A 57671-nucleotide genomic window follows, 5' to 3' on the forward strand; every position below is an offset into this window, starting at 1 on the left:
CGAAAACAACATTAGTGGTGACGTTGAAACCGGGAAGTTATCCTTGGACAAAAAAATTATGGGTGTTTTAACCCGGTCGATGAACATCGAGTAATGATAGATAAACCTTATGTTAAGCATATTTGATTACGGAATAATTATTGCCGTTTTATTGATTACATTATATTTTGGACTTCGATATGCGAAAAATCAGAAGTCTACCGAAGCCTATTTTTCTGCTAAAGGGCGCGTTCCATCATGGGCGATAGGCATGTCGCTACTGGCGACTTTAATTAGTAGTGTTACTTTTTTAGGATATCCCGCCGAAGGCTACGCTAATAATTGGATACTACTGGTCCAAGGGCTTATGGTGCCTATTGTACTGCTCGGTACGGTGTGGTTCATTGTGCCGCTCTATCGAAAAGTGATCGGATTGAGTACTTACGAGTATTTTGAAAAGCGTTTTGGCAATTTTGCACGCTATTATAGTTCCATTGCATTTGTACTGCGTCAGTTCTCGGGTATGGGGACGGTATTGTATCTGCTTGCAGTTGCGTTATCGAGCATGACGAATATCAACACGTACTGGATTATTCTCGTAGTGGGGAGCATCATTGTTATTGTCAACCTCCTCGGTGGTATTGAGGCGGTCATTTGGCTGGATGTATTTCAGGGATTCATGCTCTTCGCCAGCGGAATTCTCTGCATATTGGTTATTATTTTCTCCGTGAATGGTGGATTTCCGGAAGTGTGGCGTGTGGCATCGGAAAATGGACGAACGGGATTTGGGCCGTACGATCTGGATTTTACACGACTGACTTTTGTAGTAATGGCCATCAACGGGATGTTTTATGCTATCCAAAAGTATGGGACGGACCAAACCGTTATCCAGCGGTACCTGACAGCACGTTCGGATAAGTCGGCTATACGTGCTTCATTAATGGGTATTTTGTTGACGGTACCGGTGTGGTCGCTCTTTATGTTTATCGGTACAGCCCTTTTCGTATACTACACCCAGCAACCACTTCCAGATGATATAGGCCCCAATAGTGTGTTCCCTTATTTTATCATGACACAGTTGCCGGTGGGCGTCGTAGGATTTATTTTGGCAGCGATGATTTCCGCGGCTATTTGTAGCCTTAGTGCCGATCTCAACTCCTTGGCAGCCGTAGGTATTGAAGATTATTACAAAAAATTGCGACCGGAGAAGGTAGATAATGAATATTTACGTGCTAGTCGTTGGATGGTCGCTATTGCGGGAGTCATTTCTATGGTGATCGGTTTTATATATGTAGAGTTGGGTAGCGAAAGTATCCTCGGTATCATCTTTACGCTGTATGCGATATTTTCCGGAGGTATTGTAGGGGTTTTCTTATTGGGAATTTTTACCGAGCGAGCGAATCGACAAGGGATCAATATTGCGATTGTGGTATGTATTCTCTTTACGGCCTATGCATTTTTAACTAGTACAGAGATTGAATTTAGAGGAGAGTCGTTTATCCTGCTGGATCTCGGAGAGTTGAACTTTACACACAATAAAATGATGTTGGGGGTTTATAGCCATTTGGTTGTTATCGGTGTCGGCTATCTGGCTAGTTTGTTTTTTCCAAAACCCGAATTGGACTCCAATTTATACTATAAGGGATGGAAAAGAAACCGTAGACTTGACCGAGAAAGGGGAATAGAATCATGACCAGAATTTTAGTTATTATATGGGGATGCTTATGCTGTTTTATCGATTTCAGTAGGGCACAAAATTCGGATGATAGATACCGGATGCCGCTTGAGGATGTTATACATATCGTGGAAGACCGGTACAATATCCATATCAAATATGATCAAAAGCTCGTAGCGGGTAAATCGCTGAATTACGCCGCGTGGCGCTTCCGTGCAGATGTGGATGAGACGCTTCGAAATTTATTGGCTCCGTTGGATCTAAAAGTAAATAAAGAAGGGGTAGGTAAATACAAGCTCAAAGAATACGAATACTACCGATGGGAACCTCAGGATGGATGGGATTACCTCGACAAACTGGCTTCGCGATATCACGATAAAGACAGCTGGGAACAGCGGAAACAGCAGATTCGTCCGGATTTGTACAAAGCGTTGAAATTGTCTCCTATGCCGGCAGCGCCCCAATCGGTACCGTTGGTAACGAAAAAGCGGAAGTTTAAAAACTATACCGTGGAGAATTTTGCTTTGGAGATCATGCCTGGCTTGTATGTTAACGGTTCCATATACAGACCCCTAAAACCAAAAGGGAAAATACCGTTGGTATTGAGCCCGGACGGGCACTGGGGCGGTCATCGTTTCCGAGAGGATGCGCAGATTCGTTGCGCGATGACGGCACAGATGGGTGCAGTTGCGGTGAGTTACGATCTCTTTGGCTGGGGCGAGTCCGGATTACAGTTTCAGTATAGTGACCATCGCAAGAGTTTATCATTGACTGTTCAAACACTGGGGGCAATACGCATACTAGATTGGATGCTACAAGATAGTCAAATCGATACGGCACGTGTAGGTATCTGTGGCGGTTCGGGTGGTGGCAGTCAGACGGTACTGATGACCGCGTTGGATGATCGTATTACGTTGAGCATTCCGGTCGTTTCACTGTCTTCTTATTTCTATGGAGGATGCCCATGCGAGAGCGGGATGCCGATACATGCCAGTGCCGGTGGAACAAATAATGTTGAACTGGCCGCGATGGCAGCACCTCGGCCGCAGTTGGTCATCTCAGACGGCAAAGATTGGACGGCACACATGCCCCAACATGATTTCCCTTATCTTCAGAAAATATATGGCTATTACGGGAAAACCGAACTGGTGGAAAATGTCCACCTTCCGGATGATGGCCACGATTTTGGCTATTCTAAACGCAAACCCGTTTATGATTTTATCAGCAAGCATTTTGGCTTGGACACAAAAGGACTTAAAAATGCAGCAGGTGACTACGATGAGTCGGGCTGTGTGATAGAAGAAGAAAAGGCGTTGTATGCTTTTGGACCTAATGGGGAAAACCTGCCGTCCAACGCAATACAGGGCTATGAAAATTTAGAACAACTATTTAAAGATTAAGATATGAAGCTATTAAATAGAAGAGAATTTATAGCGGCATCTGTTTTAGGCACAACCGCCTTGATATTGCCAAGATCAACTTGGGCGTTCGCTCGAAAAGAAGAACGTTACAAAGTCGCTGTCATTGATTTAATGATTTTGAAAAGACAGAAACTTGGAGCTGTTAAATTGACCAGTGAAATTGGTGCGGATGGTCTCGAGGTGGATATGGGTGGATTAGGCAATCGCGACACGTTTGACAACCAGTTTTTCGATGACGCATTTCGGACCAATTACCTCAACGAATTGAAGGAATATGGCATCGACGTAGCTTCGGTAGCGATGACCGGCTTTTACGCACAGTCTTTTGCAACGCGGCCCACATACAAACAAATGGTAGGTGATTGTCTGAAGACTTGCCAGTTGTTAGGTACCAAGATAGCCTTTTTGCCACTGGGGGTGCAGGGCGATTTAGTGCAAAATCCCGAACTGCGTCCGGCTATTGTCGAACGATTGAAGGAAGTGGGGAAAATGGCAAATAAAGCAGGTGTTATCGTTGGAATAGAAACGGCATTGGACGCCCGGGGCGAAGTGGAATTGTTGAAAGAAGTAGGCTCTAAAAATATCCAGATTTATTTCAACTTTTCTAACCCGCTAAAAGAAGGACGTGATTTAATTGAGGAGCTAAAGATTTTGGGCAAAAAGCGGATCTGCCAGATTCATTGTACGGATGAGGATGGCGTTTGGTTGGAGAATAATACCCGTTTAGATATGCCAAAGGTTAAAGAGACACTAGACAAAATGGGCTGGAAAGGCTGGCTGGTCATCGAACGTTCCCGGGACGCCAATTTATCACCACGCATGGTGAAAGAAAACTTTGGTGCAAATACCAGATACGTAAAATCTATTTTTCAAGGATAATGGTTCGTTGTCGTTTAAAAAGTAATAATTTGATGAAAGCATTATGGATGAGTGTGGTTGTGCTGTTGTGCGCAGCTTGCGGATCGGCTACAAAGCCCTTGCAAGAGCGACTGGATGCGGAGTTGCCACAATACGATGAGGTCGGTGTGGAGGTCATGCCCGAGGAGATTGCGCTGGTAGAGTCGCCTCACTTCGAATATAATTTTAGGCGACCGACCTTTCCGGAACGAACAGATTCGTTGCGATCGGGTGCGACGGATATACAGGATCGTATCGACCAGCTGGCCACAGCCGGAGGGGGTACACTCGTATTAACGGCTGGAGACTATAGTTCGGGAAGAGTCGAACTGAAATCGAACGTTAATCTGCATCTGGCAGAAGGTGCAGTCTTGACTTTTAGAAGTGAGATTGGAGACTTCCTTCCCGTAGTCTATACCCGAAATGAAGGCATAGAGTTGTATTCGCTCGGCGCATGTATCTATGCGCACAATGCCGAGAACATCGCCATAACGGGGAAAGGGAAATTGGTCGGTCCCGGTGAAGGCTCGGTGCGCGAACGTACCATGACCCACGAGGTGATAGAGAAAGTGGTCGATTTGGATAAGCCTATAGAGGATCGTATTTATGATGGTGAAACGGAACCCTTTATCTTTCCGCCAGCGTTGATTGCTCCAATCAGTTGTAAGGGCGTCTTTATTGAGGGAATTTCCTTAGAGCGCTCTGCTTTTTGGAACATCGTGCCTACTTTCTGTGAGAACGTGATTATTCGTGGGATACAGGTACACTCGAAAGGCATTCCCCGTGGTGATGGGATAGACATCGAGTCCTCGAAAAACGTATTGGTCGAGTATTGTAGCCTTTATACAGGTGACGATTGTATTGCGATAAAAGCGGGTAGAGGATACGATGGTCTTCGCGCGAATAGACCATCAGAAAATATTGTTGTACGTTACTGTTTAGCTGGCGAAGGGCACGGTGGTATCACTTTGGGCAGTGAAACAGCGGGTATGATCAAAAATCTATACGTTCACGATTGTGCTTTCGACGGAACCGACGTTGGCATACGTTTTAAGACTCGTCGTCCCCGTGGCGGTGGTGGGCAAAATATAGTCTTTGAAAATATCCGGATGAACGTCGTCCATTCCGCGTTGCGTTGGGATATGTTGGGAAGTTCACAACATGTGGGTGCGCAGGCCAGTCGTGACTTCGCTGTGGAGGTCAATGCCTTAACACCTAAATTTTCGAATGTGACCATTAATAACGTGCTGATCGAATCGGCGGCGGACTGTATTAACGTAGAAGGTATTCCCGAATCGAGATTGGAAAATGTGAAGATTTCTAATATTCACGCTACAGGAAAGCGCTATTTGACGATTAGGGATGCGGAAAATTTTGTGATAAGAGACAGTGAAATACACTGCGAGGACTGTGTAATAGATAGTGTGCATGTAGCGGGTTTGGTACAGGAGAATGTAACGATCCTCACAAAGTAGTAACTTGTTTTAACGGGTGCAATAGGACTCCTAAAACCTTATTTCAAGAAGTACTATTTTTAGAAGCTATTTTTATTTATTTGTTTTTTTCTTTGTTTATTTAGTTTTATTTTCGATATTTAACTGTACAAAACGTGTAGATTGCGAAATAATTATGCTACCAATACAACGAAGAGAAAAGATACTGGGTCTACTAAAAGAAGACGGAGCAGCAAAAGTCATTGATCTGGCAGGTCTTTTTAAGGTAACCGAAGCGACCATTCGTCAAGACCTCGAAAAACTGGAAAAAGAAGGTCTTATTTCGCGGGATCATGGGGGAGCTTATCTGCGAAATATCGAAGATCAGGTTCGGAATTTTTCGCTTTCGCATCAAAACGAAAATATAGACAAAAAAGAGCAAATTGCCTTAAGATGTATAGAACTGATTGAAGACGGGGATACCATTATCTTGGATTCTGGTTCCACGACAACGGAGATTGCCCGTAAAATAAAAGGTCTGAAGAACCTAACCGTTATCACGAATGCCTTGAATATTGCGCTCATGCTCGGTGCCGAGCCGGGCATAGAGGTGATTATGACCGGAGGAGAGTTTAAACCCCCAACCTTGTCGCTTACCGGACAAAAAGCAGCTGACTTTTTTAAAGGTATCAATGTGCAGAAGCTTTTTCTAGCGACAGCAGGGGTGTCCTTAAAAGCGGGACTGACCTATCCCAGTATCAGTGATATTGTGGTCAAAAAAGCAATGGTCGAAGCGGCCGAGCTAACTTATCTGGTCGCAGATTCTACCAAGATCGGGAAAACATCATTTGCCAGCCTTGGTGCTATGTCGCTTATCGATTTCCTGATTACAGATGCAGATATACAGGAAGCGCACAAAAACATGTTTAAAGATCACGAAATTGAGATCATTATAGCGAATTGAGGAACGCTAGCATAAAAAGTAAATTAATAAAATAGAGAGAAGAAATGAATACAGGAGTGCTAGGTGTTATTTTTGGGAACCGGGATTTTTTTCCTGACCATTTAGTTGGCACCGCAAGAAAAGAAGTGAAAAATGTGTTGGATAAGTTGGGATTAGTATATAGGATGTTGGAGGAGTCTGACACGAAGTTAGGTGGTGTAGAGACCTTTGCGGATGCCCAAAAATGTGCGAACCTGTTTAAGGCACACCGGGAAGAGATCATGGGGATCTTGGTCGTGTTGCCGAATTTTGGAGATGAAAGAGGGATGGCGGAAACCATCCGGTTGTCAGGACTAGATGTTCCCGTTCTTGTACAAGCTTACCCCGATGATCTGGATAAATTGGACGTTGCGCGTCGACGAGATGCATGGTGTGGCAAGATATCGGTTTGTAATAACTTATATCAGTACGGAATCAAGTATAGTTTGACCGATCAACACGTTATCCGGCCAGATGATGAAGGTTTTGCACAAGAACTGAAGGACTTTGCCGCCGTATGTCGTGTCGTCCGAGGGTTAAAAGGTATGCGGATTGGTGCGATCGGCGCCAGACCGGGTGGTTTTAATACCGTTCGATACAGTGAAAAAATACTACAAAGGAACGGCATCACGGTCGTAACGGCAGACCTTTCGGAAATTTTGGGACGCGCTAATCGCATTAAAGACGGAGATACCAAGGTGAAAGAACATATAGAAGCCATTACCAATTACGCGAAGCGGGGACTGACCCCCGAAGAGTCGCTGGTGCAGATGGCGAAGTTGGATATCGTACTCAAAGAGTTCGTAGAAGAACATGCATTAGATGCTACCGCATTACAGTGTTGGACGTCTCTACAGCAAAACTACGGCTGCAATGTATGTACCTCTATGAGTATGATGAGTGAGAACATGTTGCCTAGTGCCTGCGAGGTAGATGTAACGGGCACTTTGACTATGTACGCTATGCAGTTGGCGTCCGGTACGCCAAGTGCTTTGGTGGATTGGAACAATAACTACGCCGACGATCCCAATAAAACGGTTTTGTTCCACTGTGGAAACTGGGCAAAGGCATTCCTGCCGGAGATAGAAATTAGTAACGCACCCATTCTGGGCTCGTCGTTAGGTGTAGAAAATACATGGGGAGCATTGGACGGAAGGACACCGGCATCGCCCTTGACCTACGGACGGATCAGTACAGATGATGTGCAGGGTAAAATAAAAGTATACTTAGGTGAAGGAGAACTCACAGACGATGAGCTGAATACGTTTGGCAACCGGGCAGTTGCACAGATCCCCGATCTGCAGGGGCTTATGCAATATGTCTGTAGAAATGGTTTCGAGCATCACGTGGTCATGAATGCTTCGAAGACCGGCAAGATACTCGAAGAGGCGTTGGGTAACTACTTCTCCTGGGAAGTATATAATCATGATAACAAGTAATGAAAGAATCGTTAGCAAAAAAATCTATTGAATACCGTAAACGTATCTTAAAATACATCTACAAAGCAAAGGCGGGGCATACGGGAGGGAGCTTATCTTGCGTAGATGTATTGAACGTGTTGTACAATAGGATTATGAATGTCGGACCCGCCAATTTCGATAGCCCCGATAGGGATCGTTATGTGCAGAGCAAAGGGCATTGCGTAGAAGCTTTGTTTGTCGTGTTGGCCGATCAGGGTTTTTTCCCCGAATCGGAATTGGAAACGCTGTGCCAATATAATTCTCATTTTATCGGACACCCCACGCGGAAAGTGCCTGGCGTGGAGCAGAATACGGGAGCTTTAGGGCATGGTCTTTCGCTAAGTGTAGGAATGGCTATTGCGGCTAAATTGGACAAGAAAGATTACAAGGTGTTTACTTTGATGGGCGACGGTGAGCTGGCAGAAGGTTCCAACTGGGAAGCCGCGCTGACGGCATCGCACTATAAGCTGGATAATCTTTGCGCCATTGTGGACTATAACGGTCTGCAGATTTCGGCACCAACCCGCGATGTATGCAACACGGATCCGGTAGCGGATAAGTTTAGAAGTTTTGGTTGGGAGGTAGTGGAGGTTGATGGGCATGATGTGGATGGGTTGGAAACTACATTCCGCAAGCTCCCGTTTGTGACGGGTAAACCCTCGTTGGTGATTGCCCACACCGTGAAGGGCAAAGGGATCAGTTATATGGAGAATGTGCTGAAATGGCATCATGGGGTGCCGAGTGAAGATCAATATGAACAGGCACAAAAAGAATTGGATAGCGCCCTTTTAGCGCTTTAATGTAGAATAGGCTTTGGATATGGATAGAGAGATAAACATGGGAAAGGCAAATTTAGAGGTTTTTTCAGAAACCTTACAGCATATTGCCGAGAGCAACCGCGATCTATTAGTCGTTACCAGCGATTCCAGGGGATCAGGCAAATTAGTGCCTTTTGCACAACGTTTTCCGGATCAGTTGGTTGAGGTAGGCATTGCAGAACAGAATTTGGTCGGTATATCAGCCGGCTTGGCCTCCGCAGGAAAACAGGTATTCGCCGTTTCGCCGGCTTGTTTTCTGACCGCGAGATCGCTGGAACAGATAAAAAATGATGTTACGTACTCAGACAACGCGGTGACCGTCGTCGGAATCAGTGCAGGAGTGAGTTACGGAGCGTTGGGCTCAACGCATCACAGTTTGCATGACTATGCCGTATTACGGGCCATCCACAATATTATTGTTTGTGCGCCGGCCGATAATTTTGAAACGGAGGAAGCTGTTCGACAGTCGGCTGCGTTAAACCAGCCGGTGTACCTGCGTTTTGGCAAACGCCCTATGCCGGTGCTGCGGAAGGATGTGCCTTTTGTGTTGGGAAAGGGACGTGTTCTGCAAGAAGGTAAAGACCTGGCTATCGTTGCGACGGGCGAAATGGTACATCCCGCGTTGGAAGCGGCTACTTTGCTGAAGGAATCCGCGGATATAGAGGTAACGGTGATTAGCATGCATACCGTAAAACCGTTAGATACCGAATTGTTAGCTCAAGTGGCTGCTTCAGGTATGCCGATATTGACGGTGGAAGAGCATAGTGTATTTGGAGGTATGGGAGAAGCTTGCGCGTCATTCCTGCTGCAAGAAGGCTTCCATAACCGTTTCCAAGTGATGGGTATCCCAGATGAATACACCGTAACCGGCTCACAGCAAGAAATATTTGACCATTATGGTCTGAACGGGCAGGGAATAAGGGAAGTTGCCCAGCAGCTATTGGGTGTTTCCCAAGAAAAGTAATAGGGTGTAGCCCACCCCTAATTATAAACAGATAAATAAACCGATTTTATTATGCGCATCGTAAACAGGTGTCTATGGATGGGAATACTGTTATCGCTATTGATCGCTTGCGGGCGTGGAGAAGCGGACAAAACGCAACAGAAGCAGATCGCTATTATTGTTTCCACACTGAATAACCCCTGGTTTGTATTCTTGGCCGAAACGGCTAGGGAAGAAGCGGAAAGCCGTGGCTATGTGGCACGGATTTTTGACTCACAAAATAACACGTCGCTTGAGTCGGATCATTTTGAAAATGCCGTCGCCTTGGGCTATGACGCGATTCTGCTGAATGCGACGGATTCGGATGGTTCTGTGGCGAATGCCCGAAAGGCCATGGAGGCGGGTATTCCCGTTTTCTGTATGGATAGAGAGTTAAACAACCCCGATGCAGCCACCTCACAGATCGTATCGGATAGCTATTCGGGCTGTGTGGAATTGGGCGGGCTCTTTGTCCGTTCACTTGGACAAAAGGGTAAATATGTAGAGCTGCTAGGTTTAGTGGGCGACAATAACACGTGGAACCGGTCGAAAGGATTCCATTATGTAGTCGATCATTTTCCGGAAATTAAGATGGTGGCACAACAAAGTGCCGATTTTGACCGAAATAAAGCGATGGAGGTACTGGAATCTATTTTGCAGGCGCATCCCGATGTGGATGCGGTGTTCTGCGGCAACGACGCGATGGCGATGGGCGCTTATCAAGCATTGGTGGCTGCGGGCAAAGATAAGCAGATCCAAGTGTTTGGATTTGATGGTTCGGAAGATGCGGTGGGCTCTATCCAGTCTGGTGGTCTGGCCGCTACCGTGATGCAGTTTCCTCAAAAAATTGCAGAAACGGCCGTTGCTTTCTCAGGAGAATATTTTGAAGGAAAAACCAGTTTCCCCCAAAAAACACTAGTCGATGTAGAATTGGTGACACCTGCTAACGTAAGTATATATTCGAGTTATGGTAAAGAATGATAAAGACATACAGCCTCAAAAACGTAAGGCACTTAAATATGGATTGATCGGATTGATTGCTTTTTTTTTAATCTATCATTCTTTTGATGTCGTGCCTCTGGATTCGCGGAGACATGACGATGATGAGGAGGATGTTGCCCAACGAGCAGATGCATACTTCTTACAAAGCTTGCCGGAGGTATTGGCAAATGCGCCCGAACCTTGCACCTTGCTGGCGGCGTTATCGCAAAAAGACCAAGATTGGGCAAGTTACGGAAAGCAGACCAATATCGGGAACCGCTATTACTTTCTTATCCGGGGCGAAGGTAGTGTACAGGAGATACAAGACAGTTATGTGCAAGTGGCTTTTGGTGAAGGCGAACAAGTTTGTTCTTTGCGCGTCGCAACTGTATATATTTTCGGAAACGAAATTCGAGATGCCTCGGGCAAACTGGCGCTAGAGGACGTGGGTGAATTGACGAAGTTTAATGCGATCTCCGAAAGGCTCAATAAAAGGGTTCGGGAGGAAATTATACCCGAATTTCTGGGAAAGGTACAAGTAGGTCAAAAAATACGCTTCGCAGGCGCCTTTGCCTTGAATCGCCGTCTTGGTGTCACGGATGATTTTGAAGTTATGCCTGTACAGTTGCAAATCGTGGATTAAGAAAAGAATCGTGGTCTCATTAAGAAATATAACAAAACAATTTAACGGTGTATATGCCCTTCGGGATGTAAACATCGAGTTCCCGTCCGGCAAGGTCATCGCGTTGGTGGGCGAGAACGGTGCTGGGAAATCGACTTTGATGAATATATTGAGCGGCGTGTATCCCGATTATGAAGGAGAATTGCTGTACAAGGGAGAAGCGGTACAGTTTCAAGGTCCGCGCGACGCGCAAGACCGAGGTATTACGATTATCCATCAGGAACTCAATCTAATTCCTTATCTCAGTGTGGTCGAGAATATTTTTTTAGGCAGAGAGCTGATGACTCCCTGGGGGGGATTGGATACCCCGAAGATGAAGAACGTCGCCAAAGAACTGCTTTCACGCCTAAAATTGGAACTTAATCTGGACGCACCTGTGTCACAATTGAAGGTGGGCGAATGCCAATTGATCGAAATTGCGAAAGCGCTGCTCGTAGAAAGTGATGTGGTGATTATGGATGAGCCTACGTCGGCCATAAGTGAATCGGAGGTATGCGCACTGTATGATATTATTGCCGATCTGAGAGCGTCGGGAAAAACGGTCGTTTATATATCGCACAAAATGAAGGAGTTGTTTGCACTGGCTGACGAATATGTCGTATTGCGCGACGGCCAGGTGGTGAAACAAGGAGCGATGGCAGAGGTGGATGAACAGCAGCTGGTCAATATGATGGTGGGCAGGGCACTGGCAGAGCGTGTAAAATGCCAAGATCGGATTACCGACGCGACGGTCTTGCAGGTGGATAACCTATCGCTTGTACATCCCGTAAAGGAGGGGCTACTGTTGGAAAACCTGTCTTTTGATCTTTGTAAAGGAGAAATAGTGGGTGTTTTCGGTTTGATGGGAGCCGGAAGGACGGAGCTATTGGAGACATTATTTGGACTGCGGGGAAAGCCGAGCTCGGGTAGCTTTTCTTTTGACCAGCAGGAGATGTCTTTTTTTACATCACCTAATCAAGCACTTCGATACGGGCTGGCACTGGTGCCTGAAGATCGAAAGGGTGATGGATTGGTGCTAGGCATGAATGTACGCGCTAACCTATCGCTTTCAGTGCTGTCGAGTCTGGAGAACTTAGGCGTGCTGGCGGATGTACAAGAAAAAGAACTTTGCCAGCAGTATGTGGAGCGTTTGCGTATCAAAACGGCCACGGATCAGCAGCATGTGGGTAACTTGAGCGGTGGAAACCAACAGAAAGTCGTGTTAGCCAAATACCTGGCCACAAAGCCTAAAGTATTGATGCTCGACGAGCCGACGCGCGGCATAGATGTCTACGCCAAACAAGAGATTTATGATTTGATACGGGAGCAGGCAGCTCTCGGGTTGGGCGTTATGGTGGTCTCCTCCGAATTACCAGAATTGTTTGCCATTGCCGATCGGATACTGGTCATGTGCGATGGCCGTATCACCAAACAGTTTAAGACGGAAGAAGCTACCGAAGAAACGATATTACAGGCAGCGTTGCCTGACCAATAAAGTATGATATATGAACATGAGTATTACATCCTATAAAAAACAGCTACAGCAACTACAACCCTTAATTGCGTTGTTTTTGTTGTGTCTGATTATCGCCATTTTTTCCGATCGTTTCTTGACAGTAACAAATCTCTGGAACGTGATGCGGCAAATATCGGTCAATATCTGTATCGCCGTAGGCATGACGTTGGTCATCATCTCGGCAGGTATAGATTTATCGGTAGGCTCGGTGCTTGCTTTCGCAGGAGCGGTTACGGCTTCTTTCCTAAGCAAGGGTGTGGAACTGCCTTTTTTCGACGTGTATGTAGGCTTCACAACCTTAGGGGCCATCTTGATGGGAATTGCCATGGGAGGGGCTTTAGGCTTGGTCAACGGTTGGGTGATTACCTATTTCAAAGTGCAACCCTTCGTGGCTACCTTGGCCATGTTGACGATTGCGCGCGGGCTCACCATGCTATGGACGCAAGGATACCCAATTAGTTCCCTTGGAGCGCCATTCGCCCATTTGGGTACCGGTTGGTTTTTAGGTGTGCCCATTCCGGTATGGATTGCCGCTATCGTTACCGTGCTTGCCGTTTTTGTGATGCGAAAGACCCGCTTTGGCCGCTATATCTATGCGATAGGGGGAAACGAGCGTGCTGCACGCCTATCGGGTATTAAGGTAAACCAGGTAAAAACGTTGGTTTATATGTTGGCGGGCATGCTAGCGGCTGTGGGGGGTATATTGGTGACCTCTCGTTTAGACTCGGCACAGCCAAATGCAGGGATGGGCTATGAGCTGGATGCGATTGCTGCTGTCGTGATAGGCGGTACATCCTTATCGGGCGGACGCGGTTTGATTATGGGGACGGTACTCGGTGCCGTGATTATAGGTGTGCTAAACAACGGCTTGGTGCTGTTGGGCGTTTCGCCTTTCTGGCAACAGGTGGTGAAAGGCATGGTGATTTTGATTGCGGTTATTATTGACCGTTCACAGCATAAAGAGAAAAAGTAACATGGGCAGCAAACCGTATATTTTAGCGATAGACCAAGGGACGAGCAGTACCAAAGCGCTGGCATTTGATGAATCGGGAAATGTGGTCGCCAAAGGAATGGCGAAGCTGGGCATTCGTTACGAGCAGCATTTCGTTGAACAATCTCCGGAAGAGATATACAGCAGTGTGCTGCAAGCAGTGGAAGCTTGCAGCAACGATATGGAACGGCAGGGTATACGACCTAACCAGATTGCTGGGGTGGGCTTAACCAACCAACGCGAAACCTTTGTGCTCTGGGATGCTGCAGGAGCGCTATTGTATAATGCCATATCGTGGCAGTGTAAGCGCTCATCGGCCATCTGTGACCGTTTAAAGGAAGCTGGTAAGGAAGATTTGGTAAAAGAGAAAACGGGCCTCCCTATAGATCCTTATTTTTCGGCTACGAAATTGATATGGCTGGTCGAAAATGTTCCGTCGATTGCAGCAGAACTGGCGCGAGGCAATGTGTTTTTTGGCACGATAGATACTTGGATACTGTATAAGTTGACGGCTGGAGAATGCTATATGACCGATCACACCAACGCGTCCCGGACGATGCTTTTCAATATTTACGAACTGACCTGGGACAATGAACTGTTGGGTGAGTTGGGTTTGCGCGGACTGAACCTACCGGAGGTACGCCCTTCGGCCTATGCATATGCACGGGCTACGTTTGAAGGTACGTTTACCGAGCCGTTGACAATCTGCGCTGTGGTCGGCGATTCGCAAGCAGCGGCGTTGGGGGCAGGTTGCTTTCAAAAAGGGGAGGCGAAAGCCACATTGGGTACAGGCAGTTCAATTATGATGGCAGTAGGTCAGGATTTGCGCCATAAAGGTCAGGATACGGTCGATGCGATCTATTATAGTACGGAGAAGGGAGTGGTTTATGCTGCTGAAGGGATTATTGTCTCCTGCGGTGCGACCCTCACGTGGATGAGAGACCAACTGGGGCTCTTTGCAGAAGAAGGAGCGTTGGAACAGCTGGCAAAAGATGTTCCTGCAAACCATGGCGTGACCGTCATACCAGCTTTTAGTGGGATGGGGACACCCTATTGGAAAAAGGACGCCAAAGCGACGATTACTGGCCTGACGTTCGCCAGCGATCGCTCGCATCTGATTCGCGCAGCATTAGAATCAGTATGTTTCCAGATAAAGGATGTGATCACGGCGACAGAAACCGAACATCAACTAACGTTATCTCAGTTGCACGTGAATGGAGGTATGTCCGAAAATGCATTTGTTGTACAGTTTCTGGCGAATGTGTTAAACAAGCCCGTGCTATGTAGCGCCATGCCGGACGCATCAGCGCTAGGATGTGCACGTTTGGCGGCAGCAACGCTGCAGCAGGCTTCATTGGAAACACTACTGCCGCAGCATCATGTAGCAGTCCAACAGTATCACCCTAACGCAGACAGGGAAGCGGTACAATCAAGCTATCATAACTGGCTTAAGCACATCGATCGCATGCTTTAAATATAATAAAAATAATAAAATGAATATGAAGAAAGTAGGACTTATACATACCTCGGCAACACTCGTTCCGGTATTTCAACAGTTATTCGGTGAGAAATCCGTGCAAGCAGAAGTTTTTAATATTGTGGATGATAGTCTAATCAAAGACGTGATTCAGAAAGGACGGTTGGAAGATAACACAGCACAACGTGTTATAAACTATGTGACATCCGCAGAACAAGCTGGTGCCGATCTGATTATGGTAACCTGCTCATCCATTGGCCGGGCCGTAGAACAGGCCGCAGAAAAGGCAGGTGTACCGGTGCTTCGTGTAGATCAACCTATGGCAGACCGTGCTGTTGCAGCGGGAAAACGGATTGGTGTGGTTGCCACATTGCCCACCACCTTGGAGCCGACCGGTGATCTCGTTTTGCGCCGGGCGCAAAAAGCCGGAAAAGATGTGGAGTTGGTTAGCCGATTATGTGAAGGTGCTTTTGAAGCCCTTATGGAGGGAGATGCGACGAAACATGATGAAATGGTGAAACAGGCGCTTCAAGAATTGTCTGAACAAGTTGATGTGATTTTGTTGGCGCAGGCCTCGATGGCACGTGTTGTCAGTCAAATGCCAGAAAGCGATCGTAAGGTACCCATCTTAAGCAGCCCTGGGATCGCTGTGGATCATGTAGCTGAACTATGCCAAACGCCATAATAAAATCATAAATCGAGACGCTATGGGCAAATGGAAACTATACAGTTTATACTTAGCAGCTATTGCTTTTGTAATCGCCGGTATAGGACTTTTCGTAGACGCATTTCCGTACTTCCGCCAGTCATTATTGGCAGGAAGTATTTTAGGCGCATTGGGTTTGGGAGCTTTTGAGAAAACCAAAGGCTATCAGTATACGATGTGGATTGTCGTGGCAGTAGTTGCCGGTATGACTTTTCCTGAACGTATTCTGCATGTCGGGGAGTTTGATATGCGGAATAAGTGGCTTATCCTCGTGGTTATCCAGCTGGTGATGTTTGGCATGGGTATACAGATGAAAGTACAGGATTTTACGCGGATCGGGGCTTCTGGCAAAGGGGTGGCTATTGGATTGGCTACCCAATTTACGATTATGCCCTTGGTTGGTTTTTTGCTGACAAAGGTGTTCGGTTTCGAAGCGGAAATAGCAGCAGGCGTCATTTTGATCGGTTGTTGTTCCAGCGGACTGGCCTCGAATGTGATGGCCTATATCGCGAGGGCTAACTTGGTGTTGTCGGTAACCGTAACGGCACTAACTACCATCGTGGCACCTATTATGACGCCTTTCATGATGAAGGTGTATGCGGGCACGATGGTGGAAGTGAGCTTTATGGAGATGGCTATGGAAATTGTTAAGATTATGATCGTACCCATTGGAGCAGGTCTGCTACACGATTACCTCAAAACCGCTCCTCGTGCGACCTATCAACTATTAGGGCGACTGTCTGCCGCTATCGTATTCTTGTTACTGATCGTAGTCGGCGGGTTTTGGTCGACTTTTACCAGCTCGTTTACATCCGGAACCAAGACGATTGTAGAAGGGTGCTTTTTTATACTGGGGGCGATACCGGTAGGTTTCGGCTATCATCTATTAACAAAACGATTTCCATCGTTGGATAAGCGCATGCCCTATTTTTCGATGTTTGGAATCATATATTTTACCGCAGTAACCACGGCTGCTGGTCAGCAATATTTACTCGAGATAGGGGCGGTGTTGTTTTTCGCTGCGGTCATCCATAATGGAGCGGGATATTTCTTTGGGTATTGGTTTAGTAAATTGTTTGGCTTGAATGAATATTCCGCCCGTGCCATGGCTTTAGAGATTGGTTTGCAGAATGGTGGGATGGCGAGTGGCTTGGCGGGCAGTATGGGGAAATTGGGCACCGTAGGCTTAGCTGCAGCTGTGTTTAGTCCTTGGATGAATATATCGGGATCCATATTGGCGAATTATTGGAGAAGAAAACAAGAAAGAGAAGATCGGTTGAATAAACAAACTGTTGAAGAACATAGAATTAAGGAAGAGCATGGATAGAATTGAAGCGACTTATTATGTAGAAACACCATATCCGTTGGCCGACGCGGCGGCGGTGATGGCCGGGGAGCAATCATCGGGTACATTTGTAGCCATACCGGGCGAAACAGAAGAATTAAAAATGCAATATGCCGCACGTGTGGAGCACATTGAGGCGTTAGAAACGGTGGCAGAATCGTCGCTATCGGGCGAACAGCTGCATTTTGAAAAATACCATCGGGGTAGGGTGACTATCTCTTGGTCGCTCGCGAATTTTGGACAAAACCTGCCGGTTCTTTGCTCCACCCTCATGGGAAATTTATACGAGCTGCGTCAGTTTACCGGTATTAAGCTGATCGATATTCAACTGCCGGATAGCTATACGACGCATTTCCGCGGGCCAAAATTCGGTATTGAAGGAACCGCGAAATTGATTTCATCTCAGGCGAAAACACCGTTGGTGGGAACGATTATCAAACCTAGTGTGGGCTTAACGATCGAGGATACAGCGGATTTGGTACGGCGGTTGGCAGAAGCCGGAATTGATTTTATTAAGGATGACGAGCTTATGGGATCGGCACAGAACTCTCCCTTTGAAAAGCGTGTGGATGCGATTATGGCGGTATTGAATAGATATCAGGATAAAACGGGGAAAAAGGTGATGTATGCGTTCAATATCAGTGATGAAATGGATAATATGCTCCGTCATTATGAGCACGTGGCCAACGCAGGCGGAAGCTGTGCAATGATCAGCTTGTATAGCGTGGGACTGACGGCTGTAAAGCGTATAGCCGATATCGGGCAGCTCACTATCCATGGGCATCGTAATGGTTGGGGAATGTTAAACCGACACCCTTTATTAGGTGTTACATTTTCTGCTTATCAGAAATTATGGCGACTGGCGGGTGTCGATCAATTGCACGTGAACGGTATCCGCAATAAATTCTGGGAATCTGACGAATCGGTCGTGAGTTCTATAAAAGCCTGTTTGACACCGATGGAAGGAGTACGGCCCGCTCTACCAGTACTTTCTTCCGGGCAATGGGGCGGTCAGGCCATCGATACATTTAAGTTGACGCGGGCGACCGATTATTTATATCTTGCTGGTGGTGGAATTATGGCACATCCCGGAGGGATCAGCGGAGGCGTAAATGGAATTAAACAGGCATGGGAAGCAGCCGTTTCGGGATTGACATTGGAAGAAGCAATGCAAAAGTATCCGGCTGTAAAACAGGCTGTAGAGAAATTTGGGGGAACCAAATCGTAAGGAAGAAATCATGGCGTACCACATAGCTTTTATTGGAGATGATTTTACAGGCTCGACCGATGCCATGGAGACGTTGGAAGAGATGGGACTATCCACGATTTTGTTTACAGACGTTCCAACCATAGCGCAGTTGCAGGCCTTTGGCGATAAGCAGGCTATAGGTATAGCAGGTATGACCCGTACACTGCCGACCGATGAAATCGAAGGACAATTGAAAAAAGTATTCGATTTGTTTTCGACGATGCACGTAAAGCATATTCATTATAAGGTTTGTTCCACCTTCGACTCCTCCCCGACAGTGGGCAGCATAGGAAAAGCGATCGATGTAGGTGCTACGGCATTTTCAGCACAGCTTATTCCACTGGTGGTAGGGGCACCCTACCTCGGCCGGTTCTGCGCGTTTGGAAATCTATTTGCACGGATGGGCACCGGGTCTGAAGGGGAAGTATTTCGGTTGGACAGGCATCCGAGTATGGCGAAACATCCAGTTACTCCGGCAGAGGAAAGTGATCTTCGGCGCCATTTAGCACAGCAAACACCTAAAAAAATCGGTCTGGTGGATGTCACGCAATTGGACCGCTCAGATGCTAGGGATATTATGCGCGAGATCGAAGGAGAACAGGCAGAGGTTCTTCTATTTGATGTCCTGACCGAACAGCATTTAGAACGAATTGGCGAGGTCTTGGACGGTCTTTCTATCCAGCACCAGCCGCTTTTTTCCGTCGGCTCGTCGGCTGTATCGAAGGCTTTATGCGCGGCATGGAAAAAGACAGGTACTTTGTCGCCTCGAACAGAATGGCCTTCCATTAAACCGGTGAACCCTTTGTTAGTGCTCTCGGGAAGCGGATCGGTCGTGACGGGAAAGCAGATTGATCACGCTATAGAAAATGGATTTAAGGGGGTGGCTATTGATGGCGAAGCCTTCGCAACAAGTCCAGATCAATACAACCAGTCTACCGTGGCCGCGGAAGTACTGCGATATTTGCGGGAAGGGAAAAGTGTCGTTGTCCATACCAGTATTGGTCCTGACGATCCGCGTATGGCTAAGGTTCGTCATATCTTGGAGCAACGTGGCCTAAGTGCGCAGGAAACCAACGCTTATACGGCCACACTATATGGAAAACTGTTGGCGCAGATCGCAGACCTTGTGGCACAGTCGTTCGCACTAGAACGGCTCGTGATTGCGGGAGGAGATACGTCCAGTCTGTTTGCACGGCATTTAGGCATTGAGGCTGTCGAAATGGTGGCTCCGGTGGTGCCCGGAGCACCGCTTTGCTACATACATGCCCAAAAGCCGCATATCGATGGTATGACAATTAATTTTAAGGGGGGGCAGGTCGGTGGTCTGGATTATTTTTTACGGATGGAAAGAGGAGGCTGACGTTATGTAACAAACAGGACGCTACAGGACGGCGAATTATTCGCCTTTTAATACTTTCACCAGAATCTGACGTTTATTTTCCTCGTATTCGGAAAGTGTGATAAGATGATATAAATAAATGAAAATTTTATATACATGAAGGGGCTTAAAATTTATCGGCTTGTATTTTGTTGCGTATTTGTTACGTCTATTCTAGTCGGATTATCGGGCTGTTCCGCCGTAGAAAAATTACGTATTGAAAAGGTCTTGATCGAAGGCCGGGAAAATCCGTTGGGAATAAATACGCTGATCCCCTCCTTTAGTTGGAAACTCCGGAGCGAAGGTCACCATGTTGTGCAGACGGCGTATAGAATCACTGTTAGCACCAATGCAGATTTATCAAAACAACAAGATCTTCTGTGGGATTCGGATTGGGTGTCTACGGATGAATCTTTATATAACGTTTATCAAGGACAAGATCTTCAAGCAGGGACAACTTATTATGCACGCGTAGAAGTAAAAGATAATCAAGGCAATCTCGCGGAGAGTATTGTACAAAGTTTTCATACAGGTCTGTTGGCCGAAGCAGATTGGGATGACGCACAATGGATTGCCAAAGAGGAGCTTCCCGACTCTTTAGTGAATCCGTTGCCCTTAAGCTCGAGTAAACTCCGTATCGATAAAAATTATGAACTACCGGTATTTCGAAAGAATCTGGAAACTCCAAAAAAAGTGGTATCCTCTATCGGTTACATTTCCGGATTAGGGCATTACGAGCTCTTGCTTAACGGTCAACCGGTAGACAGCGCGGTGCTACAACCAGGTTGGACAAAATACGATAAAGAAGCGTATTATGTGGTGTACGACTTAACCGAGCATTGGCATAAAGGGAAGAATACAATCGGTGTCATGCTCGGTAATGGATTTTATTACATACCACCGATTAGCGGAAGGTTTCAGAAACACAAAGTGGCTTTTGGACTACCGAAAATGAAAATGAAAATCGTGAACAAGTATGCGGATGGTACGCAGGAAACGATCGTGAGCGATGAGAGCTGGAAAGTACATCGATCGCCGATTACGTTTTCCAGCATGTACGGTGGAGAAGATTATGATGAGCAGGTGTTGCCTACTTCTTGGAGTGCATCCGATTTCGACGATACGGCATGGGATAACGTTTTGATAGTCGATGGTCCACCGCTACGTGCGCAGGAGGCTGAGCCGGTTCGAATCATGGAACACTTTTCTTCAAAATCGGTAAAAAATATCGCTAAGAATACGAATGTGTACGATTTTGGTCAGAATGCATCCGGTATTGTGCATGTTACAATGAAAGGCCACCGAGGTGATACCGTTCGGATCTATCCGGCAGAACTGCTTACGGATAAAGGCCGGGCAAACCAAAAGCATTCAGGCAGTCCGTACTATTACCAATATATTTTTGCTCACGATGGAGAAGTAAGCTGGCGTCCGCGATTTACCTATTATGGCTTTCGTTACGCCGAAGTACGCTCCATGCCTGCTGGGGAGCAGGATGTCGAAATACAGGAAATCACCGCCGAACATATTCGGAACGGCGCGCGTCAGATCGGAAGTTTCCAGTCATCAGATACCCTGTTTAATCAGATCCATACACTGATCAATTGGGGAATAAAAAGTAACATGGTGAGTGTGTTTACGGATTGTCCCCATAGGGAAAAACTAGGCTGGCTGGAACAACTGCATCTTATGGGACCTTCTGTTCAATATAATTTTGATGTGGAGCGCTTGTTTGCCAAATCACTCAGCGACATGCGGCAATCCCAGACGAAAGAAGGCTTAGTGCCGGAGACGGCGCCAGAATATGTACATTTTGATTGGGGAGGCGACGTTTTTCGCGATTCCCCGGAATGGGGATCGAGTTCGATTTTGCTGGCTTGGTACGCTTATCAATGGTACGGCAATAAAGCGCTTTTAGTCGATAATTATGAGATGATGAAAAAGTATATGCATTATCTCCAAGGGAAAGCAAAAGAAAATGTACTTTACCACGGACTGGGTGATTGGTACGATTTGGGACCGGAACGACCGGGTTTTTCCCAGTTAACGACACCCGGTATTACGGCGACGGCCATCTACTATTATAACCTGAAAACGATGAGTCAAATTGCGGACCTGTTGGAAGACAGCGCTTACAAAATTTACGCTGATTCGCTGCAGCAGGAAGTATATCATGCCTTCAATGATACATTTTACAACGCGCACACCGGTATATATGGCTCGGGCAGTCAAACGGCGTTAGCGATGCCATTATACGTGGGACTGGTTGATGAATCAAACAAGGGCAAAGTATTAGCGAACCTGATCAAGGATATTGTAGATAGAGATACGAGCTTTACCGCGGGAGATATCGGGCATCGTTATCTCTTGCAGGTGTTACAGCAGGCAGGACGTGATGATTTGATCTATGCCATGCATAAAGACGATACTCGACCGGGATATGGCTACCAGATTCGCCAAGGGGCTACAGCACTGACCGAATCCTGGGCTGCTTTACCCACTGTTTCGAATAATCACTTTATGTTAGGACACCTTATGGAATGGTTCCATACAAGGCTAGGTGGTCTCGGGCAGGAAGAAGGATCTATTGCTTATAAGCATATACGCATAGCCCCTAAATTGCTTGACGTCGTGAAACAAAGAGCGGTAACTTACGAAAGCCCCTATGGGATGGTGAAGTTCGAACGGAAGGAAGACGGTTTCCACGTTGAGATCCCTGTAAATAGTAGGTGTACAATAGTACTTCCGGCATCTTCAGATTATCAAATCAATGGAGAGAAATTGGGTGTTTATGAACATCGGTTGACAGATGCAGGTACGGAAATTCAGTTGGGTTCAGGTATATATGATATTAAATAATAAGGTAATGAAAAGAATAGGGCTATTGCTGTGTTTATTGTGGGTTGGAAAGATGGGGATCGCGCAACAGACGGGTGTGTCCGAAGCAGAAATGGAACGGATCTATCAAGAAGTAAAAACACCCTATAAATATGGGCTGGTATTGACACCGGATAAAAAGGGGGATTTGATGGACTGCCCAAGTATATACCGCATGGGAAAGAAATGGTACATGAGTTATCTCGTTTTTGATGGGGAAGGCTACGAGACTTGGTTGGCCGAGAGTACAGATCTTTTGAACTGGATGACCTTAGGTAAGCAAATGTCAAAAGAAAACAGTGATAAGTGGGACAGTAAACAACGTGCGGGATACAATGCCCTCGTAGACACCAAATGGGAGGGGAGTTATAAACTCCATACCTATAAGGGAAAGTATTGGATGTCTTATTTTGGGGGAGCATCGGTGGGATACGAACCAGAGCCTTTAGCGATCGGTATGGCTTATACGACCGAGAAGCCATCTAGGCCAATGGAATGGCAGCGATTGGAGAACCCTGTTCTAACGAGCGATGATGCAGATGTACGTTGGTGGGAAAACCGCCATAAGCTGTTTAAGAGCTATGTGATAGAAGATAAAGACAGAAATACCGGACACCGTTTTATTATGTATTACAATGCTGTGGGCGATTCCCTAGAAAATAATAAGCCTACACGTTGGTACGAACGGATCGGTATGGCCGTTTCAGATGATATGCAAAACTGGAAACGCTATTTAAAAGATCCGGTGGTGCATCACCCTGTAGGGATTACGGGAGATCCGATGATCCAGCGGATCAATAATACCTGGGTCATGTTTTATTTTGGAGCATTCTGGAAGGGTCGGGAAGGTGCATTCAACAGATTTGCTGCATCTAAAGACTTGATTCATTGGACGGATTGGCAGGGCGATAATCTGGTCGAGTCTACGGAAGACTTCGATGATCAATATGCACATAAATCCTTTGTCATCAAGCATAAGGGAACTGTTTACCATTATTATTGTGCAGTTGATAAAAATGGAAATCGGGGCATAGCCTTGGCTACCTCACAAGATAAAGGGAAAAGTAAAGTAAAGTTTAAGTCGGAATAAGTAAAATCTCATAACCATAGTCATGTTTAATAAGTTAGTGTCCTTTCTAGTTTTGTTCGTTACGGCGCTTTCCGGCATTGCACAGCCAAGGGAAGCAATTGATTTTAACGGAGGTTGGTCTTTTACGTTAGACGATGATTTGCAGTTTCGTCGAACAGATTTTTCTGCGGTAAACTGGAAAAAGGTTACGTTGCCGCACGATTGGAGCATTGGTTTCGATTTCGGAGAAGAATACCCGGCCGGAAATGCCGGCGGCGCACTTCCAGGAGGAGTGGGTTGGTATAGAAAAACCTTTTCATTAGCAGAAGAGGATAAAGGAAACCATTATACGCTACATTTTGGTGGCGTGTACCGCTATGCGGAGGTTTGGATTAATGGAAAGTATTTAGGTAAAAATATAAACGGATACCTCTCTTTTGAGCATGACCTAACACCGCACTTGCGCTATGGAAACGAAGAGAACGTCATTGCAGTACGTGTAGACAACAGTTTGCAGCCGAACTCTCGTTGGTATACGGGTTCGGGTATTTATAGGGATGTGCGATTGGAGAAGCGTTCGCCGATTCACATGTTGCGCGCAGAAACCTTTATCACGACACCGGAAGTGTCAGCCGATAAAAGTACGCTGCGTGTGCAGACAGCGCTTAACCACGCCATGTCTGGTAAGGCTGGCAAACTGCAGTTAAAATTGCAGGATAAAAATAAGAAATCTATTGCGGAACAGACTTTGGCTTTTTCGGGCAGCCAGTTCGAAGAGGAGTTGTCATTAGGCCGTATTGCCCTGTGGTCGCCCGAGAGTCCGACTTTGTATGATTTGAACATTAGTTTATTGGATGATAGCGGTAAAATACTCGACGAATTGACTTATCAGGTGGGCTTCCGCTACTTTCATTTCGATGAACGGAACGGATTTTCATTAAATGGCGACCCGTTTAAGTTACTCGGTGTCTGTTTGCACCATGATTTAGGTGCGCTAGGAGCAGTATTCAACAAATCAGCAGCTAAAAGGCAGCTATTGATGATGAAAGATATGGGCGTGAACGCGATTCGGACGGCTCATAATCCACCTGCAGAAGAATTCCTCGATCTGTGTGATGAGTTAGGCTTCCTCGTGCAAAACGAGGCGTATGATATGTGGGCAAAACGCAAAAATAAATTTGACTATCATATTGATTTTCAGGAACACCATATCGATGATCTCATTCGATTTGTGAAACGCGATCGCAATCATCCATCTGTTTTTATGTGGAGTATAGGAAATGAGATCCGTGAACAATTTGATGATACCGGCATAGCATTTACGAAGAATATGACGGAAGTGGTGAAGAAATTGGATCCCACTCGTCCGGTGACGGCAGCATTGACGGAAACGAATTACGAGAAAAACTTTATTGCACAGGCACAAGTGTTGGACGTACTGGGCTTCAATTATAAAATTTTTGACTATGATAAGTTGCCCACCGAATTTAAAGGTGTGCCGCTGATTGCGTCCGAGACGACGTCGGCATTACAAACCAGGGGTGTTTATGATAATGTACACGATACTATTCAACTCTGGCCGGCATCAAGCAAAGACAAATTTGTAACGAATGGCAATCCTGATTTTACCGTGTCTGCCTATGATAATGTCGCAGCCTATTGGGGAACAACCCATGAACGGGCTTGGATAGAAGTTAAGAAGCGGAATTTCTTAGGGGGTATTTTCGTGTGGACGGGCTTTGACTATCTTGGCGAACCGGTGCCTTATCCGTATCCTGCACGTAGCTCATACTATGGTATCGTAGATTTGGCAGGGCTTCCGAAAGATGTGTATTATATGTATCAATCGGAATGGACAGATAAGGACGTTTTGCACCTTTTGCCGCATTGGAATTGGAAAGAAGGCGAGCAAGTGGAGGTATGGTGTTATTACAACAACGCCGACGAAGTCGAACTATTTCTGAACGGGCGTAGCCTCGGACGCCAATCAAAAACCGATGAGCAGTTGCATGCGATGTGGAAGGTGCCGTTTGAAGCGGGCGAATTGAAAGCGGTGAAAATAAAGGATGGCGCAGCCGTACAAGAAGTGGTAAAGAAGACTGCCGGTAAACCGGTGGATATCGTCGTTGATGTGGAACACGACCGCTATGCCGTTGATGGATTGACAGACCTGCATTATATCACGGTTTCTCTGGTTGATGAAAAGGGCACGGTCGTACCGAATAACGATGTCGAATTATCGTTTATTCCCCAAGATAATATAACAATAGTCGGTACTGACAACGGCTATCAGGCAGATCTTCATTCTTTGAGTAGTGCAAAACGTAATACCTATAAAGGGCTGGCCGTAGGGATAGCCCAAAAGCATCATCAAGAAAAAGAAGCAAAATTAATCATCAAATCAAACACAATGGAAAAAGAAATACGGATAAAATAATCCGTTTTTTGAGCTAACCCAAAAATCATTTAAGAAAAATCTAATCAAGATGAAAACCCAAAGTCTCACACCAGAAAAACGGCGACTAGGCAAGAGCCTGGTCGTCGTAGCGCTTATGTTGCTGTTGAGCATCATGCTGCTGCCCGTTCAACAAGCCTTTTCGGCTGTCCAACCCCAATATCAAGTAACGGGACTGGTGCTGGATGAGGCAGGTCAGCCATTAGAAGGCGTCACGGTATCGCTGACAAATTCTACGGTAAGCACATTAACCGATCAAGATGGTGCCTTTTCTATCCGCTTGGTTGCCTCTACGGGCAGCTTGCTATTTACTGCGGTGGGTTATTTGGATTACGCCTTAGAAGTGAAAGCGGATGACAATGTAAACGTTTCACTAACACCGGACGACCGGCAATTAGATGAAGTCGTCGTAATCGGATATGGAACGGTGCGAAAGCGTGATCTGACCGGATCTGTCACGTCAGTTAAAGCAGAAGATATCGTCCGTTCCCCCGCCCATAACCCTTTAGAGGCTATCCAGGGACAGGTACCGGGATTGGATATTACTCGGAATTCGGGAAGCGCGACTTCGGGCGTGAATATGAATATCCGCGGAAAAAGATCGTTATCTACCGCGGAAGATGAATATGGGAATGCTATCGCGAACAATCCCCTGGTTATTATCGACGGTATGCAGGGTGGTAACATCAGCGATATCCATCCACAGGACATTGAATCAATTGACGTGTTGAAAGATGCTTCGTCAACGGCTATTTATGGCTCGCAGGGCGCAAACGGAGTTATTATTGTAACCACGAAACGAGGAAAAAGCGGAGCGCCGAGAATTAACTTTAATACCTATGTCGGGGTTAATGGATGGGCACAATACCCTGAAATGATGACAGGTGACAACTATGTCCAGCTACGACGGGAAGCGGCGAAAGCGGCCGGACAGTGGGAGGATCTTGATGATGATCAGACGTTGTTTACCGCTGGGGAATGGACTGCATTGCAAAACAATCAGTGGGTCAACTGGAAAGATGAAGTTTTTAAAAACGGTATCGTACAGAATCATCAGTTATCTATCAGTGGTGGAACAGACAATACAACCGCTTTGTTATCCGGAGGATATTATCGGGAGTTGGGTTCATTGAAGAATGACGCATTAGATAAATTTAACCTGCGATTGAATGTAGATCAGAATATCGGAAGTTTTATAAAAGTAGGAACATCTAGCCAAGTAACACACTACGACGGTAGCAATCGGGCGGATAATGTGCTTTGGCGGGCAACGACCAATGTGCCGCTGGGTCTACCCTACGACGACGAAGGAAACGTGATCTTATGGCCTGTAGGACGCGAAGGAAAAGTAAGTCCACTTGCGGACGAAGCGAACGAATACACGGCACAACATCGAATTGCAAATACGAACCTTATTACCAATGGTTTTGCAGAAATAAAACCTTTCGACGGCTTTTCGTTTCGTTCTAATTTAGGGGTAAATTTGTTCTATAATAAAAACAATGACTTTGCTAGTGAGAGCTCGATTGACCGTGCTGGAGAATTCCCGGATTCCAAAGCGTCCATTTTGAATACGAATAAATCATTTCTTACGTGGGATAATATTATCAATTATACCTTCGATGTAGAGAAGCATAACTTTACACTTACGGCTCTTTCCTCCTGGACACAGTCAAAATTTAATTCGTCCTATATGGAAGGAACTGGTCAGCTAGTTGCTGAACAGTTGTGGCATAACATTGGCGCAAACGAAAAAGAGTCCTATGTGATTCGATCGAGCTATATACAAAACCAAACGATGTCATATGCTTTCCGTGCTAATTACTCGTATCAAGGTAAATACTTATTAACTGTATCCAATCGTTGGGACGGAGCGTCTCGCCTTTCCGTTGACAAGAAATGGGCGATGTTCCCGTCGGTAGCAGCCGCGTGGCGTGTCAGTGATGAAAATTGGTTTACGGTACCTAAAGTGGACGATTTCAAAATTCGCTTGAGTTACGGGCAGACAGGTAATTCAGGGATTAGTCCCTATGGCACCCAATCAGGGCTGACAGCCTTTACTAATGCCGGTTTTCAAGATCAGGGATTTACCTATTATACATACAATACATTAATTGGAAACCGTGATTTGGGATGGGAGCGTTCGGCATCTTGGAACCTTGGGGCGGACCTCCGGCTATTTGCTAATCGGATCAACCTCGTTGTTGACTTATATAATACGAAGACAACGGATATCTTATTACCGAGAACGTTACCTACTTCTATGGGCTCTGGCAACAATACACCTTTCCAGATTTATCAAAATATTGGTAGTTCCCAAAACCGAGGTATTGAAGTTGTGTTGAACACCCGGAACATCGATAAGGCTTTCAAATGGAACACGGATTTCACCTTCGGTGCGAACAAGGAAAAGATTTTGGATTTGATTGATGGCCGTGATATTATCGGTGCAACCACACGCGAATCGGAAAGTTTGTTAATCGGTAGACCGCTAAAATCTTTTTATACCTTCAAGCGCCTTGGTATTTGGCAGCTTGATGAGGCAGAAGAGGCGGCAACGTATTTTAAAGACGCCGACAAAACGCAACCTTTTGTACCCGGAGATATTAAACTTGCCGACCTCAATGGGGATAATATCATTGATGACGAAAATGATGTGACGTATATCGGAACAACATCTCCTCGTTGGACGCTAGGTTTTAATAATAGCTTCTCTTATAAAAACTTCGACCTCAATATATATGCGATTGCAAGGTGGGGACAGATGATGGAATATGATTTTACAGCGTCTTATGATCCGCAAGGAAAAGGAAATCACCCAGCTTATTTGGATTACTGGACAGAAGAAAACCCATCGAATGATTTTCCTCGGCCAAGTCTGACCAATTTCTATAATTACCTCGGATACCAGACATATAATACAGTAGACGGCTCTTATATTAAATTGAAAACGGTTACGCTAGGCTACCGTTTGCCCAAAGCCTTTACGGAAAGGGCAGGTCTGAACGGTGCGAGGCTTTATCTGAGCGGGAATAACCTGTTTTCCTGGGCTAGAAGCCCACTCGTTCAAAATTACGATGCAGAACGGGGCGGTTCGGCTAAGAGCCCATTGTTGCGTCAGTTTGTATTTGGTATCAATCTGGATTTATAAGGAGGAATTTGTCATGAGAACATTATATAAATATATTATAGGAATAGGGTTAGCGGGCATCTTAGGGGGATGTAGTTTAGAGGAACATAATCCTGGAGGAGCTACAGCCGATGTTGTTTTTTCAACGGAAAACGGAATCAATGCTTTGGTAAATTCGGCGTATGTGAACTTCGCTTCACAGTTTTACGGACGCGAAGATATCTTGATGCTGACGGAAGGTGGAACGGATCTTTGGATTAACATTGCCAATTCAGGCTATGGTAGGCAGATGACTAAATACGATGGACTGGTTGCCACAACGGGACAAATGCGGAATACTTGGAACAGATTATACGAAATTGTCAATTATTGTAATGCCGGTTTAGAGCGTATTGTTGAAGTCCCATTTACCGATGAAAACGAAAAGAATGCCCGTATCGGCGAGTTATCGTTTCTAAGAGCATATGCTTATTGGCATCTGGTCGAACAATTTGGTGATATCGACTTACGTACCGAAGAAACTAAAACAGCTGTTCTGACGGCGAATAGATCGCCAATTTCTGCGTTTTATGATTTGATGCTGAGTGATTTGGATATCGCCATAGCGAATTTGCCTGTCACGCCCATTCCGGCAACTGATCAGGGACGTGCCACAAAAAAAGCAGCCTATGGATTAAAAGCTCGTGTGGCAATAACCAGAGTGGCTTACGAATCGTCTGCATCCGAAAAAGACAAATATTATAAAATGGCATCGGAGGCGGCACAATATGTGATCAACAACCAAGCGGAGTTACAGGTGAGCTTATATGACACGCCGGAAGAGGTGTTTCGTCCTGCAAATAATAAAAATAATAAAGAAGCGATGTTTTTTATTACCCATTCTACCATCAATTCGCTAAATCCACAACCGAACAATCCCAACCGTCTTCATATTTGGTTCAAGGCAAAATATTCTGCAAAAGCGGGTATGGTCGTGGATTTGCCGTATGGAGCGGATCGTAATTCAAAATCGGGGAGTATGTGTTTTATGCCAACAAGACATTTGTTGGAACTTTACGATGAAGAAATGGACAGACGATACAGCGATTGGTTTCGGGAGGAATACTACTTGAATGTCAATAGCTATGCCTGGACAGCAGATGACTTAGCCGCTTTTGAGAAGCCGGAAAGTATGAAAGGGACGGTTTTGAACAGAGGAGATCTAGCACTTTTGTTCACAAAGAAAAAAATAACGGGAGAAAAAAGAGATCTTCCCTACGCCTTAGTGGATATTGATGATACCTATGATGGTGACCGTGTATCCACAAATGCCCGTTTTAATGTGCACTTTCCGGCATTGATGAAACATGATGACCCGGATTTACCGGAAGCTAATTCGCAAGCAGGCTCTAAAGATGTCATCGTCATGCGATTGGCTGAAATGTACCTGATTGCCGCAGAAGCAGAAACATTAATGAGTGGTGGAAACAAAGCATTAGCAAAAGATTTGGTGAATGTATTGCGTGAAAGAGCAGCCGTACCTGGCAAAGAAAACGATATGCTGATAACAGAAAGTGATTTGGATATTGATTTCTTACTCGAAGAACGTGGTAGGGAGTTGTGTGGAGAACATATCAGATGGTTTGATTTAAAACGGACGGGTAAATTGTATAGCTATGTACAAGCGTACAATAAGGATATTACCACAATGCAGCCCTATCACGTGAACAGACCTATTCCGCAACAGTTTTTAGACGTGATTACCAATCCGCAGGAATTTGGACAAAATGATGGATATTAACGGGAAATATGAAAATTAGTAAGAAGATCGTTTGGTTGATAGGTATGCTCTGCGTTGCGGTTTCGGCCAGCGCAGCAGATATCTACGTCGGGAGGAATAGTAGAAACGGGTCGCAAGATGGTTCGACAGAGAACCCCTATGGTTCTTTGGAAGATGCGATCCGCCATGCTCGGGAGCTTCGTCGGCTGAACGATCCGAGTATTTCGGAAGGAATAAATATCTGGGTTAAACCAGGTATTTATTTCCCTGAGCAAACGATTCGGCTCCGTCCGGAAGATACCGGTACAGCAGCAAGTCCTACGAGGATACGCCCGTTGGAAGGAAAAGCCGTATTCTCGGGTGGAAGGGCGATACACGGCTGGTCGAAACTAGGAAAACAGCGGGATGTCCCATCGACCGTTTCCCGGCATATTTATGTGGCGGATGCCCCTAAAGTAGGCGGAAAACGCGTTAATTTTCGTCAATTATGGGTAAACAATAAAAAGGCCATTCGCGCGGAAAGTCACGGGGATATGGAACTGCCGCGTATCTTGAACTGGAACTTTGACAAACAAACGGCTATTATTCCAAATGTATTTGAGAGATTCGAGTTTGTGCAGGGAATGGAATTCTTTATCCATCAGTGGTGGGCTATCGCACAGCTGCGTGTCAAAGATGCCGTCGTATATAAAGACAGTATAGAACTCTCTTTCTACCAACCTGAGAGCAAGATACAAAGCGAGCATCCGTGGCCAAAGCCTTGGCTATCGAAAGAATCGGGAAATTCAGCCTTTCGGTTGGTCAACGCTTTGCAGTTTCTGGATAAGCCCGGTGAATGGTTTTTGGACGAAGATGCCGGAAAGGTTTATTATTATGCACGGGATGGGGAAGACATGGCGCGTGCGGACGTCATATTTCCCTTTCTGGAAACCATTTTGGAGATAGAAGGTACGTTAGAAGACCCCGTTTCCCATGTACATATAGAAGGATTGTCTTTTGAACATGCGGCGTGGTTTAGACCGAATACGCATGGTCATGTTGCGTTGCAGGCAGGCATGTATTTCCACGAAGCGTACAAATTGGACAAGCCAGGTACATCGGATAAAGCCGGACTGGAAAATCAGGCGTGGGTAGGACGGCCTGCAAGCGCTGTCGTACTCAAAAATACAAGTTATGTACAGTTTCAGCGATGTACCTTTAGCCATTTAGCGTCGACAGGATTTGACTTTTATGCAGGCAATTTTCGTGACCGTCTAGAGGGTAATATCTTTTATGATATCGGTGGGAATGCCGTGCTTATCGGGAAATTTTCGGACGATCAATTCGAAGCGCACCTACCCTATGAACCGCAAGATGAACGAGAGCTGACACGAGAAGTTATTGTTCGCAATAACCTCATCCATAACACGGCAAATGAAGATTGGGGTGCAGTGGGCATAGGAGCGGGATTTGTGCAGGGCGTGGATATCTCTCATAATGATATTAGTGATATTGCTTATTCGGGAATCAGTTTGGGCTGGGGATGGACACCGACGGTCAATGTCATGAAGAACAATACGGTGGAGCGGAATAGAATAGCCCGCTATGGCAAATTTATGTATGACGTTGCTGGGATCTATACGCTTTCAGCACAGCCGGGCACTAAAATAAGAGAGAACGAAATAGATAGCATATATGTATCACCCTATGCGCATATCCCAGACCATTGGTTTTATTTATATACCGACGAAGGATCTGCTTACATGGACGTCTCCAACAACTGGTTCCCTGAAAATAAGATTCTAAAAAATGCAAATGGTCCTGGCGTCATTTGGGAAAATAATGGCCCCGAAGCAGATAGGACAGCATTTAAGGCAGGTTTGGAGAAACCATTCCGCGATCTGCTTAAACGGAAGGAGCCGGTCAAGGACGGCTATACGTTCAACCAATACATTCCGTTTACGAAACCCGTTTTTGTTCAATTGCACGACGCACAGCAAGCACTATCGAAAGAGGAATTTGCGGCATTTGCAAAGGCACAAGGGATAGCGCAACCAAAAATATATGCGTGGGGAGACTATTTGTTGTTGATGACGGACGATGAGCATGCGAAAAAGCTATCGAGTGCGATGCTGGCGAACTATCCTAAACTGCCCATCAAGATGTTTAACGATCTATTTTATACGTTCGACAAAGCACATTGCGCAGGACAAGAAGAGAAGGAAGATGTCGATTTTGTGATTTTGACAGCGCAATTGGTTGAAGATGAGCATAAACAACTAGAATACTTTCAATACCATAAAAAACAGTTTGAAGAATGGCCGGAAGTGGCGGCGGGTTTTTGTAACGCAGGTTTTCAAGAGGTACTTTTATACCGGCATGAAAGACAATTATTGCTTTATATTTCTTTTCCCAAAGGAAAGGATTTTACAGAGATCGATGCATTAACGACCAAAGATAATCCTAGAGTAGTGAAGTGGAACCAACTGATGAGCACTTATCAGGAAGGTGTTCCGGGCACAGCAGCAAACGAAACGTGGATTTTTTATAAGAGATAAGATACAAAAAATGGAGAAATTAAGATTAGGTATTCTAGGCCTTGGTGAAGGAAGGAGCACCATGTCTGCGGCTTTACAAAGTGAGCATATAGCATTGTTGCAAGTTTGCGATTTGAATGAAGAACTCGGACGCAAGCGCATGAAGGAGTTCGATTTCCACGCGTATACTAAACGCTACGAAGATTTGTTAGAAAACCCTGACCTAGAAGCCGTCGCTATCTATACGCCAGATCATCTGCATGCCACACACATCAAGCTGGCTTTGGAGCATGGTAAACATGTCATCTGCACAAAACCATTTATTGACAACCTAGCGGATGCGAACGAACTACTCGCTTTAGCTGCGCAGACTGGAAAACGGGTTTTCGTTGGACAGAGTTCCCGCTTTTTCGAACCGATGAAAAAGCAGCGCGCAGATTTTGAGGCAGGCTTGATTGGAGATTTAATCACCATCGAAGGCTATTATCATGCCGACCATCGCTGGTTTTTAGAAAAACCGTGGTCATTGCAATCATCGTTTAAATGGCTATACGGTGGGTTGAGCCATCCGGTGGATTTTATACGTTGGTATCTGCCTGATATAGAAGAGGTAATGGGGTATGGTATGTTGAGCGCTAATGGTCGAAAGGGAGGTTTACAAAATGCCGATACGATGCACTTTATATTCAAAGCGGCTGACGGTAGAGTAGCACGTGTAAGTGGTGCCTATACCGGGCCTGTTCAGCCCGTTACCCGCGATAGCGAGATGAGTTGCATCCTACGGGGTACCGAAGGATGTAGTCAGGCAGATTATATGGATTTGCGTTACGCTATCACGGATCGTACGGGGGAGGAAAGAATGTTAACTTGGGAACATAAACTGAAGCATTATTTTCGCTTCGAAGGCAAGAGCCATCATGCTGGCGAATATCAAAATTATCTGGAACATTTTGCCAAAGCGATTCGTGAGGATACACCGGCATATCCGGATATGAAAGAAGGAATTGGTACGATTGCGCTATTGCAGGCTATGGATGAGTCCCTAACCACAGGCAAACCGATCCGTCCAAAAGATTTATTAACAGCCTATAGCGTAAACTTGTAGTAACCACATGAACAACCTCATGGACAAATTGACGATATACGATTATGCAATCGTAGTCGTATACCTCGTAGCTTTAATTGTTATCGGTCTACTTTCATCCCGTACAAAAGAGCAGGGGGCTGCACATTTTTTAGCGGGGAAATCGTTAAGTTGGTACAGTATAGGTTTCAATATGTGGGCTACAAATGTCGGTCCGTCGATGCTGTTGGCGTTTGCCACGGTTGGTTACACCACCGGAATTGTTGCCGTTAATTTCGATTGGTATGCCTTCGTGTACCTCTTTCTGTTAGCCGTAGTCTTTGCTCCCAGGTATTTGGCATCCGGTGTGCGTACGCTTCCGGAATTTATGGGGAAACGATATGGGCCAGGGACACAAACGATTCTGGCATGGTATTCTTTGGTCAAAATGATGATATCGTGGCTGTCGCTAAGCTTGTTTGCTGGCGGCTTTCTCGTTCGGCAGATATTGGGTATTCCCATGTGGCAGTCCGTCATTGTACTAGTTGCTTTGGCTGGTGTGTTTGCCTATACGGGAGGGTTGCGCACCGTAGCGAAGATCAATATTTTCCAGATGATATTGTTGATAGCCGTCTCTGCTTTACTGACGTTCTTAGGGCTATCGGAGATAGGCGGGCTACAAGCATTGGCGGATAGGACACCAGATGGTTATTGGTCGTTGATCAAGCCTGCAAACGATTCAGATTATCCCTGGTATGCTATCGCACTGGGGTATCCTGTTGCTGCCATTGCGTTTTTTTGTACAGACCAAGCCATGGTACAATCGGTTTTAGGCGCTAAAAACTTGGAGCAAGGGCAGCTCGGAGTGAATTTTATTGCTTGGTTGAAAATTCTTTCTTTACCACTCTTTATTTTGACTGGTATTATCTGTTACATCCTTTTTCCGGGATTGGATGATCCATCGCTTGCTTACATGACGATGGTGACGAATCTTTTTCCGACCGGTCTAAATGGATTGGTGATTGTGGTGCTAATAGCTGTGTTAGTTGGTACCATTGGTTCCTCCCTAAATTCCCTAAGTACAGTCTATACGATGGATATCTATCTGAAACACATCAATCCTGGTGCAGATAGCCGCCGGGTAACACAAGTCGGCCGCTATACGATTATTGTAGGCTGCTTCATTTCTGTTTTAGTTGCAGTGGCCATTGACCAGATAAAGGGTTTAAACCTCTTTGACGTGTTCCAGTCTATTTTAGGATTTATCGCACCTCCTCTTGCAGTCATTTTTTTGATGGCTGTTCTCTGGAAGCGGACGAATAAAATGGCCGTAAATACCCTTCTCACCTTTGGTGCGCTGTTAAGCCTTGGAACGGGTGTTGCTTATCTCTGGATTTTTCCTAAAGATGTATATACCTTTTGGCCGCACTACCTGATGCTTTCTTTTTATTTATTCTTAGCTTTATTGATACTGGGTATCATGCTATCCTTGGTGGTCCCAAAATCGCTGTATGAAAAAGAAAACGAAATGGCTTTCAGCTTTCAGATGGAAAAGCCAACAGCTAAAGTAAAATGGGCTTGGGGTATATTGTTCGCGGTGATGGTATTGTTATATTTGGTTTTTAGTTAACGTAAATTAGTAGCTTGCTTGAAAATAGATGATGAAAAAATATATAATATTTGCTTTACTACCTTTGCTCTTGACTGCTTGTCGTCAACATGAGGGTGATAAAGCCACGTTGTGGTCACATAAGATGGTCGACGCACATGGCTTGGGTGATTTTTACTGCAATAGGCATTACCAGTCCAAATTGGATTCGACAGGATGGGATTATGTATCGGGGCTTGTGGCTGGCGCCGTGTTGGAAACGTGGAAGCAGTATCCCGAGAAAAAAGAGTATTACCAATCTGTAAAAGCTTTTGCTGATTTGAATCTCAATGAAGATGGTACCATGATCATCAATAGCAAAGGCGGATCGGCGCTTCGTCCAAGTAATATTGATGATCTTCCGGCGGGCCGCATCTACTTTACCTTGTATGAAGAAGAATTGCGGAAAGGCAATACGAAGGATGCCGATCGATATCGTAAAGCGGTGGATTTGATTCGAAACACCTTAAAATACGGGCATTCGCGGATTGCAGACGGGTTACCAGGCGCCGGAGGTTTCTTCCATAAGGCAATTTATCCCAATCAGATGTGGCTTGACGGACTGTATATGGGCTCGCCGATATACGCACAGTGGGAAAGTACATTTGGAATAGCCGATTCTGTAGAATACAATGCCAGCTGGGATGATATTGCGCTGCAATTTAAAACCATTCATCGAAAAACGTATGATGGAGAAAAGCAACTGAATTATCATGCGTGGTCAGCCACGCCAGCTGATTCCAATTCTTTTTGGGCGAATCAGCAAGATCCATTTCTTGGATGTAGTCAGGAATTCTGGGCGCGTGGCATGGGCTGGTATTTTGCGGCGCTGGTCGACGTGCTTGAATTTATGCCGAAAAATCATTCTTCTTATAAGGAAATAGTGGATATCACGAATCAGGTTGCCGCTGGGCTAAAGCGTTGGCAGGATGACGGATCGGGACTCTGGTACCAACTGCTGCAATATGATGCCAATATGACAGCGGATGGTAAAGGAGATACTATTGCTGGGAAAGTTTATAATATCGGGCATACAGCAAATTATTTGGAATCATCGGCTTCTTGTATTTTTACTTATGCCTATCTTAAAGGTATTCGTCTGGGGATATTGGACAAGGCAACTTATTATCCTGTTGCAGACAAAGCTTATCAAGGTATATTAGAAACCTTTATAAGAGAACAGCCGGACAACTCAAACATCGATATTGTGCAAAGTTGTGCTTCTGCTGGGTTAGGTCCTGCCAAAGATCCATCCCGAACAGGAACAATTAACTATTACCTAGCCGGCAAGGATATCACCATTGTAGAAAATGAGGGAAAAGCGATAGGAACGTTTATCTTAGCGTCGTTAGAATATGAACAATTGAAATAAACAACTTTATTATATCTTGGGAAGGGAAGCTAAACCTAGATTCCCTTCGATTTCTTTTTTGCAGGCGAGTAGTTTTTGGATAATCTCTTCGTGTGAAGGTTGGTTTTCATCTTCTAGCGTGAGTAGCTTGGAGACTGTAAGGCAAGCTGTAATGCCAGAAGTTGTGTCGCCTATAGGCACCGAAAAGTCAATAATCCCTTGTGCATACGAACTAGGCATCTCGGTGTAGCCCTGTTTGTTGATGTTTATGAGTTCTTTCTGGAAATCTCTTTTTTGAGTTTTGGATAGTTTTTGATAACTCGAATCCTGATGTAATATCTGTTCTCTATTATTATCCTCCAAAAAGCTAAGTAAAGTCTTGCCCGAAGCTGTGGTCATCATATTGTATAAATTCCCTTCCTCAATCATCACGGCTATTGGTCGTGGGCTTTTGCTGTAGGCTACTACCAAAACCTTGTCATTAAATAACACCGAAAGGTGGCAAGGCTGCTGTATGATAGCAGAGGTCTGTCTCATCGGTTGCAACGCCGCCGAGCGCAGTTTTTCTACTAAAGAATGACGGTGGGATAAGTAATAGAGTTTGAGCGTCAGGGAATATTTCGAAGAAATGGTATCGCGCTGTATGTATCCCCGGCTTTCCAAAGAAGCAAGCATACGATAAATCTCGTTTGGGCTTTTGTCCAAGCCAATAGCAATTTCCGATTGCGATTGGGCAGTAGGTTGGAGTGCGAGGTATTCGATGATGGCTAACCCTTTTTCAAGAGCTGGTGCTTTGTATTTATTTACCGACATATGCTAAATGAATTGACCACTCATGTGCTAAAGATATAAAAAAGTATGACAAGCTTCTCCCCATCCAAAATAATAGCTATAACTAACTCAACAATTAAGCTTGATTTTAAACATATATAATCCAGCCTTAAAACGAACCTTTTTCGGTTTTATCCGAACGAAGTCCGAACAATATCCGAATAAAATCCCTATGATATCCTAATTATTTTATAATATAAAGTAAACCTATTGAAACAATGGTATGTAAGTGGCATAAAAAGAGGAGCCGAAAATATAGTTTTTTTTCTGAATAGAAAGATAGATTTTATTTTTACATACGAATATTATATTTATATTTGAATATTATAAATCATGTTTTCGGATGTATTTAACATCTCAAAAAACAAGGGAAGTAAAAATTATAAACAACTTTTAATTATGGTAACATCAACAAGAAGATGGCTTTTGTATGCGACATGCGCTACGGCATGGAGTGTTGCTATCCCTGTGCTTAGTATGGCTAAGGCGTCCATACAGCAAACACAAGATTTTATTAATGTAAGTGGACAGGTACTATCTTCTCAGGGTGAAGTGGTGGCAGGAGCTACAATTCATTATGGAGGGGCAGAAGCGTCTACAGATCAAAACGGCCGTTTTTCAATTCGCTTGACAGCTGCCGTTAATGTAGTTTTTTCGTCAATTGGATATGTATCCAAAACAATACGAGTAACAGAAGATACCGTATTAAATGTTGTATTGGAAACGGATGATGCTATTCTGGATGAAGTCGTAGTGGTTGGATATGGCGTGCAGCGCCGGTCGAATGTTTCGGGCGCACTGGCTACAGTTGATGGAAAAACACTCAACGAACGTCCCGTACCTAACGCGGCGAATATGTTACAAGGGAGAATTCCGGGGCTACAGGTGACGCAGCCTTCCGGCGAGCCTGGTCGGGATAATCCTGCTATGCTTATTCGAGGAAAAGGTACTTTTGGAAATAATACCGGACCATTGGTTTTAATTGATGGGGTAACGGGTTCATTGGATGCAATATCCCCCGGAGATATCGAGAATATCACCGTTTTAAAAGACGCATCTTCAGCAGCAATCTATGGATCCCGAGCGGCAAATGGTGTAATCTTGGTTACGACAAAAGGCGGAAAAAAAGGTGCTACGCAAGTAAGTTACCGGGTGAATGTGGCTCGGCATACACCAACGGCACTACCGGATTTTATTACCAACTCGGCTGAATATATGGACATGTATAATGCCGCAGCAAAGCGGTCAGGTATATCCTTTAATTTTAAACCTGAACAAATAGAAGCTTACCGCAACGCAACGGACCGTAAACAATATCCAAACTTTGATGCGGTGGATTACTATATAAACCCCGCTACGGTACACGATCATAACTTGTCTATTAATGGTGGTGGTGAGAAGAATACATTTAATTTATCCTTAGGATATCTTGATCAGAAAGCGATGATTAAAGGCTATGATTTCAAGCGTTATAATGCTTTGCTAAATTATACGAACCAACTCTCCGACTATGTGAAAGTAGGAACAATCGTAAACGCGACCTATCGCGACCGGCAAGAACCGCCTTTTACGGGCGAAAACATGGCGTTAGCGATCTATGCGTCGGGTCCGTTGTATGGTCCGTTTCTGCCCGATGGAAGTGGGCGAGTGGTTTCTAAGGCTTACGAAGGAGAGGGAAGAAACCGTAATCCGCAGGAGTATTATGCCATGGGAAATCAGTATACGAAAGATTATCGGGTAAATGCACAGGCATTTATCGATATTACCCCTTTTAAAGATTTAACCTGGACGACCAAATTTGCCTTGAATTATGAGGATCAGTATTACAAAATGCATCAGGTTCCTTACGATGCTTTTTTATTACAAGAGCGTGATCCGCAAACCGGGGATTACAAGCGGTCGACATTTGGGCCAGATATTGTAGGCGTGACCGATCAATATACCAAGACATTGACCCCAACTATTTATTCGGTTTTAAATTACAATACCACATTTGGAAGTGACCATAATTTCTCCGCTTTAGCTGGCTATGAGCAGGTTTCCTATCGCACACAGAGTCTACGTGGTCGGAGAACGTCTAGTGTTTACCCTGAATTGCAAGACATATCAGGATACCTGCCTTCAGGGGAGACTTTATATTTTAATCATCCACGCTTGCCTGGATTAGTTTATCCCACTGAATGGGCCTTAAAATCTGTTTTTGGTCGCGTAGGCTATAATTATAAAGAAAAGTATTTTATAGAATCGAATTTGCGCTATGATGGGACATCTAAAGTATCTCCCGAATATCGTTGGGGTGTATTCCCTTCGTTCTCCGGAGCTTGGATGGCGTCCAAGGAAGAATTTGTGCAAGAAGCATTGCCATGGGCGTCTCAGTTAAAGTTGCGAGCATCCTACGGTATTTTGGGAAATCAGGATATCGGCTCGTATGCCTACCACAATAATTTGGATCTTAGCGGTATTTACTATTCTTTTGATAATGAGCAGCTAAGTTCTGGAGCTGTACTAAACAGTTTTCGAGACCAGAGTTTACGTTGGGAGTCTACCAGTATATTTAACATCGGGTTTGATTTTTCGTTGAAAAATAGGTTGTTAGAAGTAACCTTCGATTGGTTTAATAAAACATCATACAATATCTTAGCAAATCAACCAGTTCCCAAAAGTCTGGGTTTAAATGAGCCAACGACTAACGATGGAAAGTTGCGTAACAAAGGAATTGAACTCGCTTTAGGACATCATAACCGTATCGGTGAAGTGACTTACAGTATAAATGGAATGATATCCACTGCGCGCAATGAGGTTCTACATATCCGCGTACCCCGTTATACGACAAGAATAAGGGAGGTCGGACAGGCATATGATGCTCATTACTTGTATGTGTGGGACGGAATTTTCCAGGAAGAGGATGTGTTGCCGGGCGCTAATGTGCCCGAGCACGAACTAAACCCGAACCCACAAGCGGGTGATCTGAAAATGAAAGATGTCAATGGAGACGGTATTGTAAATGCAGATGACCGCGTCATTGTCGATGGCGCTTATCCGAAATACACGTATTCCTTCGGGATGAACGTAGGCTACAAGAACTTTTATTTAAGTGCCTTTTTTCAAGGAGTGAACGGGGTTCAGAATAGAGTAGAGAACTGGGGGATCGATCCGTTTATGCAGGGTACGGCGCCGACTACCGAGTGGAGAGATGCTTGGACGCCCGAAAACAGAAGTAACGAGCTTCCCGGAATATACGTAGCCGGTTACCAAGGTGTAGCGAACTATAAAGGGTCGACTTACTATTTGCGTGACGCCACCTATTTACGCCTAAAAAATATTATGCTTTCTTATGAGTTGCCCTCTAATTGGGTTCAATCAGCGAAGTTGAAAGGTGCGCAGATATATATATCGGCGGATAACCTCTTCACGATTACCGACTACAAGGGATCCGATCCCGAGCGTGGATCGACATCAGGTAACTATGCCCAATATCCACAGGCAAAGATTTTCAATGTTGGAGCGAGTATTAGATTTTAAGTGTTAACGAAGCGTAAGGCTTATTTAAAGAAATGTTTACCATGAACGGTTTTAAAATATTAACATGTACAGCGGCAGCCTCATTGATATTATTAGGCGGGAGCTGCAATAAAGACTTTTTGGATAGAAATCCGGAAAACAGTGTGTCGGGCGAAATCTTTTGGCAAAGTCAATCCGATGTAGAAACAGCATTGGCGGGCGTGTATTATCGATTGCAAGAGAATTTTTTGGGATACGAACGCGTGTACTTTGACGCCTTGACGGATAATGCCTTTCCCGATCCAGGTAGTAATACCCAACCAAATTTGGGCGCCATGACGATCGGCGCCATTTCGCCAGGATTGGGTGGTGTATTGGATAATTTATATAGCACGCCGTACAAATTGATAGCCAGTGCCAATTATTTTTTAGATAATGTAGACAAAGCTGGACTGGAAGAGCAAACGGTGAATGTTTTTAAAGCAGAAATCCGTTTTCTCCGTGCGCTTGCATACTTTGATCTCGTGCAGTCCTTCGGTGGTGTTGTAATCTATCGTAATTTCTTCTCGAAATTAGAAGACGCCCGTATTCCGCAGTCCTCTGAAGCGGACGTATACGCTTTCATCCATGAAGATTTAGATTTTGCGATCGCCAATCTGCCGAACGAAGCCTATACCGGTCATGCCGTTAAAGGTAGCGCACAGGGAATTAAAGCGCGCGTTTACATGACCCAGCAAAATTGGTCAGAGGCGCGCACGCTCCTAGAAGAAATCATTACCGATAATAAATTTGCCTTGGCGGATAGTTATGAAGATCTGTTTACAACCACGGGACAAGCAAAGGCTTCTGTGAATCGCGAGATTATGTTTGCGACACAATATTTGGCGCCGAATAGCGTACACCGTTTGCGGCCGGGAGCGGGAGGATTGGATATCGAATTGGGTTGGTATGCATTGATGCAACCCTATAAAAATTTAGTAGACGATTATGAGATGCGGGATGGCAAACGTCCGGCAGACTCCGACTTATATGATGTGGATAATCCTTATGAAAACAGAGATCCCAGACTTTATGCTACAGTAAGGTTGCCCGGTGATGTATGGACGAATCCGGTAACGGGGGTAGTATGGGACGAAACTTATAATACGTACACTGGATTTCATACAAAAAAATGGGTAGATTTACGGCGTTTACCCATCACCACAGCGACTGCATCCCAATCTGATCAAGATTATATACATTTGCGCTACGCAGATATTTTGTTGATGTACGCAGAGGCAGTCAATGAGTTAGATGGGCCGGTAAATATTGTTTATCAGCAACTCAATTTAGTGCGTGGACGAACAACCGTAGGTCTACCGGACGTGGATCGTACAGTTTATGACACGCAGGCTAAGCTGCGGGAATATATCCGTCATGAGCGACGTATAGAATTTGCTTTAGAGGGGCAACGTTATAATGATTTAAAGCGTTGGAAAATAGCGCATACCTTATTGCCAACGTTGAAAAATCCTTCGGGTGTATCTTATGTGTTCGACGAACATAATTATCGATTGCCATTTAGTATTACTGAACTGGACAATAACCCACAACTAGAACAAAACGACGGATACAGATAACATCCCGTTGTAATATGAGAAAAAAACAATAATTTTAATACATGAAGAAAGACAAAATCCAACTGAAGGGGATTACATGGGGGCATACGAGAGGATTTGTGCCGATGGTTGCTACTGCGCAACGTTTTGAAGAGTTACACCCAGAAGTCGAAATCGTTTGGAAGAAGCGTACGTTACAAGAGTTTGCGGATAAGTCGGTTACGGATCTGGCGAAGGAATATGACCTGTTGGTCATTGACCATCCATGGACCGGGCATGCTGCTGCAAAAGGTATGCTCGCGCCTTTTGATGATTTTTTGCCAGCGGATTTTTTGGCGGACCAACGGGACAATAGCGTGGGGCAATCGTACGCGAGCTATAATTTTGAGGGAAAACAATGGGCGCTTCCCACGGATGCAGCAACACCGGTGGCTGCAAGTCGCCCTGACCTTTTACAAGAAATGGGCCTAGCTCTTCCACGTACCTTCGACGACCTTCTCGCACTTGCGAAAAAAGGCCGTGTCGGATTTTCGTTATTACCGATTGATGTATTAATGAGTTTCTATGGCTTCTGTTGTTCTATGGGAGAAGCCCCTTGCCAACACGACGAACAGGTCGTCAGCGAAGAAACGGGAAGTAGGGTCTTGAAACTTTTTAAATCACTATCCGACCTTGTCGATACACGTTTTTATACAAAGAATCCATTTAAGGTGTTTGAAGATATGACGCAGCAGGATGATGTCGCTTATTGCCCTTTTGCTTACGGGTACTCCAATTATTCCAGACAGGGTTATGCCCGCAAGCTGCTGCACTTCCATGATTTGGTTTCATTAAATAAACAGGATGGATCGATGATCAGCACGTTAGGCGGAGCCGGTTTAGCCGTGTCTTCGCAAGGAAAGCACATAGACGTAGCGATGGCCTATGCACAGTTTGTCGCATCACCAGAGATACAAGAAACACTTTACGTAGAAAACGGCGGACAACCAGGGCACTTACGTGCTTGGGAAAGTGAACGGGTAAATGCAGCCACGGCTGATTACTTCGCCAATACCTTGCCTACATTGCAACGTGCTTACCTGCGTCCTCGTTATGACGGACACCTTCATTTTCAAGATCATGCAGGCGATGTCGTGGTGAATTATTTAAAGCATGGAGGCAGTGAAAAGATTGTTTTGGATGAGTTAAATCGCATGTATCGGGAATCATTAGTAGAGGAAAGTACACATGGATAAGAAGCCATTAGAGGGGGTGTTGGTGCTGGAATTCTCCCAATTCATGGCAGGACCGACTGCGGGATTACGTTTAGCGGATCTAGGCGCTCGTGTTGTTAAGATTGAGCGTCCCGAGAAGGGCGAGGGAGGGCGCCAGATTGCCATTAAAAATATTTTTGTCGACGAGAGCAGCTTAGTCTTCCACACGATAAATCGGAACAAGGAGTCCTACGCCGCGGATTTAAAAGACGAACAGGATCTAGCAGACATTAAAGCGTTGATACAGAAAGCGGACATCATTACACATAATTTCCGGCCCGGTGTGATGGAAAAGATAGGATTGGATTACGAAAGTGTAAAGTCGCTTAATCCAAAGATTATCTACGCGACGGTAACGGGCTACGGAAACGAAGGGCCTTGGGCTAAAAAGCCAGGACAGGATTTATTGGTGCAATCCATATCTGGACTTTCTTGGTTGTCTGGAAGTGAAGGGGATGGGCCGGTACCTTTCGGCTTGGCGGTAATCGATATGTATTGTGCTACCCATCTTACGCAAGGTATATTAGCTGCTCTATTGAAACGCTCCCGTACCGAGGAAGGCGTATTGGTAGAAGTTAGTTTGCTCGAATCGGCATTGGATATGCAGTTTGAAGTGTTAACAACCTACTTTAATGATGGCGGAAAGCTACCGCAAAGATCTGCGGTTCGCGGTGGTGGACATGCGTATTTAAGTGCGCCATATGGATTGTACCAGACGGCGAACGGCTATTTGGCACTCGCTATGGGCGATTTACGCAAGATAGCAGTTGTTATCGGCCTGCCGGAAGAACGCTACCGGGATCAGTCGACGTGGTTCTCTCAGCGGGATACCATCATGCGGGAACTGGGACAGGTATTCCGCGAAAAAACGACACAGGAATGGGTAACCTTATTAGAGACAGCAGGTATCTGGTGTGGATCGGTGCATGATTATCATACCTTTTTGCAGGAAGAGAACTTCGTACAAACAGGGATGTTACAAGAAATCGCATTGCACGATGGAACTGCACTGCGGACGACCCGGAGTGTGTATGGTATTGACGGGCATCATTTGTACTCCGACAAGCCTGCACCGAAAGTAGGAGAGGATAATGAAAAGATTGTGGAAGATTATTTAATACGCTAATATGTTACCTTTAGCAGGTTTTACAGTACTAGATTTTAGTCAATTTTTATCCGGGCCATTGACGAGTCTTCGTTTGGCAGATTTGGGCGCTCGGGTTATTAAAATAGAAAAGCCCGGCACGGGCGATATATGTCGGCAACTATACACCTCCGAGACGGTGTTGAATGGGACATCTACTGTTTTTCACGCGATTAACCGGAATAAGGAAAGTATCGTGCTGGATATAAAAAGTGAGGCGGATTGTCGCGTTATCGGGGACTTAATTGCTAAAGCAGATGTGGTGATGCATAACTTTCGCCCTGGTGTCATGGAGCGTTTGGGTTTTGATTATGCGCGCGTTCGAGAAATAAATCCTTCCGTTATTTACGGAGAGATTTCCGGATACGGAAAAGAAGGCACATGGGCTGCTAAGCCTGGGCAAGATTTATTGTTGCAGTCGCTCACCGGCATGACCTGGCTCAGTGGTGATGCTACAAACGGACCTGTTCCCATGGGCTTATCTATTGTAGATATGTTTGCAGGCGGCAACTTATGCAGTGCTATTTTGGCTTGTTTATACCGTCGAGCGATACAAAAAGTCGGCGCACACGTGCATGTTAGTATGCTCGATTCAGCGGTAGACATCCAGTTTGAAACGGTTACGACCTATTTTCGGGATGGTCAATTATTGCCGCAACGGAGTGAAGTGAGTAATGCACACGCCTATCTGGCAGCTCCGTATGGCGTATATCGCACAGCGGACGGCTTCCTCGCCTTGGCGATGGGGTCTATTCCGCAATTGAGACAATTATTGGATTGTCCGGAATTAGAAAACTTTGCCGATGGCGAGCAAGCATTTAAAGAGCGGGATGCTATTAAAAAGATTTTGATGCAGCACTTAGTAACCAAGTCTACCGCTTATTGGCTTGGTATTTTGGAGGCTGCTGATATCTGGTGTGCGGATGTGCTGGACTGGAACCGATTGACGGCACACGACGGTTTTAAAGTATTGGATATGGTACAGAAAGTAACTATGGGAGATGGATTCGCATATGAAACAACCCGTTGTCCTATCCGCATAGACGGCGAATTACTAATATCCACAAAAGGCTCACCGAAATTAGGGGAGCATACAGAAAAAATATTGGAGGAGTTATATGGATAAGTTACGTTTTGCCGTCCGGAAATTTGATCCTTTTGAAAGCGCGTTGGAAAAGTGTTGGGCAGCCTATAAATCCTTGCATCCTTCGGATGTAGAGATGGAATTTGTGCCGTTGGATTTGGAACAATTAACGGATGCGTTCTTTGAAACGGACGGCCTTCATAATGGTGACTGGGATATCGTGCATATCAATACCGATTGGATAACCCGTGCTTATGACATACAAGGTTTGTTTGCATTAAATGATTTCCTGCAAGCAAACCCGCCGGAAGATTACGATAACGCCTGGTCGGATAGCTTAACCAGCTTGCAAAATTTTGATGGGCGTATATATGGACTTCCTTTTCACGACGGACCGGAATGTCTGGTCGTAAGGAAAGATTTATTTGAAAAGGAGGAAGAGCAAGCCCGTTTTCGCGAGCGCTATGGAAAAGCACTGGAACTTCCGAAAACCTGGAACGATTTTTTGACTGTTGCCGAATTCTTTACCCGTCCCGAAGTGAATCTATATGGGACTGTATTTGCCGGATATCCCGATGGTCATAATGCCGTATTTGATTTTTGTATACAGCTATGGTCGCGGGGAGGTGAACTCTCCAGTGGCGATAAAGCTGTTCACCTAGATCAGCCTATAGCCGCGGAAGCGTTGGATTTCTATAGAGCTTTGTTCCGAAACCAATCCTGTCTGCATCCAAAATCAACGGCTTACGAATCCGTGCAGGCGGGTCAGGCTTTTGCCCGCGGAGAGGTGGCGATGATGGTCAATTGGTTTGGCTTCGCGTCTTGGGCACAGATTGATGGCGCATCGGCTGTCAAAGGAAAAGTAGATGTTGCCCCCATTCCGGCGGCTATAATAGACATGTCGCCCTCGCTGAACGTCTATTGGTTGTATGCGATTGCACAAGGCAGCCGTCATAAGGCATTAGCGTACGATTTTATTCGATTTGCCGTGAGCAAGGAGAACGATAAGTTGTTGACGATGGAAGGTGGGGTAGGATGCCGGTACTCGACATGGCACGATGCCGAAATCAATCAATTTATTCCTTTTTATAACAAACTTGCTCAACTGCATCAAACGGCTCGTACATTGCCGAGATTGGCCAACTGGACGGAGATTGCGCATATCATAGATGATACGGTTACATCCGCTGTTCAAAGTGAACAAAGTAGTGCAACCTTGCTAACAGAAGCTCAGGAAAAAATAAACACATGGATATGATAGCTATTGATTATAAAACAATATTGCCACAAACGTCTTTGCCCATTATTATTATCGGGGCAGGAGGCATTGTGAAAGATGCCCATTTGCCGGCATACCGCAAAGCAGGTTTCGATGTACATGGGATTGTGAATCGAACGAAAGCTAAAGCTGAAGCATTGGCCCGGGAGTTTGCTATTCCACACGTTTACGATTCCGTTGCCAATGCAGTAGCGCAAGCCCCCGAAAATGCGGTATATGATATCACCATCATGCCAAATAAATTTATCGAGACGTTGGAAGCATTGCCCGATGGTGCGGCCGTGCTGATTCAAAAGCCAATGGGTGATTATTATCCCGAAAGTGAAGCCATTTTAGAAGTTTGCCAACGGAAAGGTTTAGTGGCAGCGATCAATTGCCAGCTCCGGCAAGCACCTTTTGTAAATGCCGCCCGCTGGCTAATCGAACAAGGGCACATTGGTGAGCTTTATGATATGGAAGTGCGTGTCAATGTACATACACCTTGGCAGCTGTTTCCCCACGTAATGGTACATCCTCGTTTGGAGATTCTTTATCATAGCGTACATTATATTGATTTAATCCGTTCGTTTTTAGGAAACCCACAATCGGTATATGCCAAAACATTGAAACATCCAGCAAAGGATTTATCGTCAAGTAGAACGACGCTCTTATTTGATTATGGCGATACGTTGCACGCAGTCGTTAATACGAACCATGATCATGATTTTGGCCCACAGCACCAGGAAAGTTATATCAAATGGGAAGGAACCAAGGGTGCGGTAAAAGCCACGATGGGGTTGTTAATGGACTACCCACATGGCGTGCCGGATGTATTTGAATACTGTATTAAACCGGAAGATGGCAGCACGCCCGACTGGGTTAAATACCCGATTGAAGGTACATGGTTCCCCGATGCGTTCATTGGAAGTATGGGGAGTCTGATGCGCTATAAATTAGGCGAGATAGCAGTACTTCCGGCTGCTGTCGAAGACGTTATCCATACGATGGCGGTAGTAGAAGCAGCTTATAAGAGCAATGAAATCGGAGGACAACTCATACATTATAATTCATAATTTATCACGTATAACTCATATCGAATAACATGCATTTTGAATCTATTTTTTTTGAAGATTATATATTAGAAGATAAACGTACCACATTAGGGCGTACGATTACAGAAACGGATTTTGTTGTACATGCCGGACACACGGGCGATTTTTTTCCGCATCATATGGATGCCGAATGGTGTAAAACACAACCTTTTGGACAACGGATTGCACATGGCACTATGATATTTGCGATAGGTATAGGACTCACGGCTTCCGTGATCAATCCAGAGGCATTTTCGAAAGGATATGATCGTTTGCGCTTTGTGAAACCTGTTTTTATCGGCGATACGATACATGCGGAAGTGACTATTTCTGAAAAATCAGAGGCTAAAAACCCGGCATTTGGAACGGTCGTGGAACATGTAGAAATGATAAACCAACACGGAGAAGTTGTTTTGGTGGCAGACCATATCCTGCTCGCTAAGCGAAAAGAAACAACCACCTAATTATTGTCCTATGGAACTCGGTACAAAAGAAAATATAACGTTCACCAACGGAGGGGCTAGAAGCTATCTATTTCCTTTTATTCTGATTGTCAGTTTATTTTTTTTATGGGGAATGGCGCACAATCTAAATGGCGTTTTGATTCCGCATTTAAAAAAAGCCTGCCAGCTGGACAACAGTCAATCGGCTTTAGTAGACACGTCTATTTTCCTCGCCTATTTTATCATGGCGCTTCCCGCAGGTTATCTCCTCCGCAGATGGGGATATAAGTTATCCATTATTATGGGGTTGATCGCTTTTGCGATAGGGGCATTCCTGTTCATTCCTGCGGCGGATTATCGCATGTATGAATTGTTTTTGCTGGCTTTGTTTATTATCGGTTGCGGTTTGGCGGTGTTAGAAACAGCAGCGAATCCGTATGCCGCTATTTTGGGCAAGCCGGAAGCGGCTACACATCGTCTTAATCTCGCGGCATCATTCAATGGTCTGGCAGCCATGGTTGCCCCAATTTTAGGGACGGTGTTTATCTTGTCCGGTAAAAGTTACTCCGAAGCCGAGTTGAATGCTATGGCGGAGGTGGAACGGATGGCGTATCTGATGGAAGAAGCATCCTCCGTCAAAACACCCTATTTAGTGCTGGGCTTAATCTTGCTGCTCGTGGCTGTTGTATTTATATTTGTGAAGCTGCCGGAGATAAAGGAAAGTGGCAATGAAGAAGATACGGATAGAAAACGTGGATTTTTTGCCGTGCTTCGCCATAAACATCTGGCCTTCGCCGTTATAGCACAATTTTTCTATGTCGGTGCACAGGTTTGTGTAACCAGTTTTTTTATCCGCATGGCACAACAAGGGGCCGGCGTAGATGAGAAAACAGCGGGCTACTATTTAGGTGTATATGGACTGCTCTTTATGGCGGGAAGATTTGTGGGAACATTCCTGTTGCGCTATACAACAGCAAATCGCTTATTGGCCTTGTATGCTTTGGTTTGTGCATTATTGGCCGCAATCGCCGTACTGGGTTCCGGTATGGTGGTATTGTATGCTTTAGGTGGTTTAGGGTTCTTTATGTCGATTATGTTTCCCACCATCTTTTCGTTGGGCATTAGCGGTTTGGGTGATGAGACAAAGCAAGCTTCTTCCTGGTTAATTATGGCCATCGTCGGGGGTGCAATCTTCCCTTATATGACTGGCGGTATTATAGACATCGCGCATGACAATACGCAGATGGGATATATCGTGCCTTTTGTATGCTATGTGGTTATTCTATGGTTTGCACAAAAAGGATATAAACCTGCCCTTCGGTAAGGGATGTGGCAACATAATATAATAGCTGGAGAAAATATTATAAGGTCTAGGTTTACTTTTAAAGTATATTTGTAATTGGTGCTAAATGCGCCAAAAAATAATGTATTGGATCTTATCGACGCGGATAAAGATTGCGATACTTTATACGATATTAGCACGAACACATTTTCAACCATTATTATAAAAATAGGATGAAGAAATTATTTTTAATTGTAGGCTGTTTAGTTGCAGCAGCCACGTCATTTGCGCAACACACAAGTACCTGGATTTGGTACCCGGGCGATTTTGAGGTTTGGCTAAGCAATGATATGCAAAACCGCAGAACGGAGCGAGGTACGTTTTTTCCGCCCTTTTGGAAGATGGACAGCCATTATGTACTTGTCGAGTTTAACAAGCAATTCGATTTGCCGGAAGCCGATGAAATTACAATCCATGCAGAAGGTAAATATAATGTGAAAGTAAACGGTAAAATGTTGCCGGGCATGCCTTCCAAGGTAAAGCTGGAAAAAGGAAAACAACAGATTAATATCAAAGTATATAACCAAGCGCATGTGCCGGCACTATATGTTACCGGCAAGTATGTGCAGACCGATAAAGAGTGGCTGGCCACGTTTGAAGATAAAGAGTGGATTGATGAAACGGGAAAAGCTTCGGATGCATCCGGCACGACTTATGTTAAAGTAGGCTATTGGAATATGGACGATCCAAACGAAAAGCCATCCCAATTTAAGCTTCCGACAAGGCCGGAACAAGCGGTGAGTAAAACCGCCCATGATAAAGGTTTCTTGGTCGATTTCGGTAAGAATACATTTGGTTTTCTAACGCTACATAAATTACAAGGACAAGGCAATGTAAGGATTTATTATGGAGAGTCTAAAGAAGAGGCGTTGGCAACAGAAACCTGCGAAACGCTTGATATATTAGACGTGGATCTGTCGACAACGCAAGATAGCACATTAGATCTTTCTAAAGCATTCCGGTACGTCTATATCGAACCGCAAGGAAATGTGCAGTTTAATCAGGTTTCCATGCAATACGAGTACTTGCCTGTGGAAGATAGAGGTACGTTCCGGAGTTCTGACGAAGAATTGAATAAAATATGGGAAGTTGCGAAATATACCATGGAATTGACGTCCCGAGAGTTTTATATTGATGGTATCAAGCGCGACCGTTGGATATGGAGCGGTGATGCTTATCAATCGTACGCGATGAACTACTATCTCGGTTTCGACTCTGAAACGGTAAAGCGTACTATCTTGGCGTTGCGAGGTAAAGAGCCCACCATCACGCATATCAATACCATTATGGACTATACGTTCTATTGGTTTTTGAGCATATACGATTATTACCGTTATACGGGTGACAAAGAATTTATCGAATCGGTATATCCGAGAATGCAAACCCTAATGGAATTTTGTCTAAACAGAAGAAATCAAGATGGTTTGATGGAAGGTTTGGCGGGCGATTGGGTCTTTATTGATTGGGCGGAAGGATTGAGTAAAAAGGGCGAGGTCAGTTTCGAGCAATTGTTGCTATGCCGTAGTCTGGAGACGATGGCATTATGCGCCGATTTGCTGCAAATTCCGGAAGACAAAAGTTTTTATGCGAAAGAAGCGGACGTGTTAAAGCAGAAATTCTTCGAATTTTACTGGAATGATCAGAAAACAGCTTTTGTCCATAGTCGTGTTGACGGAAAACAAACGGATGAAGTGACGCGCTATACAAACATGTTTGCGATCTTTTTTGATTATTTATCGGCCGAACAACAGCAAGGTGTCAAAGAGAACGTGTTATTGAACGATAATATCAAAAAGATTATGACCCCTTATATGCGTTATTACGAACTAGAAGCGCTTTGTGCATTGGGGGAAAAAGATTATGTAATGGACGAGATTAAAAGCTACTGGGGTGGTATGCTTAAATTGGGAGCAACTACATTTTGGGAAGAATATAACCCCGAAAAACAAGGAGCAGAACACTACACGATGTACGGCAGGGAATTTGGTAAAAGCCTTTGTCACTCTTGGGGTGCCAGTCCGATTTACCTGCTGGGCAAATATTATCTAGGGGTTGAACCGACCTCTGCTGGGTACAAAACCTATACGATAGCACCATACTTAGCTTCGCAGGAATGGATGGAAGGAAAAGTACCGACACCTGATGGCGAAATAGAACTTTTTGTATCGAAAAAAAATATTAAAGTGAAATCTCCTAGTGGCAAAGGTTCGTTGAAGATTGTCAGTAAATCTTTGCCGCGGGCAAACCACGGGGAAATAAAGAAGGTATCTGAAAATACGTATACACTCGAATTAGAAAAGGGAATCGATTATGAAGTGGAATATGAGGGGTAGTGGTTTAGGCTTATTGCTATTGCTGTCTTCTGTGAATGTACAGGGGCAGACCGTGGACGGCAAACCCGCGGTAATTCCGCCGGTTCCAGATGGGAAGATAGCTACTGCATGGGAAGATCCTACGATAACAGCTATCAATCGGGAGCCGGCTCGAGCAACGGCTTATTCTTATGCGTCTATAGAGGAAGCGCTGCGAAGCGATCGCGAGACAAACAAGCGTCTGTTGTTCCTCAATGGTGAATGGAATTTTAAATTCGCTATAAAACCGGCGGACGCGCCTAAGGATTTTCATTTAACGGAAGTAGCCGGCTGGGACAAGATTATGGTTCCCTCTAATTGGGAGATGAAAGGATATGATATTCCCATCTATCGTTCCGCTGTATATCCGTTTCTACCGATCGATCCACCGCGCATACCGACAGATTATAATGCGGTCGGTTCGTACCAACGGACCTTCGATTTGCCCGCAGATTGGGACGGCATGAATGTGACGCTACATCTCGGAGCTGTTTCTTCCGCTTATCATCTATGGATAAATGACCGATATGTCGGCTACGCGGAGGACTCTCATTTGCCTTCGGAGTTCAATGCGACCCCTTATCTGAAACCCGGAGAAAACCGTATTTCCGTGCAGGTAATTCGATGGAGCGACGCTTCCTATTTGGAAGATCAGGATCATTGGCGGCTAAGCGGTATACACCGTGATGTTTTCTTAATGGCAGAGCCCAAGGTACGGATTGCGGATTTCCATTGGCAAGCGACACTTGATTCCGCGTATCGTGATGCCAAATTCTCGTTAAGACCAAAGATTGATAACTTTTCAGGAGATAGCATTAATGGGTTTACAGTGAAGGCACAATTATATGACGAAAATAATAATCCGATCCTGTCGAAAGAGATGCAACGAGATGCGGGAGAGATTTTCGATGAGATCTATCCCCGGCTGGACAATGTTAAATTCGGATTGTTGGAAACCCATGTTTCCAATCCTAAGAAATGGTCGGCAGAAGATCCCAACCTATATCGATTAATTATTACGTTGTATGATAAACAAGGTCAATTGTTAGAAGCGAAGAGCTGTAACGTAGGCTTTCGAAGTATCGAAATTTCTAAAGACACGGGGGCCTTTTTGGTTAACGGCAAATTGACGAAGCTCTATGGCGTCAACCGACATGATCATCATCCCGAACGCGGGAAAGCGTTAACACGTGAAGATATGGAGGCGGATATCCGGCAGATTAAACAGTTTAACTTTAATGCCATACGCACGTCGCACTATCCAAATGACCCTTACATTTATGAGCTGTGTGACCGATACGGCATCATGGTGATGGATGAGGCAAACATGGAATCACATGGTTTGGGTGGAAAACTGATGAACGACCCAGCTTGGTTAGCGGCCCACATGGAGCGCCTCACCCGGATGGTCGAACGGGATAAGAATCATCCTTCGGTTGTCATTTGGTCGCTGGGCAATGAGTCTGGGAGAGGCCCCACTACCGCGGCAATGGCGGCGTGGGTGCATGATTTTGATATTACACGTCCACTGCATTATGAGCCGGCTATGGGAAGCCATCAGTTGCCGGGCTATATAGACCCTTCCGACCCACGCTATCCCAAGTCAAATGCACACGCCTACCGGTTACAGAATATAAAGGATCAATATTATGTTGATATCGTGTCGCGTTTTTATCCGGGCATTTTTACGCCGAAGTTACTGTTGGAACAGGATAACGACGATAACCGTCCGATTCTTTTTGTAGAATATTCCCATTCCATGGGAAATTCGACCGGAAACATGAAAGATTTTTGGGATATCTTCCGCGCACACCCGCGTCTAATAGGCGGTTTTATCTGGGATTATAAAGATCAGGCACTAGTGCGGCAGGATTCGATATATGGTAAAGTTCTGGCGTATGGAGGAGACTTTGGCGAGAAAATCCATAATGGCGCGTTCAGCTTAAATGGTATTGCGGATGCCTGGAACCGCCCGAAAGCGGCCATGTATGATAATAAGAGGATTTATCAGCCGGCGGAAATTGTGTTGCTGGATGCGAAAACGGCACGAATTAAGATAAAGAACCGGGCGGTGGAACACAATCTGAATCACTATCAACCTGTCATGCTTATAAGAGAAAACGGAGAAGTGGTGAAAGAAGTGAAATTGCCTAGTATCGACTTGGCTGCGGGCGACTCTACAGCAATGGATTTGCTTTCCTATATCCCGGTAAAACTGAAGGAAGAAAAGGAATATCAACTCGATATACAGTTTCGTTTAAAAACGGATGAACTTTGGGCATCCGAGGGTTTTGTAGTCTCTTCGTCGCAGGTGAGATGGCAGGAGTTGGGAAGTGTGATGAAACCATTGAAGCTTACCGGGAAGCCCTTGAAAGTAGAAGAAAATGATGCGGGATATCGCGTTACGGGGGCAGCGTTTGAAGCTTTTTTTTGCAAATCTTCTGGCGGACTGCAGCAGCTAGTATATAAAGGACAAGAAATCATCAATGGCGCCGTATTGCCGAATTTCGTGCGTCCGGCAACGGAGAACGACCGCAGAGGCTGGAAACCGGATAGAAAATTGAAATATTGGTATAATGAGGCAAAATTAGTCAACATAAACATGCGAGAAGAGGTAGATGCAATACATATACAGTCTCGTTATCTGTTGCCAGGTGATTCGGCCAACGTGACGGTCAATTATGCTGTCAAACCGTACGGTATCGTGTCTGTCAATTACCAGTTGGACGTAAAAGATGGTTTGCCAAATATTCCTAAAATAGGCTTACAGATGGGCATTAACCCCACGTTTGAACAGATTCAATATTATGGGCTAGGCTTTATGGAAAATTATCCCGATAGGGACTATGGATTTGATCTAGGCGTTTACGCTATGGATATCGATGAATTTATGGAGCCATATTTAGTTCCTCAGGAGAACGGTAATCGTATGGACGTGCGGTGGTTCCACCTTCGCAACAATAAAAAAGCAGGTCTTTTGGTGATTGGAAACCAGCCCTTATACATGAGTGCATGGCCATTCTCACAAAAAGCAATCGTAGAAGGTAAGCATTGGTACAAGCTCGAAAAGGAAGATAAAATCACGTTGAATGTCGATTTTAAACAAATGGGAATCGGGGGGAATGACAGCTGGACGGATGTTTCAGCACCGTTGGAAAAATACCAGGTGCCTGCAAAAAATTATACTTATTCGTTTCATCTGATCCCTATGGATGGAAAAACAGATGTGAAACAATATATACAGTAAATATAGATGAGATTACGGTTTTATATCAGTATAGGGATATTATGTAGTTGGTTTTTGGGAAATGCCCAAATAAAAGGCATTCCGACCCATATCGTTCCGCTTGCAGCAGATTCGTATGAAAAAGCGAAACCGTGGGTGGTATGGTACTTTATGCATGCCAGCTATTCAAAAGAAGGGATCACGGCCGATTTACAGGCGATGGCGGAAAACAATATCGCCGGAGCTTATTTTACGCCTATCAAAGCAAAGACAGATCCACCGTTGTTTGAGCCCGCAGCAGAAACATTAACACCGGAATGGTGGGAAATGTTCCGGCATCTGGTAGCGGAGGCCAAGAGATATGGTATACAGATAGCGATGTTCCCTAATGATGGGTTTGCTACCGCTGGTGGTCCTTGGATCACACCAGAAAAATCGATGCAAAAAGTGGTTTATGCGGATACGACAATAACCGTTAATCGTCCGGGTAAGGTCAACATTCCGTTGCCACAACCGGAAAAGCTACACAACTACTATGAAGATATTCAGTTGTTTGCTATCCCGATACCCAAAAAATATAGACGTAGCGATGAGGAATCTCCTAGGGTTACCAGTAGCTACGATGAAGATATACAGCATTTGGCACAAAAAGATAACGATCGGCGTTTCGCGACATCCCAACCCGGCTGGATCCAATACGCGTTTGAGCAACCCTTTCCTTGTAATGCAG

The 57671-nt window shown here is 45.1% G+C and carries 40 protein-coding genes (2 of these 40 cut by a window edge); 39 read left to right on the forward strand and 1 reads right to left on the reverse strand.

What is annotated here, in order from left to right; translation table 11 throughout:
- From G5B43_RS04395 to G5B43_RS04525, 27 genes are all read left to right on the forward strand, one after another.
- Window positions 1–71 carry the end of a four-carbon acid sugar kinase family protein gene (locus G5B43_RS04395; protein WP_165293516.1) on the forward strand. The gene continues 1042 nt to the left of window position 1, outside the view, so only the last 71 of its 1113 coding nucleotides appear in the window; its start codon lies off the left edge, out of view; its stop codon occupies window positions 69–71.
- Between the two features lie 38 nt (window positions 72–109).
- Entirely contained in the window at window positions 110–1672 is a 1563-nt protein-coding gene (locus tag G5B43_RS04400) for a sodium:solute symporter (protein WP_165293517.1), read from the forward strand.
- Window positions 1669–3054: an alpha/beta hydrolase family protein gene (locus tag G5B43_RS04405; RefSeq protein WP_165293518.1), complete on the forward strand. Its 1386-nt coding sequence runs from the start codon at window positions 1669–1671 to the stop codon at window positions 3052–3054. The genes G5B43_RS04400 and G5B43_RS04405 overlap by 4 nt, the downstream gene beginning before the upstream one ends.
- Window positions 3055–3057: 3 nt before the next feature.
- Window positions 3058–3954: a sugar phosphate isomerase/epimerase family protein gene (locus tag G5B43_RS04410; RefSeq protein WP_165293519.1), complete on the forward strand. Its 897-nt coding sequence runs from the start codon at window positions 3058–3060 to the stop codon at window positions 3952–3954.
- A gap of 32 nt (window positions 3955–3986) precedes the next feature.
- Window positions 3987–5447 carry a glycoside hydrolase family 28 protein gene (locus tag G5B43_RS04415; protein WP_165293520.1) on the forward strand — a complete coding sequence of 487 codons (1461 nt, stop codon included), beginning with the start codon at window positions 3987–3989 and terminating at the stop codon, window positions 5445–5447.
- Window positions 5448–5601: 154 nt separating this feature from the next.
- A complete protein-coding gene (locus G5B43_RS04420) occupies window positions 5602–6369 on the forward strand; it encodes a DeoR/GlpR family DNA-binding transcription regulator (protein WP_165293521.1) in 768 nt (255 codons plus the stop codon).
- Window positions 6370–6413: 44 nt separating this feature from the next.
- Window positions 6414–7826, forward strand: a complete 1413-nt coding sequence (locus tag G5B43_RS04425) for an L-fucose/L-arabinose isomerase family protein (RefSeq protein WP_165293522.1) — start codon at window positions 6414–6416, stop codon at window positions 7824–7826.
- Window positions 7826–8647: a transketolase gene (locus G5B43_RS04430; protein ID WP_165293523.1), complete on the forward strand. Its 822-nt coding sequence runs from the start codon at window positions 7826–7828 to the stop codon at window positions 8645–8647. The genes G5B43_RS04425 and G5B43_RS04430 overlap by 1 nt, the downstream gene beginning before the upstream one ends.
- A gap of 19 nt (window positions 8648–8666) precedes the next feature.
- Window positions 8667–9629 carry a transketolase family protein gene (locus G5B43_RS04435; protein WP_206367236.1) on the forward strand — a complete coding sequence of 321 codons (963 nt, stop codon included), beginning with the start codon at window positions 8667–8669 and terminating at the stop codon, window positions 9627–9629.
- A 78-nt stretch (window positions 9630–9707) separates the two neighbouring features.
- Window positions 9708–10628 (forward strand): D-ribose ABC transporter substrate-binding protein, encoded by a 921-nt coding sequence (locus G5B43_RS04440; protein WP_206367237.1) that lies wholly within the window; start codon window positions 9708–9710, stop codon window positions 10626–10628.
- Window positions 10615–11271 (forward strand): DUF2291 family protein, encoded by a 657-nt coding sequence (locus G5B43_RS04445; protein ID WP_165293525.1) that lies wholly within the window; start codon window positions 10615–10617, stop codon window positions 11269–11271. The genes G5B43_RS04440 and G5B43_RS04445 overlap by 14 nt, the downstream gene beginning before the upstream one ends.
- Window positions 11272–11281: 10 nt before the next feature.
- Window positions 11282–12784 carry a sugar ABC transporter ATP-binding protein gene (locus G5B43_RS04450; protein WP_165293526.1) on the forward strand — a complete coding sequence of 501 codons (1503 nt, stop codon included), beginning with the start codon at window positions 11282–11284 and terminating at the stop codon, window positions 12782–12784.
- Between the two features lie 10 nt (window positions 12785–12794).
- Window positions 12795–13778: an ABC transporter permease gene (locus G5B43_RS04455; RefSeq protein WP_165293527.1), complete on the forward strand. Its 984-nt coding sequence runs from the start codon at window positions 12795–12797 to the stop codon at window positions 13776–13778.
- Window position 13779: 1 nt separating this feature from the next.
- Window positions 13780–15270 (forward strand): FGGY family carbohydrate kinase, encoded by a 1491-nt coding sequence (locus tag G5B43_RS04460; RefSeq protein ID WP_165293528.1) that lies wholly within the window; start codon window positions 13780–13782, stop codon window positions 15268–15270.
- Window positions 15271–15295: 25 nt separating this feature from the next.
- Complete coding sequence (locus tag G5B43_RS04465; RefSeq protein ID WP_240904749.1) at window positions 15296–15958, forward strand: aspartate/glutamate racemase family protein; 663 nt, start codon at window positions 15296–15298, stop codon at window positions 15956–15958.
- Window positions 15959–15980: 22 nt separating this feature from the next.
- Window positions 15981–17306 (forward strand): bile acid:sodium symporter family protein, encoded by a 1326-nt coding sequence (locus G5B43_RS04470; protein ID WP_165293530.1) that lies wholly within the window; start codon window positions 15981–15983, stop codon window positions 17304–17306.
- Window positions 17299–18552: a ribulose-bisphosphate carboxylase large subunit family protein gene (locus G5B43_RS04475; protein WP_165293531.1), complete on the forward strand. Its 1254-nt coding sequence runs from the start codon at window positions 17299–17301 to the stop codon at window positions 18550–18552. The genes G5B43_RS04470 and G5B43_RS04475 overlap by 8 nt, the downstream gene beginning before the upstream one ends.
- Before the next feature lie 10 nt (window positions 18553–18562).
- Window positions 18563–19933: a four-carbon acid sugar kinase family protein gene (locus G5B43_RS04480; RefSeq protein WP_165293532.1), complete on the forward strand. Its 1371-nt coding sequence runs from the start codon at window positions 18563–18565 to the stop codon at window positions 19931–19933.
- A gap of 135 nt (window positions 19934–20068) precedes the next feature.
- A complete protein-coding gene (locus tag G5B43_RS04485; protein ID WP_165293533.1) occupies window positions 20069–22810 on the forward strand; it encodes a family 78 glycoside hydrolase catalytic domain in 2742 nt (913 codons plus the stop codon).
- Between the two features lie 7 nt (window positions 22811–22817).
- Window positions 22818–23918, forward strand: coding sequence for a glycosylase (locus G5B43_RS04490; RefSeq protein ID WP_165293534.1), 1101 nt, complete (start codon window positions 22818–22820; stop codon window positions 23916–23918).
- A 22-nt stretch (window positions 23919–23940) separates the two neighbouring features.
- Window positions 23941–26334, forward strand: a complete 2394-nt coding sequence (locus tag G5B43_RS04495; protein WP_165293535.1) for a glycoside hydrolase family 2 TIM barrel-domain containing protein — start codon at window positions 23941–23943, stop codon at window positions 26332–26334.
- A gap of 49 nt (window positions 26335–26383) precedes the next feature.
- Window positions 26384–29503, forward strand: a complete 3120-nt coding sequence (locus tag G5B43_RS04500; RefSeq protein WP_165293536.1) for a SusC/RagA family TonB-linked outer membrane protein — start codon at window positions 26384–26386, stop codon at window positions 29501–29503.
- 13 nt (window positions 29504–29516) lie between these two features.
- Window positions 29517–31262 carry a RagB/SusD family nutrient uptake outer membrane protein gene (locus G5B43_RS04505; protein ID WP_165293537.1) on the forward strand — a complete coding sequence of 582 codons (1746 nt, stop codon included), beginning with the start codon at window positions 29517–29519 and terminating at the stop codon, window positions 31260–31262.
- Window positions 31263–31270: 8 nt separating this feature from the next.
- Window positions 31271–33778, forward strand: coding sequence for an L-rhamnose mutarotase (locus G5B43_RS04510; RefSeq protein ID WP_165293538.1), 2508 nt, complete (start codon window positions 31271–31273; stop codon window positions 33776–33778).
- Window positions 33779–33788: 10 nt separating this feature from the next.
- Entirely contained in the window at window positions 33789–34862 is a 1074-nt protein-coding gene (locus G5B43_RS04515) for a Gfo/Idh/MocA family protein (RefSeq protein WP_165293539.1), read from the forward strand.
- Between the two features lie 7 nt (window positions 34863–34869).
- Window positions 34870–36450 carry a sodium:solute symporter family transporter gene (locus G5B43_RS04520; protein ID WP_165293540.1) on the forward strand — a complete coding sequence of 527 codons (1581 nt, stop codon included), beginning with the start codon at window positions 34870–34872 and terminating at the stop codon, window positions 36448–36450.
- A gap of 28 nt (window positions 36451–36478) precedes the next feature.
- Window positions 36479–37840: a glycoside hydrolase family 105 protein gene (locus G5B43_RS04525; protein WP_206367239.1), complete on the forward strand. Its 1362-nt coding sequence runs from the start codon at window positions 36479–36481 to the stop codon at window positions 37838–37840.
- Between the two features lie 9 nt (window positions 37841–37849).
- On the opposite strand, the gene G5B43_RS04530 is transcribed toward G5B43_RS04525, so the two are convergent.
- Window positions 37850–38632 carry an IclR family transcriptional regulator gene (locus G5B43_RS04530; protein ID WP_165293541.1) on the reverse strand — a complete coding sequence of 261 codons (783 nt, stop codon included), beginning with the start codon at window positions 38630–38632 and terminating at the stop codon, window positions 37850–37852.
- Between the two features lie 417 nt (window positions 38633–39049).
- On the opposite strand from G5B43_RS04530, the gene G5B43_RS04535 reads away from it, so the two are divergent.
- The 12 genes from G5B43_RS04535 to G5B43_RS04590 all read left to right on the forward strand — a co-directional run.
- On the forward strand, window positions 39050–42172 hold the full coding sequence (locus G5B43_RS04535; RefSeq protein ID WP_165293542.1) for a SusC/RagA family TonB-linked outer membrane protein: 3123 nt from the start codon (window positions 39050–39052) through the stop codon (window positions 42170–42172).
- 41 nt (window positions 42173–42213) lie between these two features.
- Window positions 42214–43770 carry a RagB/SusD family nutrient uptake outer membrane protein gene (locus G5B43_RS04540; RefSeq protein ID WP_165293543.1) on the forward strand — a complete coding sequence of 519 codons (1557 nt, stop codon included), beginning with the start codon at window positions 42214–42216 and terminating at the stop codon, window positions 43768–43770.
- Window positions 43771–43811: 41 nt separating this feature from the next.
- Window positions 43812–44984 carry an ABC transporter substrate-binding protein gene (locus G5B43_RS04545; protein ID WP_165293544.1) on the forward strand — a complete coding sequence of 391 codons (1173 nt, stop codon included), beginning with the start codon at window positions 43812–43814 and terminating at the stop codon, window positions 44982–44984.
- A complete protein-coding gene (locus G5B43_RS04550; RefSeq protein ID WP_165293545.1) occupies window positions 44977–46128 on the forward strand; it encodes a CaiB/BaiF CoA transferase family protein in 1152 nt (383 codons plus the stop codon). The genes G5B43_RS04545 and G5B43_RS04550 overlap by 8 nt, the downstream gene beginning before the upstream one ends.
- A gap of 1 nt (window position 46129) precedes the next feature.
- Window positions 46130–47272, forward strand: a complete 1143-nt coding sequence (locus G5B43_RS04555; protein WP_165293546.1) for a CaiB/BaiF CoA transferase family protein — start codon at window positions 46130–46132, stop codon at window positions 47270–47272.
- On the forward strand, window positions 47265–48488 hold the full coding sequence (locus G5B43_RS04560; protein ID WP_165293547.1) for an extracellular solute-binding protein: 1224 nt from the start codon (window positions 47265–47267) through the stop codon (window positions 48486–48488). Before G5B43_RS04555 ends, G5B43_RS04560 begins: the two co-directional genes overlap by 8 nt.
- Window positions 48479–49561, forward strand: coding sequence for a Gfo/Idh/MocA family protein (locus G5B43_RS04565; protein ID WP_240904750.1), 1083 nt, complete (start codon window positions 48479–48481; stop codon window positions 49559–49561). The genes G5B43_RS04560 and G5B43_RS04565 overlap by 10 nt, the downstream gene beginning before the upstream one ends.
- A 29-nt stretch (window positions 49562–49590) precedes the next feature.
- Window positions 49591–50043 carry a MaoC/PaaZ C-terminal domain-containing protein gene (locus G5B43_RS04570; RefSeq protein WP_165293548.1) on the forward strand — a complete coding sequence of 151 codons (453 nt, stop codon included), beginning with the start codon at window positions 49591–49593 and terminating at the stop codon, window positions 50041–50043.
- Window positions 50044–50053: 10 nt separating this feature from the next.
- Window positions 50054–51346 (forward strand): L-fucose:H+ symporter permease, encoded by a 1293-nt coding sequence (gene fucP / locus G5B43_RS04575; RefSeq protein ID WP_165293549.1) that lies wholly within the window; start codon window positions 50054–50056, stop codon window positions 51344–51346.
- 191 nt (window positions 51347–51537) lie between these two features.
- Complete coding sequence (locus tag G5B43_RS04580; protein ID WP_165293550.1) at window positions 51538–53697, forward strand: alpha-rhamnosidase; 2160 nt, start codon at window positions 51538–51540, stop codon at window positions 53695–53697.
- A complete protein-coding gene (locus G5B43_RS04585) occupies window positions 53675–56962 on the forward strand; it encodes a glycoside hydrolase family 2 TIM barrel-domain containing protein (protein WP_240904751.1) in 3288 nt (1095 codons plus the stop codon). Before G5B43_RS04580 ends, G5B43_RS04585 begins: the two co-directional genes overlap by 23 nt.
- Before the next feature lie 6 nt (window positions 56963–56968).
- Window positions 56969–57671, forward strand: the 5' end (the start) of a protein-coding gene (locus G5B43_RS04590) for a glycosyl hydrolase (RefSeq protein ID WP_165293551.1). Its footprint extends 2690 nt past the window's final position; only the first 703 of its 3393 coding nucleotides appear in the window; it begins with the start codon at window positions 56969–56971; its stop codon lies off the right edge, out of view.

The organism is Sphingobacterium sp. SGR-19, from assembly GCF_011043555.1.
Classification (GTDB): Bacteria; Bacteroidota; Bacteroidia; order Sphingobacteriales; family Sphingobacteriaceae; genus Sphingobacterium.

Coding starts and splice junctions, on each gene's coding strand:
- G5B43_RS04405 (WP_165293518.1), top strand. CDS start 1,669: ATGACCAGAATTTTAGTTATTATATGGGGATGCTTATGCTGTTTTATC.
- G5B43_RS04580 (WP_165293550.1), top strand. CDS start 51,538: ATGAAGAAATTATTTTTAATTGTAGGCTGTTTAGTTGCAGCAGCCACG.
- G5B43_RS04535 (WP_165293542.1), top strand. CDS start 39,050: ATGGTAACATCAACAAGAAGATGGCTTTTGTATGCGACATGCGCTACG.
- G5B43_RS04500 (WP_165293536.1), top strand. CDS start 26,384: ATGAAAACCCAAAGTCTCACACCAGAAAAACGGCGACTAGGCAAGAGC.
- G5B43_RS04415 (WP_165293520.1), top strand. CDS start 3,987: ATGAAAGCATTATGGATGAGTGTGGTTGTGCTGTTGTGCGCAGCTTGC.
- G5B43_RS04470 (WP_165293530.1), top strand. CDS start 15,981: ATGGGCAAATGGAAACTATACAGTTTATACTTAGCAGCTATTGCTTTT.
- G5B43_RS04455 (WP_165293527.1), top strand. CDS start 12,795: ATGAACATGAGTATTACATCCTATAAAAAACAGCTACAGCAACTACAA.
- G5B43_RS04495 (WP_165293535.1), top strand. CDS start 23,941: ATGTTTAATAAGTTAGTGTCCTTTCTAGTTTTGTTCGTTACGGCGCTT.
- G5B43_RS04445 (WP_165293525.1), top strand. CDS start 10,615: ATGGTAAAGAATGATAAAGACATACAGCCTCAAAAACGTAAGGCACTT.
- G5B43_RS04560 (WP_165293547.1), top strand. CDS start 47,265: ATGGATAAGTTACGTTTTGCCGTCCGGAAATTTGATCCTTTTGAAAGC.
- G5B43_RS04555 (WP_165293546.1), top strand. CDS start 46,130: ATGTTACCTTTAGCAGGTTTTACAGTACTAGATTTTAGTCAATTTTTA.
- G5B43_RS04485 (WP_165293533.1), top strand. CDS start 20,069: ATGAAGGGGCTTAAAATTTATCGGCTTGTATTTTGTTGCGTATTTGTT.
- G5B43_RS04475 (WP_165293531.1), top strand. CDS start 17,299: ATGGATAGAATTGAAGCGACTTATTATGTAGAAACACCATATCCGTTG.
- G5B43_RS04510 (WP_165293538.1), top strand. CDS start 31,271: ATGAAAATTAGTAAGAAGATCGTTTGGTTGATAGGTATGCTCTGCGTT.
- G5B43_RS04540 (WP_165293543.1), top strand. CDS start 42,214: ATGAACGGTTTTAAAATATTAACATGTACAGCGGCAGCCTCATTGATA.
- G5B43_RS04425 (WP_165293522.1), top strand. CDS start 6,414: ATGAATACAGGAGTGCTAGGTGTTATTTTTGGGAACCGGGATTTTTTT.
- G5B43_RS04570 (WP_165293548.1), top strand. CDS start 49,591: ATGCATTTTGAATCTATTTTTTTTGAAGATTATATATTAGAAGATAAA.
- G5B43_RS04420 (WP_165293521.1), top strand. CDS start 5,602: ATGCTACCAATACAACGAAGAGAAAAGATACTGGGTCTACTAAAAGAA.
- G5B43_RS04430 (WP_165293523.1), top strand. CDS start 7,826: ATGAAAGAATCGTTAGCAAAAAAATCTATTGAATACCGTAAACGTATC.
- G5B43_RS04565 (WP_240904750.1), top strand. CDS start 48,479: ATGGATATGATAGCTATTGATTATAAAACAATATTGCCACAAACGTCT.
- G5B43_RS04465 (WP_240904749.1), top strand. CDS start 15,296: ATGAAGAAAGTAGGACTTATACATACCTCGGCAACACTCGTTCCGGTA.
- G5B43_RS04400 (WP_165293517.1), top strand. CDS start 110: ATGTTAAGCATATTTGATTACGGAATAATTATTGCCGTTTTATTGATT.
- G5B43_RS04435 (WP_206367236.1), top strand. CDS start 8,667: ATGGATAGAGAGATAAACATGGGAAAGGCAAATTTAGAGGTTTTTTCA.
- G5B43_RS04550 (WP_165293545.1), top strand. CDS start 44,977: ATGGATAAGAAGCCATTAGAGGGGGTGTTGGTGCTGGAATTCTCCCAA.
- G5B43_RS04585 (WP_240904751.1), top strand. CDS start 53,675: ATGAAGTGGAATATGAGGGGTAGTGGTTTAGGCTTATTGCTATTGCTG.
- G5B43_RS04460 (WP_165293528.1), top strand. CDS start 13,780: ATGGGCAGCAAACCGTATATTTTAGCGATAGACCAAGGGACGAGCAGT.
- fucP (WP_165293549.1), top strand. CDS start 50,054: ATGGAACTCGGTACAAAAGAAAATATAACGTTCACCAACGGAGGGGCT.
- G5B43_RS04525 (WP_206367239.1), top strand. CDS start 36,479: ATGATGAAAAAATATATAATATTTGCTTTACTACCTTTGCTCTTGACT.
- G5B43_RS04410 (WP_165293519.1), top strand. CDS start 3,058: ATGAAGCTATTAAATAGAAGAGAATTTATAGCGGCATCTGTTTTAGGC.
- G5B43_RS04530 (WP_165293541.1), bottom strand. CDS start 38,632: ATGTCGGTAAATAAATACAAAGCACCAGCTCTTGAAAAAGGGTTAGCC.
- G5B43_RS04440 (WP_206367237.1), top strand. CDS start 9,708: ATGGGAATACTGTTATCGCTATTGATCGCTTGCGGGCGTGGAGAAGCG.
- G5B43_RS04480 (WP_165293532.1), top strand. CDS start 18,563: ATGGCGTACCACATAGCTTTTATTGGAGATGATTTTACAGGCTCGACC.
- G5B43_RS04490 (WP_165293534.1), top strand. CDS start 22,818: ATGAAAAGAATAGGGCTATTGCTGTGTTTATTGTGGGTTGGAAAGATG.
- G5B43_RS04545 (WP_165293544.1), top strand. CDS start 43,812: ATGAAGAAAGACAAAATCCAACTGAAGGGGATTACATGGGGGCATACG.
- G5B43_RS04515 (WP_165293539.1), top strand. CDS start 33,789: ATGGAGAAATTAAGATTAGGTATTCTAGGCCTTGGTGAAGGAAGGAGC.
- G5B43_RS04505 (WP_165293537.1), top strand. CDS start 29,517: ATGAGAACATTATATAAATATATTATAGGAATAGGGTTAGCGGGCATC.
- G5B43_RS04520 (WP_165293540.1), top strand. CDS start 34,870: ATGAACAACCTCATGGACAAATTGACGATATACGATTATGCAATCGTA.